Raw genomic sequence first — 55,770 nt, forward strand, 5'->3', positions numbered from 1 at the left:
GAGGGCTAAGAAATTGCTAAATTATGAGTTAGAAGACTTCTTAAATCACTTAGATCTCTTAGTTGTAACCTTTGGAAGTAAGGGAAGTAAGATATTCACAAAAAATGAGATAATTGAGATTCCAGTTATCAAGCCAAGGAAAGTTACTGATCCAACTGGAGCAGGAGATGCTTACAGGGCTGGATTTTTATCCTCTTACATTAAGGGCTATGACTTAAAAACCTGTGGCTTGGTTGGCTCAGCTGTTGCCTCATTTGTTGTTGAAGAAAAAGGGTGTCAGAGTAATTTGCCAAGCTGGGAAGAAGTTTTAGAGAGGCTAAGGTTAGAGGGTTTCAAGGTGGAACTATGAACATTGTAGAAAAGATAGACAAGCTTAAGGAAGAAAAAAATGCTATTATTTTAGCCCATAACTATCAGCCAAAGGAGATTTTAAAGATAGCTGACTTTGTTGGAGACTCTTTAGAGCTATGTATTAAGGCAAGTGAAACCAACTCTGACATTATAGTCTTTGCTGGAGTTGACTTTATGGCTGAATCAGCCAAGATATTGAATCCTGAGAAAAAGGTTTTACTTCCAGAGATTGAAGGAACTAAGTGTCCTATGGCTCATCAGCTTAATAGAGAGATAATTTTAAAATATAAAGAGAAGTATAAGGCTCCTCTTGTTGTCTATGTAAATACTACTGCTGAAACTAAGGCTTTAGCAGATATAACTTGCACATCAGCAAATGCTGATAAGATAGTCTCTTCCTTGGAAGAAGATTTAATTCTCTTTGGTCCTGATAAAAACTTAGCATACTATATAAAAAAGAGAACTGGGAAAGAAATTATAAACATTCCAGAGGATGGAGGATGCTATGTCCATCAAAAGTTTAGCTTAGAAGATGTCTATAGGGTTAGAAAGCTATATCCTAAGGCTACTCTCTTAGTACATCCTGAATGTAACCCAGAGGTTCAGGAAGAGGCTGATGTAATAGCAAGTACAAGTGGAATGGTTAGATATGTTTTAAACTCTGATGAGGAAGAATTCATTATAGGAACTGAGAGAGACTTAATAGGAAGAATTGAGTTAGAACTTGAAAAATTAGGGTTAAAAAAGAAATTGATTCCACTAAGAGATGATGCCATCTGTAAGGAGATGAAGAGGATAACCTTGGAGAAGATATTAAAGAGCTTAGAAGAGGAGAGATATGAGATAAAGTTAGATGAGGATACTATTAAGAAAGCTAAGAAAGCTATTGAGAGAATGATTGAGTTGTCTAAGTAAGACTATTTTTTAGATTTTTTAGATATTTAGATTTTTCAGTTTCTATTTTAGCAAACAATTAAATTTTTAGGGATTAAGATGATAGAGAAGCTCTTAAAAATTGGTGAAAAGGAAGGTTTTGATGTGGAGATCTTCATTGAGGAAGGAGTTAGCTTAGATGTGGAACTTGATGGGAAAAGCTTAGATAGCTTTGAACACCATGAAGGCTTTGGTATAGGGGTTAGGGTAAAGAAAAATAATAAGGTTGGCTTCTCTTACTCAAAGGAGTTGAGTGAAAAAGTAGTTTATGATGCTATGAAAAACTTGGTTAATGACAAAATAGACTTTGCCTACCCATCAAAATATAAAAATCCAAAAGTATTTTCTAAGAAGGTTTTGGAGTTAGAGGATAAGGAGCTTGCTGATCTATTGATATACTTAAGAGATAACATTATTGGCACTCCTCTCTCTGGAGGTGTTGGGAAGGGTGTAGGGAAGGTTAGAATTGTTAATTCCTATGGGTTAGATGTTGAGGAAACATACACTCTATTCTCAGCTGGCATCTCAACCATCTATAAAGATGAAACAGCCTATGAGGGGAAGACAAGGGTAGATATCTTCAACTTAGATGAGATTGTTGAGAAGGTTAATGAGCTTGCTAAGAGGGGAGTTAATGGAAAGAAGTTAAGATACAAGGGAAATATTATTTTATCTCCAAGGGCATTAAGCTCTCTCCTAACTCCTTTAAAATTAGCTATAAATGCTGAAAATGTTCAAAGAGGAAGGAGTGTATTAAAAGATAAGATAGGAGAGCAAGTTTTTAGTGAGCACTTAACAATTATAGATAATGGAGTTATTGACTATGGGCTTGGCTCTTCTAAGTTTGATGGGGAAGGGATAGCTAAGGGTGAAACCACCATTGTAGAGGATGGGGTTTTAAAGAACTATATCTATGACATAAAGAGAGCTTTAAAAGAAGGGAGGGGAAGTACTGGAAATGCTTCAAGGAGCTATTCCTCTCTTCCCTACATCTCAACAAATAATTTAATAATAAGAGAAACCAATAATAAAATAGAGAGCTTTGATAACTATGTTTATATAGAGTGTGTTATTGGCTCTCATACTGCAAATATGATAACTGGAGACTTCTCTGTTGAAATTCAAAACTCCTATTTATATAAAGATGGAGAGATAATTCCAATAAAGAAAGGTTTATTTAGTGGGAATATCTTTAACTTGCTAAAAGAGGCTCTTCCTTTAAAAGGAAGTGAGCAGAGAGGGAAGTTAATAAGTCCTCCTATCTTAGTTGAAGGGGAGATAATTAATTAATTTTGGTGAGATAATGAAGGCTAAGGTTTTGATAAATGGCTATGGCTCTATTGGGAAGAGGGTAGCTGATGCAGTCTCAGCTCAGAAGGATATGGAGGTTATTGGAGTTACAAAGACAAAGCCAGACTTTGATGCTAAGTTAGCCACTGAGTTAGGCTATAAGTTATATTGTGCCATCCCAGATAAAGAGAGAGTAAAAGCCTTTGAAGAAGCTGGAATTCCTATAGAAGGAACTATCTTAGATGTGATTGAAGAGGCTGACATTGTTGTAGATGGGGCTCCAAAGAAGGTAGGGAAGGAAAACTTAGAGAAGATATATAAGCCAAATAAGGTTAAGGCTATTTTGCAAGGTGGTGAGAAGGCTAAGGATGTTGAAGATAACTTTAATGCCCTCTGGAGCTATGAAAGATGCTATGGTAAGAGCTATGTTAGAGTTGTTTCCTGTAACACAACTGGTTTATGTAGAATCTTATATGCTCTAAAAGACTTTGGGATAAAAAAGGCAAGAGTTGTTTTAGTTAGGAGAGGAGCAGATCCAAATGATGATAAAACTGGACCAATAAATGCTATTAAGCCAAATCCTGTAACTGTTCCTTCTCACCATGGTCCAGATGTAGTTTCAGTAGTTCCAGAGCTTAAAGATAAGATAATAACTTCAGCTGTAATAGTTCCAACCACCTTAATGCATCAACACACCCTAATGGTTGAGGTTGAGAGTGAAGTTAAAAGAGAAGACATTTTAGAGAAAATTAATGAAACTCCAAGGATAATATTGGTTAGAGAAAAAGAAGGATTTAGCTCAACAGCCAAAATTATAGAGTTTGCAAGAGACTTAGGTAGGAAAAGATATGATCTTCCAGAGTTATGTGTCTGGGAAGAGAGTGTTAATACCTTAGGAAATGAAATATTCTTAATGCAAGCTGTCCATCAAGAGAGTATAGTGGTCCCTGAAAATATAGATTGTATAAGAGCTATGTTAGAGATGGAAGATGATAAGTTTAAATCTATAGAGAAGACAAATAAAGCTCTAAACTTAATAAAATAAAAAATTTGTTTAAGCAAACTCTTCTTCTGGGTAAGCTGGCATCTTATGCTCAGCTAAGTCTAATCCTTTTCTCTCTTCTTCTTCTGAAACTCTTAATCCTATTGTTAAGTCTATTATCTTAGCTAATACATAACCTAAGACAGTACCATAAACTATACAGAAGATGGAGCCTATAACTTGCTCAACTATACTAACTCCTCCAGCTCCTCCTAAGGCTTTCATTCCAAAGATTCCTGCTAAGATGGCCCCTACAACTCCAGCAGTTCCATGGACTGGAACAACTCCACAAACATCATCTAATCCAGCTTTTTCAATTAACTTATAAACTATTGGAACCTGTAATCCAGCAATTAACCCTATAATTAAACCTCCTATTGGACTAACTATATCAGTTCCAGAACAGATAGCTACTAAGCCAGCAACTATTCCGTTGGCTGTGAAGAGAACATCCTTCTTAGAAGCTATTAAAGCTCCTAAACCTCCCCCAGCCATGGCTAAGGTTGTGGTCGCACAAACCAATCCACTGATGTCACTTAAAGCTAAGGAACTTCCTACGTTAAATCCATACCAACCTATAGCCAACATAAAGGCTCCAAAGACAGCCATAGGAATGTTATGCCCTAAAATTGGGACTGGAACTCCGTCTTTAAATCTACCAATTCTTGGACCTAAAGCAGCTATAGCTCCTAAGGCTAAGAAGCCACCTAAGCCATGAACCACTAAACTACCAGCATAGTCGTGCCATGGAACAATTGAAGCTCCCCATGGGCCAAGATAGACGAAGAGAGGATAGAGCAAGCCGGTAATAATTATTGAAATAATGACATAAGCGCTAAACTTAATTCTCTCAGCAACCCCTCCTGAGACTATTGTAGCAGCTGTTGCACAGAAGACAAGGCCGAAGAACCAGCTTGCTAAGTCTAAACCATTGTTTGGCCAGTTAGCGCTAAATATCTTGCTCCACCAATCAATAAAATCAGCTGGATTTATTGAAGTACTTAAAACACCTCCAATAAATAACCATAGAACACAACCAACAAGCCAATCAACCATGTTTTTCATCATAACATTATTAACATTCTTCTTTCTAACTTGTCCTCCTTCTAACATTGCAAATCCTAACTGCATCATAAAAACAAGGACACCCATAACAACAAGGAAATAAACATCTGAAGCGTTAGCTAATGTTGTTAAAGCTTGAACTATTGAATTTATATCACTAACATTTTGAAACAAATCAGCAGTCGCCATCTTTTCTCACCTCAAAATCTTTTTTAAATCGCTTCCCTTCCTTCCTCTTTTGTTCTAACTCTAACGACTTTCTCAACAGGTAAAACGAATATCTTGCCATCTCCAGGTTTTCCTGTTTTAGCGTTCTCGCAAATTATGTCAATAACTTTATCAACATCCTCTTCTTTAACAACCATCTCTATCTTTATCTTTGGCAGAAGATCAACAACGAACTCTCTTCCTCTATACCTCTCTACAATTCCCCCCTGAACGCCTCTACCTTTAACCTCACTAACAGTCATCCCCAAATAGCCAGCATCAGCGAGAGCCTCTTTAACAACATCTAACCTTTCTGGTCTTATAATGGCTTCAATTTTTTTCACACTGAACCACCTTCTCTTTTCCTACGAATTAGGAAAGTTATTTCCTATTTAATAAAAGAAGTTATATAAATACTTTTCTTGAATTTATAAATTTAAAATAATAAATTTAAAATTAAATAAAAAATAAAAAAGGGTTATTCAACCTTTAAACCTTTTCTCTCTCTAATTTGTCTAATTAATTGATCTTGCATTTCTTTTGGCACTTTCTCATAGCCAGCAAACTCAATACTCCATAAACATCTTCCCTGTGTAGCTCCTCTGATGGCTCCAGCAAATCCAAACATCTCAGCAACTGGACACTTAGCTTTAATGATTGTCATATCCCCTTCCTGTTCCATATCTAATATTTGTCCTCTTCTATTACTAATCTCTCTCATTGCAGCTCCCATATAGTCCTGAGGAGTGCTTATATAGACATATTGCATAGGCTCTAAGAGAACAGGCTTAGCTTGCATCATAGCATCTCTAATTCCAAACCTTGCACATGGAATCATTTGAGCTGGCCCTCTGTGGATAGCATCCTCGTGTAAGACAGCATCTATTAGCTTAACCTTAACTCCCTGACACTTCTCAGCTGCTAATGGACCATTTCTCATAGCCTCTTTAAACCCTTGGATGATAAGCTCTCTAACCTCATCTAAGTGGACGATCCCTCTTGTCATGTTTATAAGGACATTTCCTTCATAGATACACATAACCCTCTTAGCCTCTTCAGGATCCATTCCAGCTTTTATTAACTCTTGGACTAAGTTCTCATCTGGCTTTTTCTTGACATCAACATCCTTTATTTTCCCTTCCTTATAAGCTTGTAAAACTCCTTCTTCTAAAGGCTCAACAACAAAGTATAACTTGTTGTGCTTGTTTGGAGATTTACTCTCAACTATTGGAGACTTGTCAGTGACAGTTTCCCTATAAACAACTATTGGCTGACCCACTTCAACAGGAATTCCAGCATCTCTCTCTATCTTTAACTTTGTTATAATCTCTATGTGAAGCTCTCCCATCCCACTGAGCAAATGCTCTCCAGTCTCTTCATTAATCTCTACTTTAACAGTTGGATCCTCTCTTGCAATCTGTCTTAGGACTTCAATTAACTTTGGTAAATCTTTAGTATTTTTAGCCTCTATAGCCACTGTAATAACTGGCTCACTGATGTGAGTTATAGCTTCAAATGGCTCTATTATCTTGTTTGGAGAACAGATGGTTTCCCCAGCTGAAGCCTCTTTTAAACCAACTAATGCACAGATGTTTCCAGCTGAGATACTATCTACTGGAATTCTCTCAGGTCCCATGAAGACAGAGACTTGCTGAATCTTAGCCTTCTGCTGGCTATTTACCATATAAACTTCGTCTCCCTGGTGGATTCTACCACTGAATAATCTACAAACTGAAACAGCTCCAGCATGCTTGTCCATAACTATCTTTGTTATAACTCCAGCCAATGGCCCATTAGGGTCACAGTTTAACATTGCCTTACCAACATCTGAGTTAATGTCTCCCTTCCATATATGTGGAATTCTATACTTCTGAGCCTCTGGTGGGCTTGGGAGATGCTTAATAACCATATCTAAGACAACTTCATGTAATGGAGCCTTTTCAGCTAACTCCTCTTGTTTATCATTTTGACAGTACTCAATAATATCTTTAAATGTTATTCCTGTCTTCTTCATGAAAGGAACAGAGATGGCCCAATTGTTGTAAGCTGATCCAAAGGCAACACTACCATCTTCAACCTTAACCAACCACTTATCTTTAAATTCCTCAGGAGCCATCTTTTTAATTAGATTGTTTATATCTGTAATGATTTTTATGAATCTATTCATCATCTCCTCTTGAGAGAGCTTAAGCTCATTGATTAGCCTATCTACCTTATTTATAAAGAGAACTGGCTTAACTCTCTCTCTTAAAGCCTGTCTTAAAACTGTTTCTGTCTGAGGCATAACTCCCTCTACAGCACAGACAACAACTATAGCTCCATCAATAGCTCTCATAGCTCTTGTAACGTCTCCTCCAAAGTCAACGTGTCCAGGAGTGTCAATTAAGTTAATTAGATATTCTTTTCCTTCAAACTCATGAACCATAGAGACGTTAGCAGCGAAAATAGTAATTCCTCTCTGAGCCTCTTCCTCATCAAAGTCTAAAGCTAACTGTTCTCCAGCCAACTCCTTAGAGATCATTCCAGCTCCAGCTAAGAGGTTGTCAGATAAAGTAGTTTTCCCATGGTCAATGTGAGCACAGATCCCTATATTTCTTATTCTGTCATACTTCTCCATCAACTCCTTAATCTTAGCTATCATCTTTGCTCTTTTTCCCATAATTTTCACCTTTATTCATATTTTATGATAATTTAGCATATCCCTGGGAATATAAAAATTTTATGAAAAAGAGATAAAAATTTTATCTTGCAGATTCTGCAACTCTCTCAATCTCTTCCTTCTTCTTAACAGCATAGCTCTTCTGAATATCTCCCCTTGCTGCAGCTATTAACTCTTCAGCTAAAGCCTCTTCAATTGGCTTCTTACTCTTATGTGCAGCATTGTATGCTCCAATAGCAATGTTTCTTAAAGCTACATCAATTCTTCTTAGAGAGGAACAGTCAACAGATTGTAAATAGACAATTCCCCCATACTGTATTCTTGTTGTATCCTCCCTTGGTCCAGCATTTTCAATGGCATCAACTAAAACCTGTATAGGATTTTGCTTAGTTCTTTGCTCAATAATTTCAAAGGCTCTCTCAACTATTTTTAAGGCTTTTAATTTCTTTCCAGTGTTTTCCTCTCTTCTCATAACCTTATTAACTAACCTCTCAACTATGTTCATCTTAGCCTTCTCAAACTGTCTCTTTGTAAACCTTCCAGCTGTATGAGGGACATAAATAGGAGTTAAATTTATGTAATTCCTTAAACCTGGATCTCTGACAACAACATCCTTAGTACTCCACTTCCCAAATATCTTAACCTCATCCAACTCCATGTTTCCACCAATTTATCTTTTAATTTTCTCCTGTCTTCCTCTAACTAATTCTTTCAAGGAGTTTCTACCAACCATTACAACCTTATACTTAACCCCTGGAATGTCCCCTTTTGCTCTTGGTCCCTTTGGCCCACCAATCCCTTCTATAATAACTTCATCATGCTCATCTATGAAGCTTATAGCCCTATTTCCAGGACAGAAGGCTGTAACCACTCTACCATTTTTAATTAGCTGGACTCTTACACACTTCCTAATCCCAGAGTTTGGCTGCTTAGCCTCTAAACCAACCTTCTCTATAACTATTCCCCTTGCCATTGGAGCCCCTTCTAATGGGTCATATTTCTCCTTTAACTTTAAAACTCTTCTAACATAGTTGTAGTCATGCCACCTGCACCACTTTCTCTTTAACCTTAATTTTCTCCCAGCAAATTCTCCTCTTGGTGACTTACTTCCACTCATACTTATCCCTCTTTGATACTTTTGAGCTATATAAAATAGTTGAATTCTATATAAAATATTTACTCCTGAGTATTTTCAACATTTTTCTTCTCTTTTCTCCTATTATCCCCAATAATTACCTTTATCTTGGTTATTTTTGTATGTCTCTTCAATATGTTTAAGGCTCTTTCTAAATTTTTGCCCTTTTCCCCATAAATAGCTCTTCTAATTTTTGGATTTATTCTTATATAGGCAATAACATCCTTTCCAGCTCTTTTAATCCAGACATCTTCAAGTTGTAGAGGGGCAAAGATATTTCTTATAAATTTTCTCCAATCATCTGAGTATTCAATAATATCTACTTTTTTACCAAACTTTTCCTCAGCTGTTTTTACATGTTCCCCTCCTTTCCCAATTGCTGCTCCTGCATCTCCTTCTTTGACTATAAAGGCTAATCTATCTTCAGTGGCTACACAGTCAAGAACAGGGACATTAGAAATTTTTTCAAATAGTCCAATTTTCATAATTTCATCTGTTGTTAGCCTTAACTTTCCCATTATTTATCACCTTTAACTATCTCCATGATGTTTGATAATCCCTCATCCAAGATGACAAGAGCAGCAACTGGGAAAGGTTTTCCACAGATTGCCCCTAACTCTAAGGATGTTACATTATGCTGATAGATAGGAATGTTTGAGAGCTTTGCATAGTATTTAACATCCTCTTCTATCTCCTTTGGTATTTTACTGGCTAATATAACTAATTTCCCTTCACCGTGTTTAATGAATTTTATAGTTCTTTTTGAACCTAAGATAACTTTTCCAGTATCAACAGCTGTTCTTATTGCCTTGTTTATATCCATCTCTTTCCCTCCTTCTCATTTTTTACTCCGGAGGATCATCCGGAAAAAAGAGTTTATGGTAGATATACTATTTACATTTATATAATTTATGGTTTTAATTGATTAGTATATTCAAGTAGTTGTAGATAATATATTAGGAAATTATAAAGCTTTTATTATGGTATAAATATTATTTAAGAATCTTTTAAATGTGGTGATATAAATGAGAATAAAATTAGTGACATTATTATTGTCTCTATTGTTATCTCTTACAATTCTGGCAGGATGTACAAATGTGGAGTATAAAGAGGTTAATGAAAATGCTGAAAAAGTTTATAAATTCGTAGACTTAGCAAATAGAACCGTTATTTTAAAACATTATCCTCCTGAAAGGATTATTGTTTTAGATAGTTATTGGGCTGAAGTTTTACATATTTTAGGATTAGACGATAAAATAGTAGGAATAGGAAAATATGTAAGATATGACAAGTTTTTACCAGAAAGTGTTAAGAATAAAACAGTTATTGGAAGCATGTTTAAAGGGGTAAATTGGGAATCTGTTATTACCTTAAATCCAGATTTGTTTATTATGGATTGGTATGGAGGAAAGTACGGAGATAAAAAAATATTGGAAAAAGCTGAGAGTTTAGACATCCCTGTAGCTTGTATGTATATTAAAAATATTGATGACAATATAAAGGCTGTAGAATTCTTAGGAGATATTACTGGAGAAAAAGAGAAGGCTAATGAATTAGTAAATTGGATGGAGAGTAAATTAGAAAAGATAAAGGAAACCGCCAAAGCTATACCAAAAGACAAAAGAAAGAATGTTTTAATGATAACCTATCGTAAAGGTGAAGTACGTGTATATGCAAACAGCCCATATGGGCAAATTATTGAGTATGTTGGAGCCCATAACTTAGCTTTAGATAAAAACTTTTCTTCTCCATGGGTTAAGCTAAACTTAGAGCAGATTATAGACTATTGGGGAAATAAAACAGACATTATTTTAGTTGTTGGATATAATAAGAAATCTCTAAATGAATCTATAAATGAAATATTAAGTTCAAAAGAATGGAAAGCTATTAAGGCAGTTAGAGAAGGACACGTTTATGGAATTCTTTCTGGAACTAATGGTTACTTAAGTTGGGGTCCAAGAATTGTTACAGGAGTGTATCAAATTGCTAATTATATATATCCTGAATTTTATCCAGATTGGAGAACAGTTAGAGATGAACTATTAAAAAAATTTTATAAAATAAATATTACAGAATAAGGGAACCTTATGAATGTTAAAAAATTTTTATATTTTTTATTAATGACCTCTCCCATTTATGTTGGATTTTTATGCTTATGTATTGGCTCAGCCCACATTCCTCCATTAGAGATTATCAAAATTCTGTTTGGTGTAACATATAATAAAGCTTATAATATAATTATCTGGGATATTAGATTACCAAGGATACTATTAAATATTTTAGTTGGATCTTCCCTATCAGTATCTGGAGCTATCCTTCAATCAAAATTTAAGAATCCTTTAGTTGATAGCTATATCTTAGGAATATCCTCAGGGGCTGCATTTGGGGCAAGTTTAGCCATTCTTTTATCTTTATCTTTACCATTTTTTTATATGTCAACTTTTACCTTTGGAATCCTTGCAGTTTTCTTTACCCTGCTCTTAGCTGGCAGAAATGCAACTCCCATCTCTCTTGTACTTTCTGGAGTTATAATTAGTGCTCTTTTTTCATCACTATCATCTTTATTAATGTTTTTTATGAATCCTGAAGACTTAGCATCTATTGTTTATTGGATTATGGGATCTTTTAGTAATACAAGCTGGCAAGATGTTTATATTTCAGCTCCAGTAATTATTTTTGGTTTAATATTGGTTTATCTAATGAGATGGTTTTTAAATGTTTTATCCCTTGGAGAAGAAGCTGAAATTTTGGGAGTAGATACAAAGAAGATAGGGCTTATTTTCATCCTATTGGCAACTTTGATAACTTCAGTTTCAGTTTCAGTCTGTGGAATTATTGGATGGGTTGGGCTTATAGTCCCTCATATTGTTAGGATGGCATTTGGTCCTGACCATAAAACATTAATTCCTCTAACCATTACCTTAGGAGCCAGCTTTATGATCTTGGCTGACACATTGGCAAGAAGTTTAACATCTTTTGAAATCCCTATTGGGATATTAACAACAATAATAGGAGCTCCTCTTTTTGCCTACCTTCTTAAGAAAACTGGTGGTGTTTGGAAGTGATTGAAATAAAGAATTTATCATATAAATATAAAGATTTTGAAGTTAAAAATATCTCTTTTAACTTAAATTATGGAGAAACTCTAACTCTTTTAGGACCAAATGGAGCAGGAAAAAGTACTATATTAAAAGTTATTTATGGATTATTAAAGCCTAATTATGCATGTGTCTTTATTGATGGAATGGATTTTCATAAACTGCCAGTTAAAGAAAGAGCTAAGATCATGTCATTAGTTCCTCAATCCCATAGTCCAGTGTTTCCATATAAGGTTATTGACTTTGTTGTTATGGGAGTTTCTTCACAACTTTCTCTATTTGAGTCTCCAAAAAAAGAACACTATAAGAAAGCTCTAAATGTTTTAAAGATGCTTGGAATTGAACATTTAAAGGATAAGACATATACTGAACTCAGTGGTGGTCAGCTACAGTTGGTTTTAATTGCAAGAGCCTTAGTTCAAGAGCCAAAGGTTTTACTATTGGATGAGCCAATCTCTCACTTGGATTTTAAAAATCAAGTGCTAATTTTAGATATACTACAAGAATTAGCTAAAAATAAGAAGTTAGCTATTATTATGACTCTCCATGACCCAAATTTTGCAGCTTTATACTCTGATAAAATAGCATTTGTAAAAGATGGCTCTTTGTTGGATTTTGGAGAAGTGTCTGAAGTGTTTAAAGATGAAGTGTTAGAGAAAGTGTATGATCTTCCTATTAGTTTAATTAATATTAGAGACCTAAAAATTGTATTACCCAAAAAATTTATAATGAAAAATCATGATAAATTTAATCTGTGAGAGCATGAATTATAAGGAGTATTTGGAGAAGCTGAAAAAAAAGGATGGGATAAATTTAGGAGCATACACCACTGGAGACTTCACCCTCTACTTATTTTTAATTTTTGGAGCTATGGCTATAGGAAGAATCTATGGGAAAATTTTATTAGCTCTCTTCACCTTATCATCTTTAGCCTTAGCCCTTCTTTTTATCCCAGTTATTTTTAGGTTTAAGAAGGAAAATTCTAATAGTATAAGTTATCAACTCTTCTGGCTCTCAGTGTTCTTAGGAACAATTGCCTTTTTGATGATGATCTCATCCTAAAGGGGTGTAAAGAATGAAGAGAGACTTAGTAGCTGGGACTTCATTTTTTATTTTTGGAGCCTCTTTGCTCTATATTTTATCTAAGGTTTCTGTGAATCCAGGAGTTAATTTAGTTTATCTTAAAAATTATATTGTCCCCAACTATGTTACAGCTGTAGTTTTTGATTGGAGAGCCTATGACACCCTTGGAGAGTGCTTAGTATTAGTTACAGCTGTCATGATCTCATGGGTTATCTTTGGGAAATCCTTGTATGATAACACCTACTTAAAAGAAATCTTTTACTCTAAATATACTGATGACTACATAACCTTACAGAGATGGGGAGAATATACAGAGATGGTTAAGCCTTTAGCTCTTCCTCTCTCTATATTTATGCTTGGTCTTGGAATCTTAACCATACTTGGGGGCCATATAACTCCAGGAGGTGGCTTTCAAGGAGGGGCATTGATAGCAGCAGCCTTTATTTTATCAGTTATTGCCTTTGGTTCCAACTCTCCTTTATGGTTTGACCACCACTACTTAGAGAAGTTAGAGGCTTTTGGAGCCCTGGGCTATTTACTGGCTGGACTATTTGGAATTTTGGTTAGTGGTTACTACCTATTTAACTTCTCCCACATCTTTGGGATCCCAATCTTTCCATCCCCAACAGTAAATCCTGGAATTATTCCATATTTGAATATATTAGTTGGGCTTAAAGTCTTAGCTGGTTTATCCACAGCCTCTTTTCTCCTATCCTGTGAAAAGGTTATCATTGAAAGATTGGAGAGGGAGTAAAGATGATTATCTACTTATATCCTTCAATATTGGCTTTCCTTTTAGGCATATTGATTGGATCAAAGTTTAGATATAAGATTCCTAATATACTTGGCTTTTTAGTTCTCTCTTTAATCATAGCATATTTCTTAAAGCCCCTTCCTTACTATGAGCCTTTAAAAATTTCTCTAACATTCTTTTCAGCAATTTTAGGGATCTTTGTTGGTAATAGAGTTTTAGGTGGAAAAGGATGATTATAACTCTCTTAGATAAGTGTAGATCCTTAGAAAAGTGTGAAAATTGCCCTTTGTTGGGAAAAACTTCTAAGTGTAAAGAGGTTTGCCCAACTGAAGCTATCTTTTACATAAACAATAAAAGCTTTACTTGTCTAACCTGTGGAATCTGTGCCAAGGTTTGCCCAAACAAGGCTATAAAGAAAAATAAATTTGGAGGCTACTATGTAGATAGGAAAAGGTGTAATGGCTGTGGAATCTGTGCTGAAAATTGCCCAATAAAGATTATAAGGATAGTGGAAAGAGATGGAAAAAAGTTCCCTATAGGTATTTGTTGTATGTGTGGCCTCTGTATAGAGGCTTGTCCTTTCAATGCAAGAGTTAGTTCCTATGAGCTAATGTTTAAAAAGAAAGAGGGGTTAGTTGAAAGATACTTAAAGGTTTTGGAGAGCTTAACAAAAAATAAGATCTTCAAAATTAGAGAGATAAAGCTCTCTGAGAGAAAGAGAAAGTCTATAAAAATTGACCTTGACAAGTGTATTGGCTGTCTAAAATGCTCTTATCTATGCCCAAGATACACAATTATGCCAAGGAATGTTAATTACTGTACTTATTGTAACCTCTGTAAAGAGGTTTGTCCAAAGGATTGTATAGAGAATGGAGAGGTTAATGAAGAGAAGTGTGTTCTCTGCTTAAGATGTGTTAGAGTTTGCCCAACCAATGCCTTGAAGGTTGAAAACTTTAAGATAAAGAAGGTTAAGGAGAGTAAGAAGATTAAGCCAGTTAGATACTGTATAAATTGCTCCCTCTGTGCTGAAGTTTGTAAGAGTGGAGCCTTAAAGTTGGAAGATCTTTTACTCTACTCCCCAGACCTCTGCTGGAAATGTGGAGCCTGTATAGAGATTTGTCCAAATGAAGTTAGATTTATAGAGAATGATAGGGTTGATGGAGCCTGCTCTCTCTGTGAGGTTTGTATAAATAATTGTCCAGTAGGAGCTATAAAAATTGAAGAAATTAGCTTTAAGAAAATAAAGGATGAAAATTGTATCCTATGTGGAACCTGCTTTAATGTTTGTCCTAAGGAAGCTATTATAATTGATAGGAGTAATAGAGAAATAATATTTACTGACAACTGTATCTTATGTGAAAATTGCTCTATTCATTGTCCAAGAGACATTATTCCAAATACAACAGGATACAAAAAAGTTGTTGATAGAGAGAATTCATTTATAAGGGTGGATATGGATGTCTGTATAAAGTGTGGCCTTTGTAATAAAGTGTGTCCTAATGAGTGTATAGACTATGGAGTTATTGACATAAAAAAATGTGAGTTTTGTGGAGCCTGCTATAATATATGCCCAACAAAAGCCATTTACCTATATAGAAAGTGGAAAGCTCTTTAATCTTTCTTCTCCTTCTCCATCTTTTCAGCTTCTTTCTGGAGTTCTTCTTTAAGCTCAGCTATAACCTTAGAAAGCTCATTTAACCTCTTTAAGCCTTCCTTCTCAACATTGTCAAGCTCTTCATAAGACTTCTTTAAATCTTCAATACTCTCACTTAAAGACTTTTCAATGTAGATATCTGACTTAACTCCCAATAAAGCTTTGTCATCAATAACCTTAGCCTTTAAATAAACTCCTGGCCCTACTGGAATAAGGGTTTCTTCATCAACCTTCACATTACTTAAGGTTTCAATAGCTTTATTTATTTCATTCTTCAATACTCTTACTGATGCTATCTCCTTCTGTATAGCTTCAATCTGCTTAGAGTACATCTCTAAAGCTAAAATTTTCTCATTCATTTATCATCCCCTCTGTTTAGGTGGTGACTAATGAGATTATTAAGTACTTTAGGCTATTTAATAGTTTTTATAAAAGCCATATCAGAATCTTGGATTGATGTTGTTAGAAGAAGTATAACTGGAGAGATTGATCCTAAGGTTGTTGAGATAGAGTCTAAAATAAATAACCCTAATGGCTTAGTGCTCTTAGCCTGGTCTATTACAGCAACCCCTGGAACCTTAGTTATAGACTTAAATACTAAAGAGAGAAAGCTTAAAGTTGCTGTCATCTCTCCAAGGGAAAGGGATGATATAGTTCCCTTTGAGCCTTATATAAAAAAGATGTTTGACTGATGGTTATGGAAGCTTTAAAGATAGCTTTAGAAGTTGTGAATGAAGTGCATAAAAAGATAAAGCCCTTAATAGGCTGGGAAAAGGCTGGAGAAACTGTTAAAATAGGGGCTGATGGCACTCCAACTAAGAGAATAGATGTTGTAGCTGAAGAAACAGCTATAGAGGTTTTAGAGAAATATGGAGGAATATTAGTTAGTGAAGAAGTTGGAACTCTAAATTTAGGGGAAGGGGAATATATTTATGTCTTGGATCCAATTGATGGAACCTACAATGCTATAAAGGATATTCCCTTCTATGCCTCTTCAATAGCTATAGGTTATAGAGACGCTAAAACCATAGATGATCTCTTCTTAGGAGTTGTAAAAAATTTAGTTACTGGAGACATTTACTATGGAATTAAGGGAGAGGGAAGTTACTTAGTAAAAGAAAATGGAAGGAAAAAGAAGTTAGAGGTTAATAAAAAAAGTGAGCTGAGGGAGATATCAATCTCTGCCTATGGGTTGAGTAGGGAGAGCTTAGAGCTATTGAAAAATATAAGGGTTAGATTATTTGGAGCTACAGCTTTGGAGATGTGTTTTACTGTCAGTGGAGCCTTAGATGCCTATATAAATTTAAATAAAAATGCAAGGCTTGTTGATATAGCTGGAGCTTATGTAATCTGTAAAGAGGGAAATGCTGTAATAACTGATGTTAATGGAAAGCCTTTAAACATGAAGATGGATGTTAGGGAGAAGAGTACTATAGTCTTAGCCAACCCTATCCTACATAGAAAGTTTGTTTCCATCTTAGGGAATAAGTGGATCTTAAAGCCTATAGCCTTTGGAGTTGTGGTTAAGGATAATAAAGAGGCTATAGAGTTGGCTAAGAAAGCTATTAACTATCTAAAGTCTAAAAATATTCCAGTCTATTGTGATAAATTTTTGAAGAGTATAGTTAATGAGAAGGAAATTGACAAAAAAAAGATTTCTCATGTTATAGCCATTGGAGGAGATGGGACAATATTAAAAGCTGCAAGGATTGTTAATAATGAACCTATCCCTATCTTAGCTATAAACTTAGGAAGGGTTGGGTTCTTAGCAGATTTTAGTAAAGAAGAGCTATTTAAAGCTATAGACTTGGTTATAAGTGGTAACTATGATGTGATAAAGAGAGAAAAGATTTCTTGCAAGGTTAAAAGAAGGAGATATAATGCCTTAAATGAAGTAGTTATCATAACTAAAAATCCTGCTAAGATCTTAGAGTTCTCCCTTTATATTAACAATAAGAAGGTTGAAGAGATTAGGGCTGATGGGTTAATTATCTCAACTCCAACAGGTTCAACAGCCTATTCCCTAAGTGCTGGAGGGCCTATAGTTGATAACTCAGTTAGCTGCTTTATCATAACTCCTATTTGTCCATTTAAATTATCTTCAAGGCCTTTAGTTGTAGGTAGCCAGAATAAGGTTGAGATTGAGTTAAATAGTGACAAGAGGGCTTTAGTGGTTATTGATGGAAGTGTTGAGGAAGAAATTAAAAAAGGAGAGAGAGTAGAGATAGAGAAAGATGGTTATAGTTACTTTGTTAAAGGTAAGGACTTCTATGAGAAGTTAAAAGAATTTACCAAGATGGTGTAAATTTATGGATATTGAAGAGTTTGTAAGGAAAAAATTAAGGGAAAATGTCCCTGAGGAAAAGATAATTGAAGAAGGATTCAAGAGAGTTTTAGAATTTAAAGAGAATGAAGAGTTTTCACTAAAGTTTATTAAGGCTGTCTTAGAAGAGGTTAAGGCATCAGAAAAAATACTAAAGATTAAAGATGAAACTTTAAAGAACCTTCTTCTCTACCCAAGAGCTGGGGTGAAGATGGGAGAGGCTGGAGTTGGAAGTAGAGGAGAAGGAGACTTCTTTGTCCATAGAGAGATAGCAAGGATTATAAAGAGTTGTAAGTCAAGAGCTATCATAGACAGTGAAGACCAAGATGATGCTGGAGTTGTTAAGGCTAAGGGAAAATATATAGTTGCTGCTGTTGATGGGACACATTCAAGGTTAAGTGAATTCCCCTTCATAGCTGGCTTTCATGTGGCAAGAGCAGCTTTAAGAGATATATATGTGATGGGAGCTGAGGGCTTAGCTCTGTTAAGTGATATACATTTAGCTGATGATGGAGATGTTGGAAAGATCTTTGACTTCACAGCTGGGATAGCTACAGTTTCAGAGGCTACTGAAGTTCCTTTAATAGGAGGGAGTACCCTAAGAGTTGGAGGGGACATGGTTTTAGGAGAGAGGTTGGTTAGTTCAGTAACAGCTATAGGCTCTGGAGACCATATAACAGCAAGGAGACATGCTAAGGAAGGAGATCTTATATTAATGACTGTTGGCTCTGGTGGAGGAACCATATGTGCAACAGCTATTTATCATGGCTACTTTGATGTGGTTTATGAAACCCTAAATGTTAATTTCATTTTAGACTGTCAAAAGTTAATAAGAAACTCTTTAATAAATAAGGTTCATGCTATGACAGATGTCACAAATGGAGGAATAAGAGGAGATGCCTTTGAGATCTCTAAGACTGCTAAGGTTTCTTTAGTTTTTGACTATGAAACTTTAGTTAAGACAGTGAATAAAAAAGTTTTAAAGATGTTGGAAGAGCTAAATATAGATTTCTTAGGGGTTTCAACTGGTTCTTTATTAATTATATGTCCTGAAGACACTGCAAGGGAGATAAAGAGGTTGATAGATGTTATTGAAGTTGGCTATGTTGAGAGAGGGAATAAAAGTTATTTATTAAAAGATGGGAGAAGGGAAGAGTTAAAGCCAAAGTTTAGAGAGGCTCCTTACACACCAGTTAAGAAGGTTGTTGATAGAGAGCCTGAGAACTTTGAGGAGATGAAGGAGAAGATAAGGAAGGCTTGTGATGAAGCCATAAAAAAGAAAGAGTTTGTCTTAAATAACCTTCTTAAGAAGAGAAACTAAGTTAATAACATCTAAACCCTGCTCTTTTAAGTGAAGCTCACAGAATGGGCATATAGTAATAACTTTATCAACATCTCTAAATTGCTTAGCTCTTCTCTTTCCTAACAGTTTAGCAAGTTCCTTAACTCCACTTCTAACTCCTCCCCCAGCTCCACAGCATTGGGGCTTAGAGTCTAAAAACTCTATTCCAGGAATTCTTTTTATAAGCTCTCTTGGCTCTTTATAGACATTTTGCCCTCTTCTCAAATGACAAGGATCATGGTAAGAAACCCTTAGCTTTAGCTTTTTATATTCTCTCTCAAACTCTATTAAAAGCTCTGAGATGTCTTTAACATTCTTTAACTTGTAGTCATTCTTTAATGTGCTTCCACAGCCAGCACAGACTGTAACTATATAATCAATATCTAAACTTTCAAGGGTTTCTAAGTTTTTTTCCATTAAGTCCTCAGCTACATCTCTCTGTCCAGTTCTAAGCATAGGTGAGCCACAGCAAACTTGAGCCTTTGGAAGATAAACAGAGATGTTATGAGCTAAGAGAACCTCTATAGTGTCAAAGCCAACAGCTATATTTCTATAGTCTATCAAACAGCCAGTGAAGAAAGCTACCCTCAACTTTTCATTTTCAGCCTTATAAAACTCTTTAGCTTTCTCTAAAAAGCTTTCTTTTATTTTTGGAATACTTCTATTACTCTTTAAAATATTTTCTCTAACCTTTCTATGCTCTTCCAAGAAATAGCCTTTTTTAAATGCCAACTCTCTAAGCTTTTCAATAGCTCTCTCTAATTTAATATTCATTGGACAAACTTCAACACAGGAAGAGCAAGTTGTACAAAAATAGAGATTCTCAAAGAAAGCTATTCTTTCTCTATCTTCCTCATCTCTCTTATCTAAGGAAAATCTCAATAGTTGTCTCATCACTGTAGCCCCTGGGAAGTTGGAAGAGCTTCTTGCTGGACATGTGGATAAGCAAGATAGACAGTCTATACAAGCCCTCAACTCCTTAGTTTTTTCTACTTCACTCTCCTCTATCTCCTCTAAGCCATTAGGAAGTTTCTTTCTAACTATGTAGTTTCTTATACTCTTAAGCTTCTGATAGTAGGGCTCTCTATCTACAATCAAGTCCTTTACAACTCTAAATCCTCTTAGTGGCTCTATTAGCATGTTATCTTTAACAAGGGTTTCACATGCCAATCTTGGAGAGCCATTTATGGTTAAAGCACAGCTTCCACACTGTGAATTTCTACAGGAAGCTCTAAACTTTATGTTTGCTCCATATTCTCTATTTATGTACTCAAGAGCCTCCAAAACTGTAAGATTCTCTGGGACTTTATATTTTTCAATTTTCCCTTCTCTATTGATCTTGATGGTTATCATAGTCATCATTTAAATAAGATTTTTGTTTTAAATAGAAAATTCCCCAAATCAAAAATAGCAATATTTATATTATATTATTATGAATATTTCTGATTGTATCTTCTCCTTCTTAAAGCCTAATAGGGTGATATAATAACTTATTTTAAAGTTGAAATTCACAAAAGTGCCAAAAAATCATTAAAAGATCTCCCAAAATCAATAAAAACAAAAATTATTGAATTTTTAATTCAACTAAAGTCTAATCCTTTTCCTACATCAGATATTAGAAAGTTACGTAATCTTAATAATACTTTTAGAGCGAAATTTGGTGATTATAGGGTTGTTTATTCTATAGACTTTGATAAACGCTTAATACGTGTCATTAAAATTGAGCATAGAAAGAAGGTATATAAGAGACTATAAATTAGTTAGTCAAATAAATCATCTAAAATTTCATCTAAATCTTCCCACTCCTCTCCTTCTAAGATTTTAAGATACTCTTTAACTTCTTCTTCATTAGCCTCTTCTTCAGGTAAAAGCTCAGCCTTTAATTTAAATAAATTTATAACTGTGTCATCAATTAATTCAACTTCATCTTTTTTTAATTTTATATCTACTGATTTGCGGGATATAATAATTACCACCTAATTCAGTAACATAATTCAATAAACCTGCCTAAAAAATAAGTTTTAACGACTCCTAATAGTCCTTAGTTATCTTTTAGTGTAATACTAACCAAATATAAAAACTTTTTTATTATTTACACATTTAAATTCATAGCTATTACTGAAATCCTTTAAATATCTTAACATTAAATTTATTTAGAAAAACTCTTCAGAGGGATGAGAATAAATGATGAAAAGAACACACTACTCTTCAGAAATAACTCCCCAGATGGATGGTGAGGAAGTAATAGTAGCTGGATGGGTACACTCTATAAGAGCCTTAGGAAAAATTATTTTTGTTATTTTAAGGGATAGGGAAGGGACAGTTCAAATAACTGCTCCTAAGCAAAAAGTGGAAGAAGGGGTTTTCAAAACCATAAAGAGCTTGGGAGTTGAAGATGTTATAGCTGTTAAGGGAAAAGTTGTAGCCAATGAAAAAGCTCCTAATGGCTTTGAGATAATTCCTATAGAGGTTGAAGTATTAAATAGAGCTGAGAGGCCTCTTCCATTAGATCCTGCTGAAAAGGTTCCTGCTGAGCTTGACACAAGGTTAGAAAACAGATTCTTAGACTTAAGAAAGCCAAGGGTTCAAGCCATATTTAAGATAAGGCATGAAATGCTAAAGAGTGTAAGGGAAACCTTTTATAGTGAGGGGTTTATTGAGGTTAACACCCCTAAGTTGGTGGCAAGTGCCACAGAGGGAGGAACTGAGCTATTTCCAATTTCTTACTTTGAAAAGGAAGCATTCTTAGGACAGAGCCCTCAGCTTTATAAACAGATGTTAATGGCTTCTGGCTTAGATAGGGTTTTTGAAATAGCTCCTATCTTTAGAGCTGAGGAGCACAATACAAGGAGACACTTGAATGAAGCTACCTCTATTGACATAGAGATGGCATTTGCTGATGATAAAGATGCTATAAAGATGTTGGAGAAGGTTGTTTATAATGCCTGTGTAAGTGTCTATGAGAATAGAGAGAAAGAGCTTAATCTACTAAATCATAAGTTAGAGGTTCCTCCAAAGAGCTTTGATAAAATTACTTATGATGAAGCCATAGAGATAGCTAAAAGAAGAGGAGTAGAGATAGAGTGGGGGGAGGATTTAAGTAGAGAGGCTGAAAAAGCTATAGGGGAAGAGATGGGAGGCTTTTACTTCATAGTTGATTGGCCTACTGAGATAAGGCCATTTTACACCATGCCTAAGGATGATAAGTATTGTAAGGCATTTGATTTAATGTATAAAGATTTAGAGATATCTTCAGGTGCTCAAAGGATTCATATCTATGACATGTTGGTAGAGAGTATAAAAAATAAAGGTTTAAATCCTGATGCCTTCACTTATTACTTAGAAGCTTTTAAATATGGGATGCCTCCACATGCTGGTTGGGGTTTAGGAGCTGATAGATTTACAATGGTTTTAACTGGGCAAGAGAATATAAGAGAGTGTGTCCTCTTCCCAAGAGATAGGCACAGATTGACACCATGAAGTGGGAAATAACATTTGAGGGAATAACTTATAAGTGTAAGTTTTGTACTTACTGTTGCTCTTGTAAAGGCTGGAGAATCTACTTAAATTATTTTGACTATCTAAGGCTAAAGGATTATAAAGAGTTTATTGAGCCAAGTGATGGAGAGTTTAAGTATAAGTTGAAGGTTAATAATAAAGGCTGCTTGCTCTTAAAAAATAATCTTTGTAGGATTCACTTAGAAAAGGGTTATATTTACAAGCCTCTCATGTGTAGAATTTTCCCTTTTAGCATGATGGTTAAGTGGGATGGCACACCTCTTTTAATTATTAAACATTATTGTAGTGGAATAATTAAAGGAGAAGTTGAGAAGAATTTGATAAAAGAAGCTATAAGTAATATTAAAGAGCTTTATTTTGACATTTTTGAAGATCTGATTTATAGAGGGATGGAGCACTCTTCTACAACCTACTTAAAAGAGAATGAGAAAATTACATGGGAAGAGAGGGAAGAGCTTGGAAGATATATTTTAAAATCTAACTCTTTTCTTGAGCTTAAGGAGAGATATAAAGAAATTTTTAGAGAAGATATTAAGATAGAAGTTAAGGAGGATGAAGAGATTTTAAGATATCTTAGAGAACTTCACTACAGAGAACATTTTAGAAAGCTAACCTTAATGGATGAGATTAAAAAACTCTTGGAGATAGGGAAATATTTATCAAAATTTAAGAATGTGTTTGAGGGAGAGAAAAGAGTAGATGAGTGGCTATTTTTAAATAAAAATCTTAATTAGGTTTTTATCATGATTTTAGGCATTCATGATGGGCATAACTCAAGCTCTTCCTTAATTAGTAGAGAGAGAATTTTATGGGCAATGAGTGAGGAGAGATTTGTTAGGAAGAAGAACTATAGAGGTTTCCCAAAAAACTCTTTGAGTTATATTTTAAGTAAGGAAAGAGATTTTGAATATATAACTGTTGGAAGTGTCTTCAGAAGGGGAAAGAGGTTAAGAGATATTAAAGAGTTTCAAAGTAAGGTGATGAAAAAATTACTCTATATTTATCATCATCTTTCACACTCCTATCTTTATAAGCTCTCCAACTTTAAAGAATGCTTAGTCATTTCAATAGATGGAGCTGGAGATGGGTTATCTTTTTTAGCCTCTATTGGAAGTAAGGATCTTGAGATCATAGCTGAGAGTGATGTTATAGACTCTGTTGGAGACTTTTATGCTTCTATAACTGAACTCTTGGGATTTAAGGCTATGAAGGATGAGGGTAAGGTGATGTCCCTCTCTTCATTCCCCTGTAGTGAAAGGATAGAGCTTAAGGTTTTGGACTATATTGAAGAATTAAAGAGTTTTAAAAACTTACTTGGAGTTGTTGGAAGAGAGGGGACAGAAAAATTAAGAGAACTTTTAAATTATAAAGGAGAGAGCTTTAATGAGAAGGTTAAGATTTCAAGATTTGCTCAGGAAACCTTAGAGAGAGCTGTTTTAAAGGCTGTTGATAATTTAAGTAAGGAATATGGGATAGAGAATATAGTTTTTACTGGAGGAGTGGCTCAAAATGTTAAGTTAAATACTAAGATAGCTGAGAATTATAACTTATTTGTCCCTCCATTCATGGGAGATGAAGGCTTAAGCTTAGGCTCCTCTCTCTCAGATAGAAAAATAGGAAGAATAGAGATAAAAAATACTTACTTTGGCTATGAAATAGAGAATGAAAAGGTTGAAGAGATAATAGAAGAGAAAAAATTAAGTTACAAATACTTAGAAGACTCTGAGATTCCTGAAGTTGTTGGAGAGCTAATTTTAAAAAATAATATTATCTGTGTTGCAAGGGGAAAAATGGAGTTTGGTCCAAGGGCTTTAGGGAATAGAAGTATCTTAGCTCTACCAACAAGAGAAAATAGAGAGAGGGTAAACAAAATCTTAGGGAGAGATTGGTTTATGCCCTTTGCTCCAACTATTCTATATGAGCATATTGATGAATATTTAAAAGAGCCAAAATATTCTCCTTTCATGACCCTTCTTTTTAAGGTTAAAGAGGAAAAAATTAAGGAGATTGAAGGAGTTGTTCATGTTGATAAGACAACAAGGGCACAGACATTAAAGAGGGAGAGTAATCCAATATACTATGACACTATAAAATATATTTATGACTCTATCAACTTACCAGTTCTTTTGAACACATCCTTTAACCTACATGGAGAGCCAATAGTTTGCACTGAAAGGGATGCAATAAATAGTTTTTTAAGGACAAAGTTTAATTATCTTCTCTTAGCCAATTACTTAATCAAGAGGGAAAACTTATGATAGTTGGCTGTTTTGGACAGATAGAGAACTTAAGAGAGTTGGGAAAGAAAGGAACAAGTTCAGATATTACACTTTACAACTACAAGCAGGGAGATAAAATAGTTAGTTATGTTGAGCCAACAAGATATCCTGATAAGATAGCTCCTTTGATATATACTATAAATATGATGGACTATGCCTTAGTCTTTATAAAAGAACTGACTGGAGAGTTGGGAGAGACACTATTAGCTTTAGACATGGCTAAGGTTAAGCATGGCTCATTTGTCTTAGGGGATTATGTTGATGAAGATCTCTTCAATCAAGTGATAAAAGGAACATCAATGAAAAACTTTGATATCCTGCCTTGGAACTTCATAGAGATTAGAGAGAAGATTATTAACTTAGATATAGAAAGAGACTTTAGCTATACAAAGATTCCTATTGATCACCACTTTAAGGTTAAAAGTGTTGGTACTGTTGTCTTAGGAAAGGTTGAGAAGGGAATAGTGAAGGTTCATGACACTCTAAAAATTTATCCTATAGATAAGGAGGTTCTTATTAAAAGTATTCAAATCCATGATAATAATGTTAATGAAGCCAAGGCTGGAGATAGGGTTGGCTTAGCATTAAAAGGGGTTGATAGTGAGGAAATAGGTAGAGGCTATATACTAACAAATAAAGATATAGAGGTTTATGATGAAATTAAGCTAAATGTGGAGTGGAACCCCTTTAAGGAGAGAGATATTAATGTTGGAGAAACCTACCAAATAATTTGTAATCTTCAATATGTCTCCTGTACAGTTGAAGATAAAGATGAAGTTAAATTAAAGTTAAATAAGCCAATAGCTTATGATAATGAACTTATTTGGCTACTTGATGGTAGTGCAAAGATAAGGATCCTTGGAGTAGGAAAAATTAAAAAAGGTTGAAAGACATGGAAGGAAGACATGTAATCTCTGCTCTTGTCTTAAATAAACCTGGAGTGCTACAAAGAATTTCAGGGTTATTCACAAGAAGAGGATTTAATATTCATAGTATAACTGTTGGAGAAACAGAGAATCCAAATATATCAAGAATGACTATTGTGGTTAATGGAGATGATAAAATTTTAGAGCAAGTTGTCAAGCAATTAAATAAGTTAATTGATGTAATAAAGGTTAGTGAGCTTAAAGAGAAAAGAGCTGTTGAGAGAGAACTCTGTTTAATAAAAGTTTATGCCCCAACAGAAACAGCAAAGTCTCAAGTTATTCAGTATGCAAATATCTTTAGGGGAAGAATAGTTGATCTAAGTCCAGAATCATTAATAGTTGAAATTACAGGAAGTGAAGATAAAATAGATGCCTTTATAGAGCTTGTTAAACCACTTGGCATTAAAGAGATGGCAAGAACTGGAGTTACAGCTTTAGCAAGGGGTCCTAAAGTTTTAAAGTCTAAATAAAAAATTATGAATTTAAATTAACCAATCTACTCTAATAAAAAAATAAAAATTAGTTAGAGGAGCTTAGAACTCCTCATCTTCTCCTCCCATTCCTCCGCCTTTCTCTTCTCCTTTGGATTTCTCTGCAGCTATGACATCATCAATTCTTAAGAGCATAACTGACGCTTCAGTAGCTGAGTCTATAGCTTGAGTCTTAACCTTTAATGGCTCAACAACTCCTTTTTCTAACATGTTAACGACTTCTCCTTCAAAGACATCTAATCCGTAAACTTCTCCTCCTTCTTTCTCGTGTGCAGCTCTTAACTTGACTAACATGTCAATTGGATCTAATCCAGAGTTCTCGGCTAAGGTTCTTGGAATTACCTCTAATGCATCTGCGAAAGCTCTAACAGCGAGTTGCTCTCTTCCTTCTATACTTTCAGAGTATTTTCTTAATCTCTTAGCTAACTCTATCTCAGCAGCTCCTCCACCGGCTACAATTCTTCCATCCTCTAAGGCGCACTTAACAACGCCTATAGCATCTTCTAAAGCTCTTGCAACCTCTTCAACAACGTGCTCGGTTGAACCTCTTGCTAATATTGTAACTGCCTTTGGATGCTTGCAGTTTTCAACGAAGATCATTGCGTCTCCAGCAACCTTTCTCTCTTCAACTAATCCAGCCTCTCCAAGGTCTTCTGGGGTTAAGTCATCTATCTTAGTAACGATTCTTGCTCCAGTAGCCTTAGCTAATTTCTCCATATCTGACTTCTTAACTCTTCTAACTGCTAAGATTCCCTTCTTAGCTAAGTAGTGCTGAGCTAAGTCGTCAATTCCCTTCTGACAGAACACTACGTTAGCTCCAGTAGCAGCTATCTTATCAACCATATCCTTAATCATTTTCTCTTCTTGCTCGATGAACTCAATTAACTTACTTGGGTCAGTTATTCTTATCTCAGCGTCAGTTTCAGTTTCTTTAACTTCAATTGGGCAGTTTAATAATGCTATCTTAGCGTTTTCTACTTTCTTTGGCATTTGTGGGTTAACTCTCTCCTTGTCAATAACAACTCCTTTTATTAAGGTTGTTTCTTCTATTGGAGCTCCTTCCTTCTTCTCAACTTTTATTAAATCTTTATCAACTTTTCCAGTCTCTTCATCAACGACAGATCTAACAGCTTCAACGACTATTTCAGCTAACTTCTCTCTTGCCTTCTCAGCTCCTTTTCCAGTTATTGAAGTCATTGCGATTTTCTTTAACATTTCAGTGTCTTCTGGCTTAACTTCCTTAGCTATGTTCTTTAACTCCTCTATAGCCTTATTTCTTGCTAACTCATAACCGTTTATTATAACACTTGGGTGTATATTCTGATCTAACAACTCTTCAGCCTTTCTTAATAACTCTCCAGCGATAACAACAGCTGTTGTAGTTCCATCTCCAACCTCTTTCTCTTGAGTCTTAGCGACTTCAATTAACATCTTAGCAGCTGGATGTTCAACACTCATCTCTTTTAATATGGTAACTCCGTCGTTAGTAACTATTATATCTCCTAACTCGTCAACTAACATCTTGTCCATTCCCTTTGGTCCTAAGGTAGTTCTTACAGTCTCAGCTATTATTCTCCCTGCCAAGATGTTCATTCTTTGAGCATCTCTTCCAACGTATCTCTTAACATTCTCTGGTAAAACTACTATTGGAGCGTTCATTGCCATCCCTATCACCTTTCACTTGGTTCTTGCTTCGGTATGTATATGTTGTTGTAGTAGTATATAAAGGTTTTGGTTTTGTTGTTTTAATTATTCAGTTATAACAATAACTTTATCTTCAGTTATGTAAATAGTATGCTCAGCCTGAGAAACCATTCCTCCCTCTTTTTCTTTTAAAATAGGATAGCCATAGATAGCATTAGCTTTTAAAAGAGAGTTTAGAATAAATCTATCTTTTTTATCTTTAATTACCCATCTTTCAGCAAAGGGGAGATAAGGATATTTTTTAGAGATCTCATCTAACAATTTTTTAGCTTTTAAAAGTCTTATAGGCCTTTTAGCTAAGAACTTATATATATTTCCAAGCTCCCCATCCTTAACCATTCCAAAGCCATCAGTGGCAAAGGGCTCTATAGCTACTAAGTCACCAACTCCTATAGTTTTATTTGTTTTCTCATAGACATTTGGAATACTTATCCCAGTGTGTAACTCATATCTATACATCACATGCCCAGAGAGGTTAGCAATTGGCTTAAAGCCATAGCTTTCAATAGTTTCCTGAATAATTTTTCCCATCTCTCCAATATTCATAGGAATCTCTATTCTATTGATAACTTCTTTTAGAGCATCTTCTGAAGCTCTCACTAACTCTTTATACTTTCCTGAGAGATCTATGGTTACAGCTGTATCTGCTATGTAGCCATCAACATGAACTCCTAAGTCAAGCTTAACCAAGTCTATGTCATTGAAAGTTAGAGGGTCATTAAAACTTGGAGTGTAGTGAGCAGCAATATCATTTATAGAGAGGTTACAGGGAAAAGCTGGCTCTCCTCCAAGCTCTTTAATTCTATTCTCAACAAATTCAGCCACATCAATTAACTTAACTCCTGGCTTTATCATCTTTTTAGCTTCCTCTCTAACTTTCTTAGCTATCTCTCCAGCTTTTAGTATCTTATCTATCATTTTCCCTTACCTTTAGATATAGATCTATAGTAGAGAGAAGTCCAAGGAGTAAAGAAGGAGTTAAAGCTTCTCTTGGATCATATCCACAGATAATTCCTATTGAGTAAGTTAGTAAGGTTAGGAAAGAGACTATAAAGATTCCTGTCCCTATAATTGAAGCCACTAACCTAAAGCCCTCATGGTTCTTTAAGTATAATATTCCTACAATAAATAAAGATATCTTCCCTAAAATTTCTGGCTCAAAGATTGATAAAAATATATAAAGTAAAGCTAAAATTACTCTCAATTTCTCACCCTAATATTAGTGAAGCAATGGCATAAATCAATGAGGAGAGGATGTAAGCTATTAATAAACTTGAAATCATTGAAAATAAAGCCCATTTCCAGCCAACCTCTGATTTTAGAGTGGCTAAGGTTGCTATGCATGGGAAGTATAAGAGGGAAAATACAAGATATGAGAGAGCTGAAGGTAGGGTGAATGATAAATTCCCTTTATATAAGATCTCTAAGCTACTGACAACAAGCTCTTTAGCAATAACTCCATAAATTAGAGAAACTACAGCCCTCCAATCCCAATTTTGTATAAAGATGTGGGAAAGAGTTTCTCCAACATAATATGATAGAGAGTTCTCTGGAGTTGGATAAGTTAATAAATATATTAAGATGGATCCAAGTAAGATAATGGTTGAAGCTTTGTATAAGAAAGCTTTAACTCTAAACCAAGTATTCCTAAATATTGATGAAAATGTTGGAACATTATAGTGAGGAAGCTCAATAATCAACTCCATTGGAGGGGTTTTAAAAACAACTCTTCTTAATATAAGGGTTAAAAAGATAGCTACAAATAGACCTAAGAAATAGTAAAAGACTAAGAGAATTCCTTGATAGCTCTTAAAGAACATTGCTATGAAGAAAGCAAAGATTGGTAAACGAGCAGTACATGGGATAAATGGAGAAATAATAGCTGTTATTATTCTGTCTGCCCTATCCCTAATAACTCTTGTAGCTATAACCCCAGGAACATTACAACCATAGGAGATAATTAAAGGAATTGAAGCCTCTCCAGGTAGCCCAAGCTTTTTTAAAATAGAGTCTAATAAATAAGGAACTCTTGAAAGGTAGCCACTCTCCTCCAAGATAGCTAAGAAGATAAACATAAATGCTAAAATTGGGATAAAGGAGAGAACTGTTCCAACCCCTTCAATAACTCCATCAGCTAACAAATTTATAAAAAAGTTATTTCCTAAAGATTTTATATAGCTGGCTAAGGTGTTAAAGAAGAGTGAGATGAGGTCAACAAGTGGAGCACTTGTTTTAAATGTGAAATTAAAAAGAAGCCAAAATATTGGGATCATTACTAAGTAGCCATACTTAGATAGTATAACTTCATCTAAGAGGTTAGTAATATCTTCTTTCTTTTCTACTTTGACACACTCTTTTATAATCTCTTCAATAACTCTATATCTCTCTTTGACAATTTCATCTCCTAACTCTTTAGTAGCTAAGAATCTACTAATTTTCTTGTCTTTAAATTTCTCTTCTAACTTTTTTATTTTCTCTTCAATCTCCTTTGAATACAGGGTTATTTTTTTATCTCCTTGTTTTTTTGAGAGCTCATAAATTTTCTCTATAAGTTTGTCTATGTTTATATCTTTAATTACTGATATGGGGATAACTTCTAAATTAAGTTTCTCTTTTAACTTCTCAACATCTATCTTTATCCCAAGCTCTTCAGCCTTATCTATCTTATTTAAAACCAATAGTGGCTTAATTCCCAAGTCAAGGAGTTCTAAGGTTAAATATAAGTTCTTCTCAAGGGCAGTACTATCCAAAATATTTATAACCAAGTCTGGCTTATTATTAATTAGGTAGTCTATAGCTATCTTCTGATCAATTCCTTCTGATGATAAAGTATAGAGTCCAGGCAGATCTATAACTTTAAACTTTTCATCCTTATATTTGAAAAGTCCTTCCTTTTTCTCCACTGTAACCCCTGGCCAATTTCCAATATAAACATTTTCCTTAGTTAGCTTATGAAATAGTGAAGACTTCCCAACATTTGGATTTCCAATTAAGGCTATTTCCTTCATTCTAAAACCTCTCCAAATATTTTTTTAGCCTGCCCCCTTCCAATAGCTACTTTCCCCCCTCTAACTTCTAAGACAACTGGGCCAAAATCATTTTTTAAGATTTTTACTACACTTCCCTCTACAATCCCTAACTCTTTTAATCTTTCTTTAATTCCAAATCCTCCCCCTATATTCAAAATTTTAAATTTTCCTTTTTTGACATCACTTAAACTTATCATTTTCTCACAATCAAATTTTCGGCTAACCGAAAATTTTTATGTAAGTAGTATATAAAGCTTTCTCCTAAAACCTTTAGAAGAAACTTTTAGAAAAAGTTTCATCAAAAAATTTAGAAAGTTTGATGATTTTTATATAATGTCTTATTTTTTATTTTTGTTTGGGTTGTATCACGTTTAAAATTCTTATTTTTAGGTTTTTGTTGTTTTCGTGTGAGTTTTTTGATTTTTATTTGGTTTTTAGTTGGCTTCGGAGGGTAGCTTAATGTTATTAATTTGAATATTCGGTTTTTATGAATTATTGAGATTTTTTAGTTTTTTAGGTTATTTATTTTTAGAATTTTATTTTCCCTTTGGAAATTTTGTTTTTGGTTTAAAGGTTTAATTTTATTTTAGTATTAAGGAAAGTAAGTATTTTTATCAAACTTCGGATCTTTTTAAATAAATAGGAAAACCTAACCTTCATCCAGTTGATTAGGGATAAAGCTTATATACTATAAGAGCGAATGTTATAAACAAGCAAAATTTTGCTTTGTAAAATAACGCTCCTTAGGGGATGGAAATTTAAGCTCGAGATGCAAATCATAATCACAACCAGTTTCCGTAAAATAACGCCCCTAAGGGGATGGAAACGAAAGTATAAGGAATTGAATGATGAAGATAGAAAAAAGATTTGTAAAATAACGCCCCTAAGGGGATGGAAACGTATCTATCTCAATCTCATCCTCATCTAAAAGTAAAATAACGCCCCTAAGGGGATGGAAACCTTTTGTGAATTTTGAATAATCGTTTAAAATGCTCTCTATAAGTAAAATAACGCCCCTAAGGGGATGGAAACTATAACCAATCCAAAATAGCACTATTGATAATAGTATAGTAAAATAACGCCCCTAAGGGGATGGAAACGGATATGAGCGTTTCTCCTCTTGGTAATTGCATCAAGTCCGAGTAAAATAACGCCCCTAAGGGGATGGAAACTCAATATCAATTTTCTTATGAATTATTACATTCGGGTAAAATAACACCCCTAAGGGGATGGAAACTTTATATACGTATTTTTTTCTTAATAAATTTATCCAGTAAAAGTAAAATAACGCCCCTAAGGGGATGGAAACGTGATTCTGATGATCTTTCCACCAAGTTTTACATCTAGGTAAAATAACGCCCCTAAGGGGATGGAAACGCTCTCTACATAATGGACAAGATTGCATTCACAAGAGCAAGGTAAAATAACGCCCCTAAGGGGATGGAAACAGGGCAGCCCCAGGCTGCCCCTCATGGGAGAGCCTCCTCCGTAAAATAACGCCCCTAAGGGGATGGAAACAAAGATAAGAGGGAGGAACTCAAGCCCTCCCCCTTGTAAAATAACGCCCCTAAGGGGATGGAAACATAAATGGCGCTAATATTGATGTTGCAATTGTTTTTTTAGTAAAATAACGCCCCTAAGGGGATGGAAACTATCTAATGACTAACGCGGATAATCCTCCCAACACTAGTAAAATAACGCCCCTAAGGGGATGGAAACTATCTAATGACTAACGCGGATAATCCTCCCAACACTAGTAAAATAACGCCCCTAAGGGGATGGAAACTATTATCTATTTTATACTTGCTAATCTTAATATACCTTGTAAAATAACGCCCCTAAGGGGATGGAAACTATTATCTATTTTATACTTGCTAATCTTAATATACCTTGTAAAATAACGCCCCTAAGGGGATGGAAACCAAATATCGTTTTTTTTTACTTCAACTTTTGTTATAAGCAAAATAACACCATTAAGGAGACTAAAATAGCTCTTCTAAACACTTCAAAATTCTCTTATATTGTTCATCCAAGTATAAAAATTTATCAACATCTTCTTTATCAGCTTTTTTAAGAAACTCCTCTTTCTCTTTACATCCCCATTTTTCAAATAACTTTTTTATATCAGCTTCAATATTTTTTAACTCTTCAGTAAGGACTTTTTTCATAGACATATAAATTAGCTTATCCAAACCTATCACCTCATTTTTGGTGAAAAGGGATGAATGTCTTTGCCTATGGAGAGCTTATGAAAGACAAAGTTTTAAAAACTTTAATTGGTAAAGTTCCTAAAAAGATTAAGGGAAGGGTCTATAACTACAAAAAATTTTTTGATAACTCTATTGGTTACTATGGAGCTAAGAGAGAAGAAGGAAGTTATATAGATGGAGTTATCTTAATAGATATAACTCCTAAAGAGTTGGAAATCTTTGATGACTTTGAGGATCTCAATATTTACTACATAAGGGAGAAAACCAAAGCTATAGGAGAGGATGGAAAGGAGTATGAAGTCTATATATACTTGAGAAAGGTGGAATGATGGAAAAGGCTAAGGTTCTCTTGGAAGCTCTTCCATATATTCAGAAGTTCCATGATAAGATTTTTGTTATTAAATATGGTGGCCATGCAATGATAGATAAGAATATAAAGAATTGGACAGCTCAGGATATTGTTTTATTAAAATATGTTGGGATTAAGCCAGTTATAGTCCATGGTGGGGGGCCAGAGATAAATAAGGCCATGGAGAAGATGGGAAAGAAGCCAGAGTTTGTTCATGGGCTAAGAGTAACAGATGATGAAACCTTAGACATTGTTGAGATGGTCCTAACTGGAAAGATAAATGGAGAAATAGTTTCAAAGATAACTAAATATGGAGGTAAAGCTGTTGGCTTGTCTGGGAAATCTGGAAGGATTATAGTGGCTAAGAAGAAGATAAAGAAGATAAAGACAGATAAGGGAGAGATTGAAATAGACTTAGGAAAGGTTGGGGAAACAGTTGAAGTTAATACTGAACTCTTAGAAATTTTGATAAACAATAACTATATTCCAGTTATCTCACCAATAGGTTTAGATGTGAATGGAGAAGCTTACAATATGAATGCTGACACTGTTGCAGGAGATATAGCAAGTGCCTTAAAGGCTGAGAAGTTGATAATGATAACTGATGTAGATGGAATTATGGAGGATGTAAATAGGCCAGAAACACTTTATAAAAAATTAACTGTAGATGAGCTTAAGGAACTTTTAGATAAGGGAAAGATAAAGGGGGGAATGATCCCAAAGGCTGAGAGTGCTATCTATGCTATAGAGAGTGGAGTTAAGAGTGTTCATATCATCAATGGGAAAATTCCTCATGCCCTTCTCTTGGAGATATTTACAGAGGAAGGGATAGGGACAATGATAACCAAGTGAAACCATGATAGACAAGATTGTAAAAGAGATAGAGAAGTATGATGCAAGCTATATAGATGTTAGATATGTAATAAGAGGGAAGAGCTCATCTATTGTATTGAAAGATGGAAAATTAGAGGAGATAAGTTCAGGCTATTCCAAAGGGATAGCTGTTAGAGTTCTATATAAAAATGGCTGGGGCTTTGCTAAGTCATACAATTTAGAGAGTTATAAGGAATTGATAGAGAAGGCTTATAGAATAGCTAAGATAAGTAATGAATACTCAACAAAGGAGGTTAGGTTAAAAGAGTATAAAGCTGTTAAAGATAGCTATAAAGTTGTTGGGAAAGTTGATCCTAACTCCATAGACATTAGTGAGAAAATTGAGATAGTTAAGGATTGCTATGAAACCTTGCTAAATGAGAAAATTAAGAGTGCTTCAGTAAGCTACACAGATGGCTTTAGTAAAGGAGTTTTTATAAACTCTGAAGGCTCTGTTATAGAATCAGAAAAGTCTTTATTTATCTTAACTATGAACTGTGTAGGAAGGGAAAATGGAAATTTACAATACTCTGGAGAGAGAATAGGAGGCTTTAACTTTGAGAAAATATATGACTACAAAAAGAAAGCTACTGAGTGTAAGGAGAGAGTTTTAAGATTGTTGAAAGCTAAGCCCTGCCCAAAGGGAGAGTTTTTAGTTGTCTTAGACCCAGAGCTTGCTGGAGTTTTCATACATGAAGCTGTTGGCCATGCCTCTGAGGCTGACTTGGTTTTACAAAATGACAGTGTCTTTAAAGATAAGTTAGGGGAAGAGGTTGGAAGTGACTATGTCACAATTATAGATAACCCCAACATAGAGGAGAGCTTTGGCTTTTATAAGTATGATAGTGAAGGTGTTAAGGGAGAGGAAACAGTTATTATAGAGAAAGGAGTTTTAAAGAGCTATTTACATAGTAGGGAAACAGCTGGAAGGATGGATATGGAATTAACTGGGAATGGTAGAAGTGAAGGGCTTAACAAACCATTGGTTAGGATGAGCAACACTTACATAAAGCCAGGAGATTGGACATTTGAAGAGCTTATAGAGGATACTAAGAATGGCATATATATGGTTGGCTCAAGAGGAGGGCAAGTAGATACGGGAAAAGGAGTTTTCCAATTCAGTGCTGTTGAAGCCTTCAAAATAGAGAATGGGGAGATAACAGAGAACTATAGAGATGCTGGGATCAGTGGAGAAATTTTAAGTATTCTGAAAAAAATAGATGCTGTTACTAAGGACTTTAAGTTAAGTGTTGGCTACTGTGGAAAGAATGGGCAAAGTGTTCCTGTTGGAGATGGAGGAGGTTATGTTAGAACAAGGATAACAATTTCTTAACCTTCTCCTCCAAGATTTCTTTATTTTTCAAGCCTTTCAAATATCTCTTAGGAACTCTTTTATAGTAACTTCCTGCCAATGCTCCATAAATAGATGCTAATGTATCTGTATCTCCTCCAGCATTTACACACTTCAATAACCCTTCTTCAAAGTCCTCTTCTAAAATAAAGGTTGCTATGGCTGAGGGAACTACTTCATAGGCTAAAACACCAGTACCAAATAGTTGATAAGCTTCTTCAACAGCTTTTAAACTTTTTATTCTCTCCAATAGCTTAGAAAACTTGTAATTGAAGTTCTCTAAGAATTTTATACATCCATCTAAATCTTTCTCTTCTTTAAAAACTAAGTAGGCAATAGCCAAAGCTCCAGCAATGGCATCTTTATTATTGTGGGTTATCTTTGAGTATAAAATAACCTTTCTCTTCAATCCATCTAAGTCCTTACAAACTAAGCCTATAGGGTAGATTCTCATAGCTGCTCCTGAGCTTGGGCTATCAACTCCTGAAAGATCTCCTCTCTCAAGCTTCTCTATAGCCTTCAGTGAGGTTAAGCCAATATCTGGAGGGTTTCTATTTTTCCACTCAATCAACTTCCTAATAAATATATTTATATCTTCTATCCCATCTATCAAGGCAAGAGCTTGGTCAGTGTCATCTGTCCATTCTCCTCTCTCCTTCTTTCCCTTTAAATAGTTCTTTGGCTCTTCATAATCCTCTATAAATCCATAGAGCTTTTTAATTTCCTCTCTTTTTAAGCCCTCAGCTGGCATTCCTAAGGCATCACCAATAGCTGCAGAGAAGACAACAGATTTCATATTAGTCACACATTTACATATTTGGATATAAAAAACAAAAAAATAGATAGTATGATATACAAGAAACTCTAATAAAATAATAATTGTCTAAAAATCAAAAAAGTTGAAAATTTACTTTTTCAAAGCTAACTTGACATCTTCAACCTTAACTGTCTTCCTCTTAGCATGCTTAGCCAATTCTACAGCTTCCTTAGCTATATCTAATGCTATTTCTTCAATAGCCTCAGCCAAGTACTCAGCTGCAGCTCTACTTACTCTCTCAGCTCCAGCCTTCTTTAATATTCTTTCAAATGGTGCAACTGGTAATTCACCCATTCATATCACCCTTTTAAAGCTTTTACATTTAATTTTTGTTTTAAAAAGGGGTATTTAAAGTTTTCGGTAAATTGTGCTTTTCTCCTTGAGATTGGTAATATAATTATCTCATTGTGGGAGATAATGGCTAACTATATCATGGTTGTGGGAACATCATCAAATAGTGGGAAAACTACTTTAGTAACTGGCTTATGTAGACTGTTGGCAAATCAAGGTTATGAAGTAGCTCCATTCAAATCACAGAATATGAGCTTAAATTCAAGGGTGGCTAAAGAAGATGGAGAGATTGCTGTAGCTCAATATACTCAAAGTTTAGCTGCTAAACAAGAGCCTTCTATTCATTTTAACCCTATTTTACTAAAACCAAAAGGAAATTTTATTTCTCAGGTTATAGTCCATGGAAAGCCATTTAGGAATATGAACTATAATGAGTATAGAGAGAACAAGAATTTCTTTTTAAAGAAGATTAAAGAAAGCTTAGAGAAGCTTAAAGATTATGACTATGTCATAATGGAAGGAGCTGGAAGCTGTTGTGAGCTTAATTTATTAGAGGATGATATAGCAAACTTAAGAATTGCTGAGATTGTTAAGGCTAAAGCTATCTTGGTGGCTGACATAGATAGGGGTGGAGTCTTTGCCTCTATCTATGGAACTTTAAAGTTACTTCCTGAGAGATGGAGAAAGCTGATTAAGGGAATTGTGATAAATAAATTTAGGGGAAACTTAGAAGTGCTAAAGGATGGGATTGAGAAGATAGAGGAATTAACAGGGGTTGAGGTTTTAGGAGTTTTACCATATGATGAACATCTAACCCTTCCAGAAGAAGATAGTCAAAGCCTATCTCAAATAAAGTATTTAGGGGATAAGAGAAGTAAGATAACTGTTGATGTGGTTAGATTTAAAAAGATAGCCAACTTTTCAGACATTGATCCCTTAAGATTTGAAAGCTTTATAAGGTTTATAGATTTTGATGAAGACATTGGAGGAGATATTCTAATTCTCCCAGGAAGTAGAAGCTCTACAACTGAAGCTCATTACTTAAATAAAAATAACTTCTCAGAGAAGGTTAGAGAGTTTTTAAAGGAAGGAGGAATTTTAATAGGAATCTGTGGAGGCTATCAAACCTTGGGAGAGAAGTTATTAGACCCTAACAATAGAGAGAACTTCTTAGAAGAGGTTGAGGGCTTAAAAATATTGGAAGCTAAAACTACATTTGAAGGAGAGAAGGTTATAAAAAATTCAATTGGGGTTTTTAAAAATTATGAATTTCTTGGATATGAGATTCATGAGGGAAGAACTTACACAAAAGAGAGAAGATTTTTAAAAATTAAGAGGGGCTTTGGAGACTGTGGAGATGGATATGATGGCTCTATAAAAAAGGTTGGAGAGGGTTTAGTTATTGGAACATACTTCCATGGAATCCTTGAGAATACAAAATTTAGGGAATATATATTAAATAAGGTCTGTGAGAGGAAGGGCTTAGATAAGATAGAGGTAAAAGATAGATATAGGGAGATGTTGGAAAAGAGCTTTAATCACTTTGCAAAAGTTGTAAAAGAAAATTTAAACTTGGAAATATTATTTTCCTAATAGCATAGCCATAATAAACCTTGATTCAGCCTTATCAAGTTCTTCTAATGAATTTCCTTCAATAATAAACCTATTTCCTCTTTTTATTATCTTAGCTTTTCCATCTCCTTTAATAATGCTTACAACCATTGTTTTATTTGAGTTTATTATTTTTGTCATATTTTCAATAGGCACATAAGTCTTTATCCTCTCTCCATCCTTGGTTAGGGAATCAACATAAATATAACTTCCATTTCTCTCAAGCTCAACCACAATATTGTGAGGATAGTAATGGTTTAGCCACTTCACCTTACTAATGAAGTCTATTATTGTAACTCCTCCTTCTTCAGGGGTTATATTTAAAGTCCCATTGATATAAATATTAGGCTTGGTTAAATAATATTTATGGATCTCTTCAGGAGTTGTATTTATAAGCTCTGTCTTCTTAGCCAAGTAAATATTTGTCCTTAGCTCAACATTTATAGAGGTTCCATTAATATTTACTGTAAAGCTCTTCTTCATCTCTCCAACATTTAGGCACATGGAGAGAGAAACAAAGAGTAAGACAATAAAGGCTATTAAAACTCTTTTAGTCATTTTCTCCCTCTAAGGTAGTTATACAAGTAATAGAGAGCTATTCCCAACACTATTAAATACCAATACTCCTTAGCATAGATTGATAAATAACCTACATAGGGAATAACTAAAGGATAGCCATTAATTGTAACAACTCTCTGCCTTATCTGGGAAAGGGAAACTAATTCAGGATCATAGATAGGGTTATTATCTCCTTTTATTATTAAATAGTCCTTCCCTAAGAATTGAACTTTATCTCTAACCCTATGAATCACTGGCTTCTCATAGAGTTGAGGGACAGATAAATTAAAAACCTTAAAGATTCCTAATTTACTATTAAGATTTCCCAAATATTTAGCCTCTAAATTGCCCTCACTAAAGATATATAGGATATTTCTCTCCCCTAACCTCTCATCAATTTTGAAAATAATATCTTCATAGGCTGGCCAATGAGCATTATAGATAACAATGTCACCAACCTTTACATCCTTAGGGTTAAATTCAAGTCCCGCATTTTCCACAATAACCAAGTCTCCTCTCTTTAAAACTGGATACATGCTATTAGAAACAACAACATTTACATGGCTCCAAATTAGGAATAGGATAACTAAAAAAATGATCCACTCAGTAAGTTCTTTCTTATCCATAGTATAACCTCTCATTGATAATAGGAATTAAAGACATAAGAACACTCTCCTCACAGAGCTTTTCCCTAACTATTTTATTTTTTGTTAGATAGCCAATAAATCCTACTCCTCTACCAATATCCTTTATTCCACTGATCTCCTCAGCTATCTCCTTTCCTTCTCTCCCTTTAAATATTTCTTCAATAGCAAATTTAGGATATTCAAAGGCTGAGGATAGGCCTACACTCTCTCTTTCTCCATCATAGATAACAGAGACATGAACATCTAAATAATGGTTATTTAACTTCAAAATTCCAGCTTCAATACCAACAGAGTAGTCAAAGTTTCCAAGTTTATAACTCTCCTTAGCCCTATTTAAAGCTCCTCTATAGGTTTCCTCTAAACTCTTAGGATGGGGAGAAACCCCTGAGCTAACATTTAATGGAACAACTTCAACCTCTTGGAAAAAGGTTAAGAAAGCTTTCTCCACAGCTCTAACCTTAACTGGATTTGTTGAGCCAACAGCTACTTTCAAGCTCTCACCAAAGTGGTTGTTATGAAATATTATGACAAGTTGGCTAAATACTATGACAAGCTCTATAAAGAGAAGTATATGAGAGAGGTAGAGAAAAAGGTTATCATGAAAGAGGTTGAGGGCTTAACTTTGGATATAGGTTGTGGCACAGGAGAACAACTAAAGCTTTTAAATGAGGGGATTGGTTTAGACATCTCTTTAGAGATGGCTAAGATAGCTAAGGAGAAGTGTAAAAAGTTTGTTGTTGTTGCTAACTCTGAACATCTTCCCTTTAAAGATGAGAGCTTTGACACAGTCATCTCTTTCTTTGGAGCTCTAAATCACTGTAACATAGATAAAGCTTTTAAAGAAGTTTATAGGGTTTTGAAGCCTGAGGGAAAGTTTATTTTTACAGTTGCCAATGCCTATGACATAAAGTGGATAGTTAAAAATTTAAGAAGAAAGGGACTTAAAAAGACATTAAAGGCTGTAAAAGAGAGAAGGGGAAGGTTGGTTAAGTATATAGATGGAGAGAGGATAAGAGTTAAGATTAGATTTTACTCAATGAATGAAATAAAGGAAAAGCTACTAAAGAATAATTTTAAAATAGAGTATTCCTTTGGAGCTAACATAACTAATAGCTTCATTGACAAGTTCATTTATAAAAGCTTTTTAAAATATTTTGGCTCCTATATTGGGGTTGTTGCAAGGAAGTGTTAATTTCCTTTTTAATAACTCCCCAAGTTAAACATAAATCTGCTCCAAAATATTTATGAATTAAAACTCTCTCCAGCAAATTCTTCCCTTTGAATTTTTCTCTAAACTCCATGGGTAAGTTTTTAATTGCCTCCCCTATAATTTCTAATCTTCTAATGACTGCATCTTGTAAAATTTTGGATGTAAAGAATTCATCCTTAGTTTTATCCTTAATAAAAATCACCAAGATAAAATAAAATTATAACTTCTCTTATTTTTGTTGATTATTTTGATTTAGTATAGTTTTTATGAAAACTAAAATATAATAGCTTAACTATTAAATTAACCTAAAAACCTAATAAAGCTGATTACCATGGATGCCATAATCTTAGCTGCTGGGAAGGGAGAGAGGTTAAGGCCTTTAACTGAGAATAGGCCAAAGCCATTAATTCCAATTGCTGGGAAGCCTATCTTAGACCACATCTTAGAGAGGGTTGAGAGCTTAGTAGATAACATTTACATTATTGTCAAGTATAAGAAAGAGAAAATCATTGAAAGATACAAAGATAGGGAAAAAATAGAATTTTTAGAGCAAGGAGAGATAGATGGGACTGGAGAAGCTTTATTAACAGCTAAAGACTATGTTGATAAAGAATTTTTAGTTATCAATGGAGATATTATTTTTGAAGATAACTTAGAAGAGTTTTTAAAGTTTAAGTATGCTATAGGGGTTAAAGAGGTTGAGGATCCTAAAAACTATGGGGTTTTAGTTGTAAAAAATGATAAAATTATAGATCTGGAGGAAAAGCCAGAAAATCCAAGGTCAAATTTAATAAATGCTGGAATCTACAAGCTTGATAGTAAAATTTTTGACATATTAGAGAATATAGGGTTATCTGAGAGAGGGGAGAAGGAGATTACTGATGCCCTAAAAATTTTAATTAAAGAGAAAGATGTTAAAGCTGTAAAGCTAAAAGGCTTTTGGAGTGACATAGGCTTACCTTGGCATGTCTTAGAGGCTAATAAGTACTTCTTAGATAAGATTAAAAGAGATATTAGAGGGGAGATTGAGGAGAATGTTGTTATTAAGGGGGATGTAATTATTGAAGAAGGAGCTAAAGTGAGGGCTAACTCTGTCATTGAAGGCCCAGCCATTATAAAGTCTGGCAGTGTTGTTGGGCCTTTAGCTTATATTAGGCCTTATACTGTTTTAATGGAAAACACTTTTGTAGGAAATTCCTCTGAGGTTAAGGGAAGTATTATTATGAAAAATACTAAGATCCCTCACTTATCCTATGTTGGAGACAGCATTATAGGGGAAAACTGTAACTTTGGATGTAACACAATAACAGCTAACTTAAGGTTTGATGATAGACCAGTTAAAGTTAATATTAAGGGGAAGAGGGTTGAGAGTGTTAGGAAGTTAGGGGTTATTATGGGAGATAATGTTAAGACAGGAATACAAGTATCTTTTATGCCAGGGGTTAAGGTTGGAAGCAATTCTTGGATAGGGGCAAGTTGTTTAATAGATAAAGATATAGAGAGAGATACATTTGTTTATAAGAGAGACTCTTTAATTTTTAAGAAGAGAGTGGGAGAATGAAAGAGGCCATGTTTTATAAAAGGTTGAATGGAAAGGTTCAGTGCTTACTCTGTCCAAGACGCTGTATTATTCCAGAGGGTAAGAGAGGGTTTTGTTGGAATAGAGTAAATATTAATGGAAAGCTCTATGCTATAGGCTATGGAAAGGTTTGCTCTTTAGCCATTGACCCAATTGAAAAAAAGCCCTTATATCACTTCTACCCAGGAAGTAAGTGTTTATCCTTAGCCATAGCTGGCTGTAACTTTAGATGCTTACACTGTCAGAATTGGGAAGTCTCTCAGAGAGCTCCTGATGAAGTGGTTTATAGAGAGATGGAACCAGGGGAAGTTATAGAGCTTGCTCTCTCCTATGAAGTTCAGGGGTTATCTTACACTTACACAGAGCCAACAGTTTATTATGAATTTATGTATGATTGCTCAGTCTTGGCTAAAGAGAGAGGTTTATACAATACAATGGTAACCAATGGCTACATAGAGAAAGAGCCTTTAAAGGCTTTAACAATGGATGCTATGAACATTGATATTAAGGGAAATGAAAGATTTTATAGAGAGGTTTGTAAGGCTGAGCTTGATCCTGTCTTAGAAACCTGTAAGTTGGCTAAGAAGTTAGGGATATGGGTTGAGATAACCAACTTAATCATCCCAGGATATAATGACAATGTAGATGACATTCTCTTTATAGTGGAGTTTGTTAAATCTCTTGGTAGAGAAGTGCCTTTACACTTTACAAGGTTTCATCCAGACTATAAGCTTTTGAATGTTCCACCCACTCCTGTAGAAATCCTAGAGAGAGCAAGAGAGCTTGCCTTAGAAGAGGGCTTAAAGTATGTATATATTGGAAATGTTCCAGGACATGAGGGAGAAAATACTTATTGCCCAAGATGTGGAGCTCTTTTAATTGAAAGAGACATCTTTGGAATAAAAATAGTAGATTTAGACTTAGAGAGTAAGAAGTGTTTAGTTTGTGGAGAGAAAATAGATATTATTTGTTAAGAGAAGAGACAATATCTTTCTCTGTAATAATTCCAACTAATTTTTCTCCATCAACAACTGGAATAGCTCCAATGTTCTCTTTTATCATAATTTCAGCTATCTTCTTTAAATTGTCATCCTCTCTTGCTGTAATCACATCCCTTCTCATAATCTCTTCCATTCTGACATTTGTAATTTCCCTAACATTTCCAGTTTTCATATGGTTAAATGCCCAATCACTACCAAGTAGCTTTATAAAGTCTGTAGCTGTAATCATTCCTACTAATCTTCCTTTACTAACAACTGGCAACCTTCTAAATTTATTTCTTAACATGGTTCTGGCAACATCCTTTAACCTCTCTCCAGGAGTGGCATAGATAACATTCTTCTCCATGTAATCTTTAACAACCCCATCTATGTCATCTAAGAAGTATTTTATAACATCTCTCTCACTTATTAGAGAGATAACTTTATCTTCTTTATCAACTATTGGCACTCCACCAACCCCTCTATTTAAAAAGAGATCTATGGCTTCATCAACATCAGCATTTTCATTAAGGGTAATAACTTCCTTGGTCATTATTTCTTTTATAGGCTCATTAATAGCAGAGTAAAAGTTTCTGTTGTGCTTCTCTCTTATTAAATTATATTTGTCTCCTCCACCAATAAAATCAACTATATCCATTGCTGTAACAATCCCAACAAGCTTTTTATTCCCTGGGTTGGCTATTGGTAATCTTCTAAAGCCCTTCTCATTCATGGTTGTTAGAGTTTCCCTAATTGTCCAGGTTGGAGGAATAATTATAATTTCTTTAGATTCAACAATCTTTAAAACATTCATTTTCTCCCCATCTTAAAATTTTACAAAAAATAGTTATTGTTATTTTTGGTTAATATATTTTTTCACAATGTCAATAACTTCTTTAATATTTTTGATTTTATAATCAGCCACTTCTAAAGCCTTCTCTGAAGGATGTTTATTTTGTAAAGTAACTATAGCTAAGTCACTCTCTAACATAGCTGGGACATCATTAGCTCCATCTCCTACCATGATGGTAAAATAGCCTTCCTCTTTTAATCTTCTTATTAGCTCTTTCTTCTTCTCCTGATGAGCCTCTGGCACTATGTTGTCAACTCTTAACTTTTTTGCTAACTCTTCTAAGAAGCCTTTTCTATCTCCAGAGGCAATATAAATTTTAACTCCAAGCTCTTTTAACCTCTTAAAAGTCTCTTCAACCTCTGGAAAGAGACAGCCACTTGTTGCTACAGTATAGTCAACCTCCCCCTTTAAAGTATCTATAATGACAGCACTGCCAAAGAGGTTAGTTGAGCACTTACTTTTTAAAATATTTAGTGGCTCTTGCAACTCTCTAACCCTTGTCTTCTTATCCTCAAAGATGCCACTTAACTTTATAGGCTTATTACAGTAGGAGACTCCAATATTAACCTTCCTCAGAAAGTTTGATATTAAATTGTTAGGATTTTCTCTATCAACTGTTTTGAGAGGATCATCTTTTATGATAACTAAAGCTCTTCCCTTTTTCTCATCAACTAAGTCAACACTCTGCTTATTACAAATAAATTCTCCTTTCTTAACATCTTTTATAGCTCTGTGTATCTTTGTAATAGTGCCAGCATTGTCAAAAACTATAGCTATCATAAATAATTTAATAAATTATTTCAAATAGTTAAAATTTTCTCATAAATTGTTCTAAACCTAAAAACATTACAATTGTCTCCTCTCCCCTATAGGGTGCAAATGAAATGCGTTCCCGATCCGGGAGGGTCGGGACTGAGGCAAGCCCACGGCTGGGGGTAAAACCCCTTTGCAGTAGGAGGCGCAAGAAAGGTTTTATCCTTTCTTGCGACCGTACTCCATTTAATTCCGGTTGATCCTGCCGGAGGCCACTGCTATCGGGGTCCGACTAAGCCATGCGAGTCAAGGGGCTCCCCTTTTGGGGAGCACCGGCGAACGGCTCAGTAACACGTGGCTAACCTACCCTCGGGTGGGGGATAACCTCGGGAAACTGAGGCTAATCCCCCATAGGGGAGGAGGTCTGGAATGATCCCTCCCCGAAAGCCCGTAAGGGCGCCCGAGGATGGGGCTGCGGCGGATTAGGTAGTTGGTGGGGTAACGGCCCACCAAGCCTACGATCCGTACGGGCCCTGAGAGGGGGAGCCCGGAGATGGACACTGAGACACGGGTCCAGGCCCTACGGGGCGCAGCAGGCGCGAAACCTCCGCAATGCGCGAAAGCGCGACGGGGGGACCCCGAGTGCCCTCCCTCTGGGAGGGCTTTTCCGGAGTGTAAACAGCTCCGGGAATAAGGGCTGGGCAAGTCCGGTGCCAGCAGCCGCGGTAATACCGGCGGCCCAAGTGGTGGCCACTGTTATTGGGCCTAAAGCGTCCGTAGCCGGCCCGGTAAGTCCCTGCTTAAATCCCGCGGCTTAACCGCGGGGCTGGCAGGGATACTGCCGGGCTAGGGACCGGGAGAGGCCGGGGGTACCCCAGGGGTAGCGGTGAAATGCGTTGATCCCTGGGGGACCACCTGTGGCGAAGGCGCCCGGCTGGAACGGGTCCGACGGTGAGGGACGAAGGCCGGGGGAGCAAACCGGATTAGATACCCGGGTAGTCCCGGCTGTAAACTCTGCGGACTAGGTGTCGCGTGCCCTTCGGGGGCACGCGGTGCCGAAGGGAAGCCGTTAAGTCCGCCGCCTGGGGAGTACGGTCGCAAGACTGAAACTTAAAGGAATTGGCGGGGGAGCACTACAACGGGTGGAGCCTGCGGTTTAATTGGATTCAACGCCGGGAATCTCACCAGGGGCGACGGCAGGATGAAGGCCAGGTTGACGACCTTGCCAGACGCGCCGAGAGGTGGTGCATGGCCGTCGTCAGCTCGTACCGTGAGGCGTCCTGTTAAGTCAGGTAACGAGCGAGACCCGTGCCCCATGTTGCCATCCTCCCCTCCGGGGGAGGGGCACTCATGGGGGACCGCCTCCGCTAAGGAGGAGGAAGGTGCGGGCAACGACAGGTCCGCATGCCCCGAATCCCCTGGGCTACACGCGGGCTACAATGGCCGGGACAATGGGATGCGACCCCGAAAGGGGGAGCTAATCCCCTAAACCCGGTCGTAGTCCGGATCGAGGGCTGTAACTCGCCCTCGTGAAGCCGGAATCCGTAGTAATCGCGCCTCACCATGGCGCGGTGAATGCGTCCCTGCTCCTTGCACACACCGCCCGTCACGCCACCCGAGTCGAGCCCAGGTGAGGCCCCATCCGCAAGGGTGGGGTCGAACCTGGGTTCGGCGAGGGGGGCGAAGTCGTAACAAGGTAGCCGTAGGGGAACCTGCGGCTGGATCACCTCCCGAGAAAATAAACCTCCTACTGCAAAGGGGTACCCTAACCAGCCGTGGGCTTGCCTCATAAGCCAAGTGGGCCCGTAGCTCAGCTGGGAGAGCGCCGGCCTTGCAAGCCGGAGGCCGTGGGTTCAAATCCCACCGGGTCCACTTTTTATTTTTTAATAGATGAGGCCCACAATCTCTTAAAGGGGTTGTGGGCTGAGGCCCGATAAAAACATGAGGGCCGCGCATAGGCCCCAAGCCCTGGTGAAATCTGGACACCCTGCCGGGCACCAGCCCGCCTGGTGGATGGCTCGGCTCGGGCGCCGACGAAGGGCGTGGCAAGCTGCGATAAGCCCGGGGGAGGCGCAGGCAGCCTTCGATCCCGGGATTCCCGAATGGGACTTCCTGCCCTTCGGGGCGCTCCGTAAGGAGCGGGAACGCGGGGAAAAGAAACATCCGAGTACCCGCAGGAAAAGAAATCAACCGAGATGCCGGGAGTAGGGGCGACCGAAACCGGCACAGGGCAAACTGAATCCCTACCCGAAAGGGTAGGGAGATGTGGGGTTGCAGGATCTCCCATAAGCCCCTCGGCTGGGAAGCCGAAGTCCCCTGGAATGGGGCGCCATAGAGGGTGAAAGCCCCGTAGGCGTAACCAGCCAGGGGCTCGGGAGATTCCTGAGTACCGCGCGTTGGATATCGCGCGGGAAGCTGGGGGACATTAGGCCTCCAACCCTAAATACGTCCCGAGACCGATAGCGAACTAGTACCGTGAGGGAAAGCTGAAAAGCACCCCTGTCGGGGGGTGAAAAGAGCCTGAAACCAGGCGGGTACGGAATGGCACGGCCCTTAAGGTAACCCCTCCGAAGGAAACCTCCGCGAGGAGGGAGTACGAGGAGGGGCATGCCGGGGTCGTGCCGTCCGTTTCGAAAAACGGGCCGGGGAGTGTACGGGTGTGGCGAGCCTAAGGCCTTTAAGGCCGAAGGCGTAGGGAAACCGACAGGGCCGCAGCCCTCTGGGCGAGGGCCGGGGTCTGAAAGGGCCCGGAGTCACACCCGTACGACCCGAAACCGGGCGATCTAGGCCGGGGTAGGGTGAAGCCCCCCATCAGGGGGGTGGAGGCCCGCAGGGGTGTTCCCTTGCAAAGGGCTCCTCTGACCCCGGTCTAGGGGTGAAAAGCCAATCGAGCCCGGAGATAGCTGGTTCCCCCCGAAATGACCCGCAGGTCAGCCGGGGGTTAGGTAGATGGCGGGGTAGAGCCACCGATAGGGTGGTTAGGGGGCGAGAGCCCTCGCCACCCTGTCGAACTCCGAACCCGTCATCGCCGTAGCCCCCGAGTGAGGGCGTACGGGTAAGCCGTACGTCCGAGAGGGGAACAACCCGGACCCGGGTTAAGGCCCCTAAGTGCCGGCTAAGTGTAAATGAGAAGGGTGTCCCCGGCCTAAGACAGCGGGGAGGTAGGCTTAGAAGCAGCCATCCTTTAAAGAGTGCGTAACAGCTCACCCGCCGAGGTCGGGGGCCCCGAAGATAACGGGGGCTAAGCCGGCCGCCGAGACCCGGGGGCGCCGAAAGGCGATCCGGTAGGGGGGCGTCCCGCGGGGGTAGAAGCTCGGCCGTGAGGTCGAGTGGACCCCGTGGGAACGAGAATCCCGGCAGTAGTAACAGCAAAGTGGGGCGAGAATCCCCACCGCCGAAGGGGCAAGGTTTCCACAGCAATGGTCGTCAGCTGTGGGTTAGCCGGTCCTAACCCCCGGGGTAATTCCCTCAGGGGGGAAAGGGAAGCGGGTTAATATTCCCGCGCCACCGGGGTACGTGCGGCAACGCAAGGGCTGGCTTCCGACGCTTCGGGGTAGGCCGACCACCCCCGTCGGGGTGGCCAAGCGCATAAGCCCGGGGAGTGCCGTAATGGCGAGAACCGGGCAAAAGCGTGATGGGCCCTCCTTATGGAGGGTTCGGCTGAGCCCTGGAGCCCGTGAAAAGGGAGCCAGCAAGGATCCCCGGTGACCGTACCCAGAACCGACACAGGTGCCCCTAGGCGAGTATCCTAAGGCGTGTCGGGGTAATCCGGCCCAGGGAACTCGGCAAATTGGCCCCGTAACTTCGGGAGAAGGGGTGCCTGCGGTCCTCTCCTTAGTGAGGGGACCGCAGGTCGCAGTGGCCAGGGGGGTCCGACTGTTTAATAAAAACACAGGTCTTGGCTAGCCCGTAAGGGTGTGTACCAAGGCCGACGCCTGCCCAGTGCCGGTACGTGAAACCCGGGTACAACCGGGCGAAGCGCCGGTAAACGGCGGGGGTAACTATAACCCTCTTAAGGTAGCGAAATTCCTTGTCGGGTAAGTTCCGACCTGCATGAATGGCGTAACGAGACCCCCACTGTCCCGGGCCGGATCCCGGTGAACCTACCTTTCCGGTGCAAAGGCCGGAGACCCCCGGCGGGAAGCGAAGACCCCGTGGAGCTTTACTGCAGCCTGTCGTTGGGGCGTGGCCGTGGGTGCACAGCGTAGGTGGGAGCCGTCGAAGCCCTCCCTCCGGGGAGGGTGGAGGCGCCCATGGGACACCACCCACCCATGGCCACGTCCCTAACCCCCGAGAGGGGGGACACCGGCAGGTGGGCAGTTTGGCTGGGGCGGCACCCCCCTGAAAAGGCATCAGGGGGGCCCAAAGGTCGGCTCAGGCGGGTCAGAACTCCGCCGTTGAGTGCAAGGGCAAAAGCCGGCCTGACTTGGTCGGTAAAAGAGGCCGACCAAGAGGCGAAAGCCGGGCCTAGCGAACCCCTGTGCCTCACCGATGGGGGCCAGGGATAACAGAAAAGCTACCCCGGGGATAACAGAGTTGTCGCGGGCAAGAGCCCATATCGACCCCGCGGCTTGCTACATCGATGTCGGCTCTTCCCATCCTGGGCCTGCAGCAGGGCCCAAGGGTGGGGCTGTTCGCCCATTAAAGGGGATCGTGAGCTGGGTTTAGAACGTCGTGAGACAGTTCGGTTGCTATCTGCCGGGGGTGTTGGCCGCCTGAGGGGAAGGTGGCTCTAGTACGAGAGGAACGAGCCGCCGGCGCCTCTGGTCTACCGGTTGTCCGACAGGGCACTGCCGGGCAGCTACGCGCTAAGGGATAAGGGCTGAAGGCATCTAAGCCCGAAACCCTCCCCGAAAATAGGCGGCCATGGGGCTCCCCTAGAAGAGGGGGTTGATAGGCCCGGGGTGTAAGCGCCGAGCCGTTAAGGCGAGGCGTTCAGCCCGCGGGTACTAATCGCCCCAAGCCCGGCAGGGTGTCCAGACACTTAAAGGGCTTGGGGCCTATGCGCGGCCTTTTGGTTGGTTGCGAGTTTTCAGTTGGTTATATTGGTTATAGAGAGATAATATTTTATTATTATTTTTTATATTTATATATTTAAATATTTGGTGATAAAGTGCATATGTATGAGAAAGGAGTTAGAATGGTTGACATCTCAGAAAAGAAAGATGTTTATAGAGAGTGTATAGCTGAAGGTTACATAAAGTTAAAAAAAGAAACTATCAATATTATTAAAGAAGGAAAAGCTAAGAAAGGAGATGTGTTAAAGGTTGCTCAAGTTGCTGGAATTATGGCTGTGAAAAAAACCTTTGAGTTAATTCCAATGTGTCATCCTATTCCAATAACTGGAGTTAATGTAGAGTTTGAAATCTTTGAAGATAAGATAAAGGCTACATGTAAGGTTAAAACCACATACAAAACTGGAGTTGAGATGGAAGCTTTAACTGGGGTTTCAGTAGCTCTTCTAACCATCTGGGATATGGTTAAGAGTTATGAGAAGTTAGATAATTATAAAGAGACAAGGATTTATGATATAAAAGTTGTAGAGAAGATAAAAAAGGATTAACTATGGATGTTGAACTCTGGGTTAGGATTGTGAAGGAAGGGATTAGGAAAAAAAGACTGAATCCTTGGGATGTCAATATAGGAGAGGTTGCTGAATACTACATAAATAAGATTAAAGAGCTTAAGAAGTTTGATATTAGGTTAGGAGCTGATCTTGTTTTAGTTGGAGCTATCTTATTGAGAATGAAGTCAGAATCTCTTTATAACTCTTTTGAAGATAAGAAAGAAGAGAAGAAAAGGAAGAGAAGAAAAAAGATAAGTGAAGAGGAGTTAATTGAGAATGTTAAAAAGGAGTTAAAGAAGATAAAGAAAAATAATAAAAGAAAGAAGAAAAAGATGGAAGAGAAAAGTTATATTGTTGAAGAGTTAGTTAATGAGATGTTGGAAGAGGATGATGTAGATGAGCTTATAAACTTTCTCTTATCCCTCATTAAGAATGAGAAAATAATAATCTTCCAGGAGAAGTTTAAAAATAGGGATGAGAAAATTAAATACTTTCTCCCAGCTCTATGCTTAGCAAATGATAACCTTATTGAGATTCAACAGGAAGAGATGTTTAAAGAGCTTATCCTAAAGTTAAAGGAGGGGAAGGATGGACTATTTTGAGTTAGAGAAAAGGTTTCATGTTCAAGTTTATAAAAGGTTTCCTGTTATTTTTGTTAGAGGTAGAGGAACAAGGTTATGGGACATTAACAATAAAGAATATATAGACTTCTTAGCTGGGATAGGGGTAGTTAATGCTGGCCACTGTAATGAGAGGGTTGTTGAAGCTATAAAGAGACAGGCTGAAACCTTAATCCATGTGTCAAACCTCTTTTATAATGTCCCACAGATTGAGCTATCTAAAGTGTTGGTTGAGCTCTCTAACTTAGATAAAGTCTTCTTTTGCAATAGTGGAGCTGAGGCTAATGAAGGGGCTATAAAGTTTGTGAGAAAGTGGGCACATAAGGAGGGAAGAGAGGGTTATATTATAACCATGGAAAATGCCTTTCATGGGAGAACCCTTGGGGCTTTATCAGCTACACCAAAGCCAAAGTTTCAAGAGGGCTTTAAGCCATTAGTTGAAGGGTTCAAATATATTCCTTTTAATGACATTGAGGCTTTGAAGGAGAATATTAAAGGAGCCATAGCTGTAATGCTTGAGCCTATTCAAGGGGAAGGAGGAATACATGTAGCTGAAAAAGAGTATTTAAAGGCTGTTAGAGAGCTTTGTGATGACTACAATGTTAAGCTAATCTTTGATGAAGTTCAGTGTGGAATGGGAAGAGTTGGAGAGTTCTTTGCCTACCAACACTATAAGGTTGAGCCTGACATTGTCACCTTAGCCAAAGCCTTAGGGAATGGCTTACCTATAGGGGCTATAATAGTTAGAGAAGAAATAGCTAAAGCTTTAGACTATGGAGATCATGGCACAACCTTTGGAGGCAATCCACTGGCTTGCTCTGCTGGACTTGCAACAGTTGAAGAAATTAAAAATATTAAGGATGTTAAAGAGAAAGGAGAATACTTCATGAAACAACTAAGTAAGTTAGACTTTAACTTTATTAAAGAGGTTAGAGGCTTAGGTTTAATGATTGGGTTAGAACTAACTTTTAATGGCTCAGAAATTGTTAATGAGATGCTTAAGAGAGGGTTTATAATAAATTGTACATCAGATAAAGTTTTAAGGTTCTTGCCTCCATTAATAGTTAAGAAAGAGGAAATTGATGAAATGATTGAAAATTTAAAGAATGTGTTTGAGGAGATAGAATGAAGGTTAGTATAATAGGAGCCTCTGGTAAGGTTGGGAGTGCCATCTCTTTTTTACTTGCAAATGAGCCATATGTTAAGGAACTTGTCCTAATAAGTAGAGAGAAGTCAATTGATAAACTGAGAGGTTTGAGAGAAGATATCTATGATGCCTTAGCAGGAACTAAGAGAGACTGTGAGATAAATGTGAGTGATGACAAAACATTAAAATTCTTAGATGGCTCTGACTTAGTTATTATAACCAGTGGAGTGCCAAGAACTCCTGAGATGAGTAGGTTAGATTTGGCTAAGGTGAATGCTAAAATTATTGGAAACTATGCAAAGAAGATAGCTGAGATCTGTGAGACCAAGCTCTTTATAATAACTAACCCTGTTGATGTCATGACATACAAGGCTTATATAGACTCTAAATTTGAGAGAAATAAAGTTTTTGGCTTAGGGACACACTTAGATTCATTAAGATTTAAGGTTGAAATAGCTAAGTTCTTTGGAGTTCATATAGATGAGGTTAGGACAAGAATTATAGGAGAGCATGGAGACACAATGGTTCCACTGATAAGCTCAACCTCCATAGGGGGGATTCCAATAACAAGGTTCAAAAGCTTTAAAGATTTGCCTTTAAAGGACATTATTGAGAATGTTAAAAATAAGGGTAGTAAAATTATAGCCCTAAAAGGAGGCTCTGAGTTTGGGCCAGCTGCAGCAGTATTGAATGTTGTTAGATCCATAGCCAACAATGAAAATAGGTTATTAACCCTCTCAACATACTTAGATGGAGAATTTGGCTTCTCAGATGTCTGTGCAGGAGTTCCTGTTAAGGTTGGTAAAGATGGAGTTGAGATAGTAACAGATATAGTATTTAGTAAGGAAGAGTTTGAAGCCTTTAAATACTCAATAGAAACAATAAAAAGATACTGTGAAGAAATAAAGGAGTTGTGACTCTATATGTGGAAAAGTGAAGTTGGAAAGCTAATGATGAGATTAAAAGCCTTTAGAGGTTGTAGGCCACTCTTTGAATGTGATGATATGTTAATAGTTAAAGGGATTTGTAGAGACCAAGTTGACAATATAAAGAGCTACTTGGAAGAGAAGCTTAAAGAGGAAAACTTTGAGATTGTTGAAGATGAAGAAGAGATTAAGGAATTTGTTGAAAGTATTCATGAAAGGTTAAGAGGAGGAGAAGAATATTTAGATCCCTTTGGATTTGAGAAGATGAAGGAAGCTTTTAAAATTACTGGCTTTGAGTGTGACTACTGTATAGGAAAGAAAAAGAATTTAATGGTTGGGGTATCTATGTACTATGATAGGATAAGAAAGGAGCCAAAGTTTGTTGAAGTTGTAGCCATCTACAAAGAGCCCCGTTAGCTCAGCCTGGGAGAGCGGCTGATTCGTAATCAGCAGGTCGCGGGTTCAAATCCCGCACGGGGCTTTTATTCTCCAACTGTTTTTAAAATAGAACTAACCACCATCTCTCTAATATTGGGAATCTCTTTTTCAAGCTCTTCTAAGATTTCATGGCATCTTCTTCTTATACTATCTCCCTTATCCCTACTATATGGGCAGAACTCCTTATCTTTGTAATACTCTATTTTACACTCATCTAAGGCCTTAATTATTAGATCTTCTGTTATTGGGAGGAGAGGCCTTATTATTGTACATCTTTCTAACTTTAATGTTAAGTCTCCAAAGTAAAACTCTCTTTCACTAAACTTAGTTATTGGCCTCATAAATTTTATTTTCTCTCCTTTGAAGATGTTGGCTAAGATGGTATCAGAGTTATCATCTAAGTTATGCCCATAGGCTAACTTAACCTTATCCAAGCTTATCTTTTCCCTCTCAGCTATCTCCTTGGCTAATTTTCCTAAGATATATCTTTTAATAATTGAGCATGAAAAGCATGGGGAAAACTCCATTCCCTTAGAATTTTTTGTTAAAATCTCAGAGAGTTGGACAACATCTAAGTCATTACTTATTAAATAGTGAGGAATGTCAAGCATCTCACAGTGCTTCTTAATTAATTTAACCCCTTCACTATCCTCTTTCCAAGGCCTTACTCCTCCAATATTGACATCAATGGTTACAGCTATCAGCTTGATCCCATACTTTCTTCTATAGCACTCTAAGAGGTGTAGAAGAAGTAAGCTATCCTTCCCTCCACTAAGCCCAACTATAACATAGTCTCTTGGCTCAATAATTTTATATTTATTAATAAATCTCCCTACCTTTGTTGAAATAAATTCATAAGTTTTAGAATAAATCACTGGAATGTTAAGCTCTTCTTCTATCTTATTTATCTTCCATCTTGAAATCCTTGCCATTCTTTTGTTGTTTACTATGATTTTGTCTTTCCTTATAGTTAAGAAAAAGGGATTGACATATTTCTTTAACTCCTTCATCATGTTATCACCATAAGGTAAATTTGCTGAAGATTTTTTATTATAAGGTTAAAAGTTTTTAAGGAAAATGGAATATTTTATATAATTCCTCTTGCAATTCTCTTAATAAAAAATGGTGATTTAATGAAAGCATTTGAATTTATAAATGTCAAGTATGATAGAGGATTAACAGTTATCTTAGATAAGGGGTTGCCTTTAAGATACTTTGAAGACTATTTAAACCTTTGTGGAGACTATATAGACTATATAAAATTTGGCTGGGGAACTGTAGCCACTATTGATAGAGATATAATAAAAGAGAAGATAAGGCTTAGTAAAGAGTTTAATATAAAAGCTTATCCTGGTGGAACACTCTTTGAGTACTGCTACATAAATAATAAATTTGAAGACTATTTAAATGAGTGTAAAGATTTAGGCTTTGAAACCTTAGAAATATCTGATGGTTCAATAAACTTGAGTTTAGAGGAGAGAAAAGATATTATAGAAAAAGTGAGAGAAGAGTTTGAAGTGCTTACAGAGGTTGGAAAGAAGGATCCAAGTAAGGATAGAGTTTTAAGTGTTGATGAGAGAATAAGGATTATAAAAGAAGATTTAAATGCTGGAGCTAAGTATGTGATTATTGAAGGAAGGGAGAGTGGGAAAAATATAGGGCTATATGATAAAAATGGAAATGTTAAGGAGGATGAACTAAATTTAATAGTTAAGAATGTTGATATAAAAAATTTAATTTTTGAAGCTCCTCTGAAAAGTCAGCAAGTTAGCTTTATAAAAAAATTTGGTAGCTCTGTAAATTTAGGAAATATTCCCTATGAAGATGTCATTAGCTTAGAAACCTTAAGAAGAGGGTTAAGAGGGGATACTTTCAATATACTTAATCAAAATCAATAAATAAGTTAATTATTTTTCCTTACCAAAACCTTTTTATATTTAGTATATCAATTATTAAGCTCATAATTTATTCAAATCAAAAAGCTCCTATTTTTTAAACACTTAAAAGTCATTAGTGAGACTTTTACTAAACAATAAAAAAGAAAAGGATTGATAACTATGGACAGAGAAGCTATACTTCAAGCTGTGAAGGAGGCTCGCCAACTTGC

At 37.0% G+C, this 55,770-nt stretch carries 59 protein-coding genes, 2 tRNA genes, 2 rRNA genes and 1 CRISPR repeat array (2 of these 64 running past the window's edge); of the genes, 38 read left to right on the top strand and 25 right to left on the bottom strand.

All coding sequences use genetic code 11. The annotated features are described in order from the left end of the window. The 4 genes from METIN_RS04735 to METIN_RS04750 form a co-directional block, all read left to right on the top strand. A protein-coding gene (locus METIN_RS04735) for a carbohydrate kinase family protein (RefSeq protein ID WP_013100354.1) crosses the window boundary here: on the top strand, positions 1-349 show its 3' portion. It extends 551 nt beyond the left edge of the window; the window shows 349 of its 900 coding nt (coding positions 552-900); its start codon lies beyond the left edge, outside the window; the stop codon is at positions 347-349. Beyond that, entirely contained in the window at positions 346-1,266 is a 921-nt protein-coding gene (nadA, locus tag METIN_RS04740; protein WP_013100355.1) for a quinolinate synthase NadA, read from the top strand. The genes METIN_RS04735 and nadA overlap by 4 nt, the downstream gene beginning before the upstream one ends. Before the next feature lie 78 nt (positions 1,267-1,344). Then, positions 1,345-2,574, top strand: a complete 1,230-nt coding sequence (locus tag METIN_RS04745; RefSeq protein WP_013100356.1) for a TldD/PmbA family protein — start codon at positions 1,345-1,347, stop codon at positions 2,572-2,574. A 13-nt stretch (positions 2,575-2,587) separates the two neighbouring features. Further along, positions 2,588-3,619 (top strand): type II glyceraldehyde-3-phosphate dehydrogenase, encoded by a 1,032-nt coding sequence (locus tag METIN_RS04750; protein ID WP_013100357.1) that lies wholly within the window; start codon positions 2,588-2,590, stop codon positions 3,617-3,619. A 9-nt stretch (positions 3,620-3,628) separates the two neighbouring features. Here the strand turns inward: METIN_RS04750 and METIN_RS04755 are convergent, their stop codons facing one another. From METIN_RS04755 to METIN_RS04785, 7 genes are all read right to left on the bottom strand, one after another. Further along, positions 3,629-4,870, bottom strand: coding sequence for an ammonium transporter (locus tag METIN_RS04755; RefSeq protein WP_013100358.1), 1,242 nt, complete (start codon positions 4,868-4,870; stop codon positions 3,629-3,631). Between the two features lie 23 nt (positions 4,871-4,893). Then, positions 4,894-5,232, bottom strand: coding sequence for a P-II family nitrogen regulator (locus tag METIN_RS04760; RefSeq protein WP_013100359.1), 339 nt, complete (start codon positions 5,230-5,232; stop codon positions 4,894-4,896). A gap of 134 nt (positions 5,233-5,366) precedes the next feature. After that, positions 5,367-7,547 (bottom strand): elongation factor EF-2, encoded by a 2,181-nt coding sequence (locus METIN_RS04765; RefSeq protein WP_013100360.1) that lies wholly within the window; start codon positions 7,545-7,547, stop codon positions 5,367-5,369. Between the two features lie 82 nt (positions 7,548-7,629). Continuing rightward, the gene (gene rpsG, locus METIN_RS04770) at positions 7,630-8,205 is read right to left on the bottom strand and encodes a 30S ribosomal protein S7 (RefSeq protein WP_013100361.1); all 576 of its coding nucleotides are present in this window, start codon (positions 8,203-8,205) and stop codon (positions 7,630-7,632) included. Positions 8,206-8,217: 12 nt separating this feature from the next. Then, a complete protein-coding gene (locus METIN_RS04775) occupies positions 8,218-8,664 on the bottom strand; it encodes a 30S ribosomal protein S12 (RefSeq protein WP_013100362.1) in 447 nt (148 codons plus the stop codon). A gap of 59 nt (positions 8,665-8,723) precedes the next feature. Continuing rightward, positions 8,724-9,200 carry a NusA-like transcription termination signal-binding factor gene (locus tag METIN_RS04780; RefSeq protein WP_013100363.1) on the bottom strand — a complete coding sequence of 159 codons (477 nt, stop codon included), beginning with the start codon at positions 9,198-9,200 and terminating at the stop codon, positions 8,724-8,726. Then, entirely contained in the window at positions 9,200-9,505 is a 306-nt protein-coding gene (locus METIN_RS04785; RefSeq protein WP_013100364.1) for a 50S ribosomal protein L30e, read from the bottom strand. Before METIN_RS04785 ends, METIN_RS04780 begins: the two co-directional genes overlap by 1 nt. A gap of 202 nt (positions 9,506-9,707) precedes the next feature. Between METIN_RS04785 and METIN_RS04790 the strand changes: the two genes are divergently transcribed. From METIN_RS04790 to METIN_RS04820, 7 genes are read left to right on the top strand one after another with little or no spacing between them, the layout of a single operon-like run. Further along, positions 9,708-10,760, top strand: a complete 1,053-nt coding sequence (locus METIN_RS04790) for an ABC transporter substrate-binding protein (protein WP_013100365.1) — start codon at positions 9,708-9,710, stop codon at positions 10,758-10,760. Between the two features lie 9 nt (positions 10,761-10,769). Continuing rightward, positions 10,770-11,747: a FecCD family ABC transporter permease gene (locus tag METIN_RS04795; protein WP_013100366.1), complete on the top strand. Its 978-nt coding sequence runs from the start codon at positions 10,770-10,772 to the stop codon at positions 11,745-11,747. Beyond that, on the top strand, positions 11,744-12,538 hold the full coding sequence (locus METIN_RS04800; RefSeq protein WP_013100367.1) for an ABC transporter ATP-binding protein: 795 nt from the start codon (positions 11,744-11,746) through the stop codon (positions 12,536-12,538). The genes METIN_RS04795 and METIN_RS04800 overlap by 4 nt, the downstream gene beginning before the upstream one ends. 4 nt (positions 12,539-12,542) lie before the next feature. Further along, entirely contained in the window at positions 12,543-12,842 is a 300-nt protein-coding gene (locus METIN_RS04805) for a hypothetical protein (protein ID WP_048203392.1), read from the top strand. 13 nt (positions 12,843-12,855) lie between these two features. Then, positions 12,856-13,617 carry a Na(+)/H(+) antiporter subunit B gene (locus METIN_RS04810; RefSeq protein WP_013100369.1) on the top strand — a complete coding sequence of 254 codons (762 nt, stop codon included), beginning with the start codon at positions 12,856-12,858 and terminating at the stop codon, positions 13,615-13,617. A gap of 2 nt (positions 13,618-13,619) precedes the next feature. Then, positions 13,620-13,850, top strand: a complete 231-nt coding sequence (locus METIN_RS04815; RefSeq protein ID WP_013100370.1) for a hypothetical protein — start codon at positions 13,620-13,622, stop codon at positions 13,848-13,850. Further along, positions 13,847-15,232 (top strand): 4Fe-4S binding protein, encoded by a 1,386-nt coding sequence (locus METIN_RS04820; RefSeq protein WP_013100371.1) that lies wholly within the window; start codon positions 13,847-13,849, stop codon positions 15,230-15,232. Before METIN_RS04815 ends, METIN_RS04820 begins: the two co-directional genes overlap by 4 nt. Here METIN_RS04820 and pfdA read toward each other — a convergent pair. After that, positions 15,229-15,630 (bottom strand): prefoldin subunit alpha, encoded by a 402-nt coding sequence (gene pfdA / locus METIN_RS04825; RefSeq protein ID WP_013100372.1) that lies wholly within the window; start codon positions 15,628-15,630, stop codon positions 15,229-15,231. The two genes, METIN_RS04820 and pfdA, sit on opposite strands and share 4 nt — an antisense overlap. 30 nt (positions 15,631-15,660) lie before the next feature. Between pfdA and METIN_RS04830 the strand changes: the two genes are divergently transcribed. From METIN_RS04830 to METIN_RS04840, 3 genes are read left to right on the top strand one after another with little or no spacing between them, the layout of a single operon-like run. Continuing rightward, on the top strand, positions 15,661-15,963 hold the full coding sequence (locus METIN_RS04830) for a monovalent cation/H+ antiporter subunit E (RefSeq protein WP_013100373.1): 303 nt from the start codon (positions 15,661-15,663) through the stop codon (positions 15,961-15,963). Next, complete coding sequence (locus tag METIN_RS04835; protein ID WP_013100374.1) at positions 15,963-17,576, top strand: bifunctional NADP phosphatase/NAD kinase; 1,614 nt, start codon at positions 15,963-15,965, stop codon at positions 17,574-17,576. Before METIN_RS04830 ends, METIN_RS04835 begins: the two co-directional genes overlap by 1 nt. Before the next feature lie 4 nt (positions 17,577-17,580). Next, positions 17,581-18,915 carry an AIR synthase related protein gene (locus METIN_RS04840; RefSeq protein ID WP_013100375.1) on the top strand — a complete coding sequence of 445 codons (1,335 nt, stop codon included), beginning with the start codon at positions 17,581-17,583 and terminating at the stop codon, positions 18,913-18,915. On the opposite strand, the gene tfrB is transcribed toward METIN_RS04840, so the two are convergent. Continuing rightward, the gene (tfrB, locus tag METIN_RS04845; RefSeq protein WP_013100376.1) at positions 18,886-20,295 is read right to left on the bottom strand and encodes a fumarate reductase (CoM/CoB) subunit TfrB; all 1,410 of its coding nucleotides are present in this window, start codon (positions 20,293-20,295) and stop codon (positions 18,886-18,888) included. The two genes, METIN_RS04840 and tfrB, sit on opposite strands and share 30 nt — an antisense overlap. A gap of 147 nt (positions 20,296-20,442) precedes the next feature. Here tfrB and METIN_RS07805 point away from each other — a divergent pair, with 147 nt between their 5' ends. Beyond that, positions 20,443-20,691, top strand: coding sequence for a type II toxin-antitoxin system RelE family toxin (locus METIN_RS07805; protein WP_394295975.1), 249 nt, complete (start codon positions 20,443-20,445; stop codon positions 20,689-20,691). Between the two features lie 5 nt (positions 20,692-20,696). Here METIN_RS07805 and METIN_RS04850 read toward each other — a convergent pair whose 3' ends face one another. Continuing rightward, the gene (locus tag METIN_RS04850) at positions 20,697-20,912 is read right to left on the bottom strand and encodes a hypothetical protein (RefSeq protein ID WP_013100378.1); all 216 of its coding nucleotides are present in this window, start codon (positions 20,910-20,912) and stop codon (positions 20,697-20,699) included. Positions 20,913-21,120: 208 nt separating this feature from the next. On the opposite strand from METIN_RS04850, the gene aspS reads away from it, so the two are divergent. The 5 genes from aspS to ilvN are packed head-to-tail and all read left to right on the top strand — an operon-like array spanning position 21,121 to position 26,130. Continuing rightward, the gene (aspS, locus tag METIN_RS04855) at positions 21,121-22,416 is read left to right on the top strand and encodes an aspartate--tRNA(Asn) ligase (RefSeq protein WP_013100379.1); all 1,296 of its coding nucleotides are present in this window, start codon (positions 21,121-21,123) and stop codon (positions 22,414-22,416) included. Beyond that, the gene (locus METIN_RS04860) at positions 22,413-23,189 is read left to right on the top strand and encodes a YkgJ family cysteine cluster protein (protein ID WP_013100380.1); all 777 of its coding nucleotides are present in this window, start codon (positions 22,413-22,415) and stop codon (positions 23,187-23,189) included. Before aspS ends, METIN_RS04860 begins: the two co-directional genes overlap by 4 nt. A gap of 9 nt (positions 23,190-23,198) precedes the next feature. Continuing rightward, positions 23,199-24,713 carry a carbamoyltransferase C-terminal domain-containing protein gene (locus METIN_RS04865; RefSeq protein WP_013100381.1) on the top strand — a complete coding sequence of 505 codons (1,515 nt, stop codon included), beginning with the start codon at positions 23,199-23,201 and terminating at the stop codon, positions 24,711-24,713. Further along, positions 24,710-25,621: an EF-Tu/IF-2/RF-3 family GTPase gene (locus tag METIN_RS04870; RefSeq protein ID WP_013100382.1), complete on the top strand. Its 912-nt coding sequence runs from the start codon at positions 24,710-24,712 to the stop codon at positions 25,619-25,621. The genes METIN_RS04865 and METIN_RS04870 overlap by 4 nt, the downstream gene beginning before the upstream one ends. A 5-nt stretch (positions 25,622-25,626) precedes the next feature. Then, the gene (gene ilvN, locus METIN_RS04875; RefSeq protein ID WP_013100383.1) at positions 25,627-26,130 is read left to right on the top strand and encodes an acetolactate synthase small subunit; all 504 of its coding nucleotides are present in this window, start codon (positions 25,627-25,629) and stop codon (positions 26,128-26,130) included. Positions 26,131-26,193: 63 nt separating this feature from the next. Here the strand turns inward: ilvN and thsB are convergent, their stop codons facing one another. From thsB to METIN_RS07840, 6 genes are all read right to left on the bottom strand, one after another. Then, positions 26,194-27,816 (bottom strand): thermosome subunit beta, encoded by a 1,623-nt coding sequence (gene thsB, locus METIN_RS04880; protein ID WP_013100214.1) that lies wholly within the window; start codon positions 27,814-27,816, stop codon positions 26,194-26,196. 84 nt (positions 27,817-27,900) lie between these two features. Then, complete coding sequence (gene map / locus METIN_RS04885) at positions 27,901-28,773, bottom strand: type II methionyl aminopeptidase (RefSeq protein WP_013100384.1); 873 nt, start codon at positions 28,771-28,773, stop codon at positions 27,901-27,903. After that, on the bottom strand, positions 28,763-29,059 hold the full coding sequence (locus tag METIN_RS04890; protein ID WP_013100385.1) for a hypothetical protein: 297 nt from the start codon (positions 29,057-29,059) through the stop codon (positions 28,763-28,765). The genes map and METIN_RS04890 overlap by 11 nt, the downstream gene beginning before the upstream one ends. A gap of 4 nt (positions 29,060-29,063) precedes the next feature. Further along, positions 29,064-30,863 (bottom strand): ferrous iron transport protein B, encoded by a 1,800-nt coding sequence (gene feoB / locus METIN_RS04895; protein WP_013100386.1) that lies wholly within the window; start codon positions 30,861-30,863, stop codon positions 29,064-29,066. Beyond that, positions 30,860-31,081 (bottom strand): FeoA family protein, encoded by a 222-nt coding sequence (locus METIN_RS04900; protein WP_013100387.1) that lies wholly within the window; start codon positions 31,079-31,081, stop codon positions 30,860-30,862. The genes feoB and METIN_RS04900 overlap by 4 nt, the downstream gene beginning before the upstream one ends. 531 nt (positions 31,082-31,612) lie before the next feature. Next, positions 31,613-32,806: direct repeats of the CRISPR family, unit length 30 nt; unit sequence GTAAAATAACGCCCCTAAGGGGATGGAAAC. 60 nt (positions 32,807-32,866) lie between these two features. After that, positions 32,867-33,076 carry a hypothetical protein gene (locus METIN_RS07840; protein WP_013100388.1) on the bottom strand — a complete coding sequence of 70 codons (210 nt, stop codon included), beginning with the start codon at positions 33,074-33,076 and terminating at the stop codon, positions 32,867-32,869. Positions 33,077-33,105: 29 nt separating this feature from the next. Here METIN_RS07840 and METIN_RS04905 point away from each other — a divergent pair, with 29 nt between their 5' ends. The 3 genes from METIN_RS04905 to METIN_RS04915 are packed head-to-tail and all read left to right on the top strand — an operon-like array spanning position 33,106 to position 35,649. Next, positions 33,106-33,423 carry a gamma-glutamylcyclotransferase family protein gene (locus tag METIN_RS04905; protein WP_013100389.1) on the top strand — a complete coding sequence of 106 codons (318 nt, stop codon included), beginning with the start codon at positions 33,106-33,108 and terminating at the stop codon, positions 33,421-33,423. Further along, entirely contained in the window at positions 33,423-34,295 is an 873-nt protein-coding gene (gene argB, locus METIN_RS04910) for an acetylglutamate kinase (RefSeq protein ID WP_013100390.1), read from the top strand. Before METIN_RS04905 ends, argB begins: the two co-directional genes overlap by 1 nt. A 4-nt stretch (positions 34,296-34,299) precedes the next feature. Continuing rightward, positions 34,300-35,649, top strand: a complete 1,350-nt coding sequence (locus METIN_RS04915) for a TldD/PmbA family protein (protein ID WP_013100391.1) — start codon at positions 34,300-34,302, stop codon at positions 35,647-35,649. On the opposite strand, the gene METIN_RS04920 is transcribed toward METIN_RS04915, so the two are convergent. After that, complete coding sequence (locus METIN_RS04920) at positions 35,624-36,463, bottom strand: ADP-ribosylglycohydrolase family protein (protein ID WP_013100392.1); 840 nt, start codon at positions 36,461-36,463, stop codon at positions 35,624-35,626. The two genes, METIN_RS04915 and METIN_RS04920, sit on opposite strands and share 26 nt — an antisense overlap. Positions 36,464-36,574: 111 nt before the next feature. Further along, entirely contained in the window at positions 36,575-36,778 is a 204-nt protein-coding gene (locus METIN_RS04925) for a histone family protein (RefSeq protein ID WP_013100393.1), read from the bottom strand. Positions 36,779-36,901: 123 nt separating this feature from the next. On the opposite strand from METIN_RS04925, the gene cobQ reads away from it, so the two are divergent. Beyond that, positions 36,902-38,368 carry a cobyric acid synthase CobQ gene (gene cobQ / locus METIN_RS04930; RefSeq protein WP_013100394.1) on the top strand — a complete coding sequence of 489 codons (1,467 nt, stop codon included), beginning with the start codon at positions 36,902-36,904 and terminating at the stop codon, positions 38,366-38,368. Here the strand turns inward: cobQ and METIN_RS04935 are convergent. Genes METIN_RS04935 through yjjX form a run of 3 tightly spaced genes read right to left on the bottom strand, consistent with a single transcriptional unit; the run spans position 38,357 to position 40,084 of the window. Beyond that, positions 38,357-38,944: a hypothetical protein gene (locus METIN_RS04935; RefSeq protein ID WP_013100395.1), complete on the bottom strand. Its 588-nt coding sequence runs from the start codon at positions 38,942-38,944 to the stop codon at positions 38,357-38,359. The two genes, cobQ and METIN_RS04935, sit on opposite strands and share 12 nt — an antisense overlap. Next, positions 38,941-39,570 (bottom strand): S26 family signal peptidase, encoded by a 630-nt coding sequence (locus METIN_RS04940; protein ID WP_013100396.1) that lies wholly within the window; start codon positions 39,568-39,570, stop codon positions 38,941-38,943. The genes METIN_RS04935 and METIN_RS04940 overlap by 4 nt, the downstream gene beginning before the upstream one ends. Next, positions 39,563-40,084 carry an inosine/xanthosine triphosphatase gene (gene yjjX, locus METIN_RS04945; RefSeq protein WP_013100397.1) on the bottom strand — a complete coding sequence of 174 codons (522 nt, stop codon included), beginning with the start codon at positions 40,082-40,084 and terminating at the stop codon, positions 39,563-39,565. Before yjjX ends, METIN_RS04940 begins: the two co-directional genes overlap by 8 nt. A gap of 21 nt (positions 40,085-40,105) precedes the next feature. On the opposite strand from yjjX, the gene METIN_RS04950 reads away from it, so the two are divergent. After that, positions 40,106-40,783, top strand: coding sequence for a class I SAM-dependent methyltransferase (locus METIN_RS04950; RefSeq protein WP_013100398.1), 678 nt, complete (start codon positions 40,106-40,108; stop codon positions 40,781-40,783). On the opposite strand, the gene METIN_RS07810 is transcribed toward METIN_RS04950, so the two are convergent. Beyond that, positions 40,719-41,003 (bottom strand): HepT-like ribonuclease domain-containing protein, encoded by a 285-nt coding sequence (locus tag METIN_RS07810; RefSeq protein ID WP_198002836.1) that lies wholly within the window; start codon positions 41,001-41,003, stop codon positions 40,719-40,721. The genes METIN_RS04950 and METIN_RS07810 overlap by 65 nt on opposite strands. A gap of 129 nt (positions 41,004-41,132) precedes the next feature. Here METIN_RS07810 and glmU point away from each other — a divergent pair, with 129 nt between their 5' ends. Further along, complete coding sequence (gene glmU / locus METIN_RS04955; RefSeq protein ID WP_013100400.1) at positions 41,133-42,362, top strand: bifunctional UDP-N-acetylglucosamine diphosphorylase/glucosamine-1-phosphate N-acetyltransferase GlmU; 1,230 nt, start codon at positions 41,133-41,135, stop codon at positions 42,360-42,362. Continuing rightward, positions 42,359-43,354: an AmmeMemoRadiSam system radical SAM enzyme gene (amrS, locus tag METIN_RS04960; RefSeq protein ID WP_013100401.1), complete on the top strand. Its 996-nt coding sequence runs from the start codon at positions 42,359-42,361 to the stop codon at positions 43,352-43,354. The genes glmU and amrS overlap by 4 nt, the downstream gene beginning before the upstream one ends. Here amrS and METIN_RS04965 read toward each other — a convergent pair. Both METIN_RS04965 and METIN_RS04970 read right to left on the bottom strand, forming a co-directional pair. Continuing rightward, entirely contained in the window at positions 43,344-44,174 is an 831-nt protein-coding gene (locus METIN_RS04965; RefSeq protein ID WP_013100402.1) for a CBS domain-containing protein, read from the bottom strand. The genes amrS and METIN_RS04965 overlap by 11 nt on opposite strands. Before the next feature lie 39 nt (positions 44,175-44,213). Further along, the gene (locus METIN_RS04970; protein WP_013100403.1) at positions 44,214-44,993 is read right to left on the bottom strand and encodes an HAD family hydrolase; all 780 of its coding nucleotides are present in this window, start codon (positions 44,991-44,993) and stop codon (positions 44,214-44,216) included. 222 nt (positions 44,994-45,215) lie between these two features. On the opposite strand from METIN_RS04970, the gene METIN_RS04975 reads away from it, so the two are divergent. The 9 genes from METIN_RS04975 to METIN_RS05010 all read left to right on the top strand — a co-directional run bounded on the left by METIN_RS04975 (position 45,216) and on the right by METIN_RS05010 (position 53,706). Beyond that, positions 45,216-46,698 (top strand): 16S ribosomal RNA (locus tag METIN_RS04975). 67 nt (positions 46,699-46,765) lie between these two features. After that, positions 46,766-46,838 (top strand) — tRNA-Ala (locus METIN_RS04980). Between the two features lie 113 nt (positions 46,839-46,951). Next, positions 46,952-49,939, top strand: a 23S ribosomal RNA gene (locus METIN_RS04985). Together the 16S and 23S rRNA genes with 1 tRNA gene alongside form the textbook arrangement of a ribosomal RNA operon. 146 nt (positions 49,940-50,085) lie before the next feature. Beyond that, entirely contained in the window at positions 50,086-50,529 is a 444-nt protein-coding gene (moaC, locus tag METIN_RS04990; protein ID WP_013100404.1) for a cyclic pyranopterin monophosphate synthase MoaC, read from the top strand. A 2-nt stretch (positions 50,530-50,531) separates the two neighbouring features. Then, positions 50,532-51,134: a segregation/condensation protein A gene (locus tag METIN_RS04995; protein WP_013100405.1), complete on the top strand. Its 603-nt coding sequence runs from the start codon at positions 50,532-50,534 to the stop codon at positions 51,132-51,134. Continuing rightward, positions 51,121-52,281 carry an aspartate aminotransferase family protein gene (locus METIN_RS05000; RefSeq protein ID WP_013100406.1) on the top strand — a complete coding sequence of 387 codons (1,161 nt, stop codon included), beginning with the start codon at positions 51,121-51,123 and terminating at the stop codon, positions 52,279-52,281. Before METIN_RS04995 ends, METIN_RS05000 begins: the two co-directional genes overlap by 14 nt. Beyond that, positions 52,278-53,216 (top strand): malate dehydrogenase, encoded by a 939-nt coding sequence (locus tag METIN_RS05005; protein WP_013100407.1) that lies wholly within the window; start codon positions 52,278-52,280, stop codon positions 53,214-53,216. The genes METIN_RS05000 and METIN_RS05005 overlap by 4 nt, the downstream gene beginning before the upstream one ends. Before the next feature lie 6 nt (positions 53,217-53,222). Then, the gene (locus METIN_RS07580; RefSeq protein ID WP_013100408.1) at positions 53,223-53,642 is read left to right on the top strand and encodes a DUF2120 family protein; all 420 of its coding nucleotides are present in this window, start codon (positions 53,223-53,225) and stop codon (positions 53,640-53,642) included. Continuing rightward, a tRNA-Thr gene (locus tag METIN_RS05010) sits at positions 53,633-53,706 on the top strand. The genes METIN_RS07580 and METIN_RS05010 overlap by 10 nt, the downstream gene beginning before the upstream one ends. A 1-nt stretch (position 53,707) precedes the next feature. Here the strand turns inward: METIN_RS05010 and METIN_RS05015 are convergent. Beyond that, positions 53,708-54,673 (bottom strand): ATP-binding protein, encoded by a 966-nt coding sequence (locus METIN_RS05015; RefSeq protein WP_013100409.1) that lies wholly within the window; start codon positions 54,671-54,673, stop codon positions 53,708-53,710. Between the two features lie 123 nt (positions 54,674-54,796). Here METIN_RS05015 and comA point away from each other — a divergent pair, with 123 nt between their 5' ends. After that, positions 54,797-55,561, top strand: coding sequence for a phosphosulfolactate synthase (gene comA / locus METIN_RS05020; protein WP_013100410.1), 765 nt, complete (start codon positions 54,797-54,799; stop codon positions 55,559-55,561). Positions 55,562-55,720: 159 nt separating this feature from the next. Next, positions 55,721-55,770, top strand: the start of a protein-coding gene (locus tag METIN_RS05025) for a 50S ribosomal protein L1 (protein WP_013100411.1). It continues 610 nt past the right edge of the window; only the first 50 of its 660 coding nucleotides appear in the window; the start codon lies at positions 55,721-55,723; the stop codon falls past the right edge of the window.

It is taken from the genome of Methanocaldococcus infernus ME (assembly GCF_000092305.1).
Lineage (GTDB): Archaea > AGJL01 > Methanococci > Methanococcales > Methanocaldococcaceae > Methanocaldococcus > Methanocaldococcus infernus.

What these genes read in the sequence shown, in the direction of transcription:
- nadA (WP_013100355.1), top strand. Translation starts at nt 346, where the DNA reads ATGAACATTGTAGAAAAGATAGACAAGCTTAAGGAAGAAAAAAATGCT.
- METIN_RS04745 (WP_013100356.1), top strand. Translation starts at nt 1,345, where the DNA reads ATGATAGAGAAGCTCTTAAAAATTGGTGAAAAGGAAGGTTTTGATGTG.
- METIN_RS04750 (WP_013100357.1), top strand. Translation starts at nt 2,588, where the DNA reads ATGAAGGCTAAGGTTTTGATAAATGGCTATGGCTCTATTGGGAAGAGG.
- METIN_RS04755 (WP_013100358.1), bottom strand. Translation starts at nt 4,870, where the DNA reads ATGGCGACTGCTGATTTGTTTCAAAATGTTAGTGATATAAATTCAATA.
- METIN_RS04765 (WP_013100360.1), bottom strand. Translation starts at nt 7,547, where the DNA reads ATGGGAAAAAGAGCAAAGATGATAGCTAAGATTAAGGAGTTGATGGAG.
- rpsG (WP_013100361.1), bottom strand. Translation starts at nt 8,205, where the DNA reads ATGGAGTTGGATGAGGTTAAGATATTTGGGAAGTGGAGTACTAAGGAT.
- METIN_RS04775 (WP_013100362.1), bottom strand. Translation starts at nt 8,664, where the DNA reads ATGAGTGGAAGTAAGTCACCAAGAGGAGAATTTGCTGGGAGAAAATTA.
- METIN_RS04780 (WP_013100363.1), bottom strand. Translation starts at nt 9,200, where the DNA reads ATGGGAAAGTTAAGGCTAACAACAGATGAAATTATGAAAATTGGACTA.
- METIN_RS04785 (WP_013100364.1), bottom strand. Translation starts at nt 9,505, where the DNA reads ATGGATATAAACAAGGCAATAAGAACAGCTGTTGATACTGGAAAAGTT.
- METIN_RS04790 (WP_013100365.1), top strand. Translation starts at nt 9,708, where the DNA reads ATGAGAATAAAATTAGTGACATTATTATTGTCTCTATTGTTATCTCTT.
- METIN_RS04795 (WP_013100366.1), top strand. Translation starts at nt 10,770, where the DNA reads ATGAATGTTAAAAAATTTTTATATTTTTTATTAATGACCTCTCCCATT.
- METIN_RS04805 (WP_048203392.1), top strand. Translation starts at nt 12,543, where the DNA reads ATGAATTATAAGGAGTATTTGGAGAAGCTGAAAAAAAAGGATGGGATA.
- METIN_RS04810 (WP_013100369.1), top strand. Translation starts at nt 12,856, where the DNA reads ATGAAGAGAGACTTAGTAGCTGGGACTTCATTTTTTATTTTTGGAGCC.
- METIN_RS04815 (WP_013100370.1), top strand. Translation starts at nt 13,620, where the DNA reads ATGATTATCTACTTATATCCTTCAATATTGGCTTTCCTTTTAGGCATA.
- METIN_RS04820 (WP_013100371.1), top strand. Translation starts at nt 13,847, where the DNA reads ATGATTATAACTCTCTTAGATAAGTGTAGATCCTTAGAAAAGTGTGAA.
- pfdA (WP_013100372.1), bottom strand. Translation starts at nt 15,630, where the DNA reads ATGAATGAGAAAATTTTAGCTTTAGAGATGTACTCTAAGCAGATTGAA.
- METIN_RS04830 (WP_013100373.1), top strand. Translation starts at nt 15,661, where the DNA reads ATGAGATTATTAAGTACTTTAGGCTATTTAATAGTTTTTATAAAAGCC.
- METIN_RS04835 (WP_013100374.1), top strand. Translation starts at nt 15,963, where the DNA reads ATGGTTATGGAAGCTTTAAAGATAGCTTTAGAAGTTGTGAATGAAGTG.
- METIN_RS04840 (WP_013100375.1), top strand. Translation starts at nt 17,581, where the DNA reads ATGGATATTGAAGAGTTTGTAAGGAAAAAATTAAGGGAAAATGTCCCT.
- tfrB (WP_013100376.1), bottom strand. Translation starts at nt 20,295, where the DNA reads ATGACTATGATAACCATCAAGATCAATAGAGAAGGGAAAATTGAAAAA.
- aspS (WP_013100379.1), top strand. Translation starts at nt 21,121, where the DNA reads ATGATGAAAAGAACACACTACTCTTCAGAAATAACTCCCCAGATGGAT.
- METIN_RS04860 (WP_013100380.1), top strand. Translation starts at nt 22,413, where the DNA reads ATGAAGTGGGAAATAACATTTGAGGGAATAACTTATAAGTGTAAGTTT.
- METIN_RS04865 (WP_013100381.1), top strand. Translation starts at nt 23,199, where the DNA reads ATGATTTTAGGCATTCATGATGGGCATAACTCAAGCTCTTCCTTAATT.
- METIN_RS04870 (WP_013100382.1), top strand. Translation starts at nt 24,710, where the DNA reads ATGATAGTTGGCTGTTTTGGACAGATAGAGAACTTAAGAGAGTTGGGA.
- ilvN (WP_013100383.1), top strand. Translation starts at nt 25,627, where the DNA reads ATGGAAGGAAGACATGTAATCTCTGCTCTTGTCTTAAATAAACCTGGA.
- thsB (WP_013100214.1), bottom strand. Translation starts at nt 27,816, where the DNA reads ATGGCAATGAACGCTCCAATAGTAGTTTTACCAGAGAATGTTAAGAGA.
- map (WP_013100384.1), bottom strand. Translation starts at nt 28,773, where the DNA reads ATGATAGATAAGATACTAAAAGCTGGAGAGATAGCTAAGAAAGTTAGA.
- feoB (WP_013100386.1), bottom strand. Translation starts at nt 30,863, where the DNA reads ATGAAGGAAATAGCCTTAATTGGAAATCCAAATGTTGGGAAGTCTTCA.
- METIN_RS04900 (WP_013100387.1), bottom strand. Translation starts at nt 31,081, where the DNA reads ATGATAAGTTTAAGTGATGTCAAAAAAGGAAAATTTAAAATTTTGAAT.
- METIN_RS04905 (WP_013100389.1), top strand. Translation starts at nt 33,106, where the DNA reads ATGAATGTCTTTGCCTATGGAGAGCTTATGAAAGACAAAGTTTTAAAA.
- argB (WP_013100390.1), top strand. Translation starts at nt 33,423, where the DNA reads ATGGAAAAGGCTAAGGTTCTCTTGGAAGCTCTTCCATATATTCAGAAG.
- METIN_RS04915 (WP_013100391.1), top strand. Translation starts at nt 34,300, where the DNA reads ATGATAGACAAGATTGTAAAAGAGATAGAGAAGTATGATGCAAGCTAT.
- METIN_RS04920 (WP_013100392.1), bottom strand. Translation starts at nt 36,463, where the DNA reads ATGAAATCTGTTGTCTTCTCTGCAGCTATTGGTGATGCCTTAGGAATG.
- METIN_RS04925 (WP_013100393.1), bottom strand. Translation starts at nt 36,778, where the DNA reads ATGGGTGAATTACCAGTTGCACCATTTGAAAGAATATTAAAGAAGGCT.
- cobQ (WP_013100394.1), top strand. Translation starts at nt 36,902, where the DNA reads ATGGCTAACTATATCATGGTTGTGGGAACATCATCAAATAGTGGGAAA.
- METIN_RS04935 (WP_013100395.1), bottom strand. Translation starts at nt 38,944, where the DNA reads ATGACTAAAAGAGTTTTAATAGCCTTTATTGTCTTACTCTTTGTTTCT.
- METIN_RS04940 (WP_013100396.1), bottom strand. Translation starts at nt 39,570, where the DNA reads ATGGATAAGAAAGAACTTACTGAGTGGATCATTTTTTTAGTTATCCTA.
- METIN_RS04950 (WP_013100398.1), top strand. Translation starts at nt 40,106, where the DNA reads ATGAAATATTATGACAAGTTGGCTAAATACTATGACAAGCTCTATAAA.
- glmU (WP_013100400.1), top strand. Translation starts at nt 41,133, where the DNA reads ATGGATGCCATAATCTTAGCTGCTGGGAAGGGAGAGAGGTTAAGGCCT.
- amrS (WP_013100401.1), top strand. Translation starts at nt 42,359, where the DNA reads ATGAAAGAGGCCATGTTTTATAAAAGGTTGAATGGAAAGGTTCAGTGC.
- METIN_RS04965 (WP_013100402.1), bottom strand. Translation starts at nt 44,174, where the DNA reads ATGAATGTTTTAAAGATTGTTGAATCTAAAGAAATTATAATTATTCCT.
- METIN_RS04970 (WP_013100403.1), bottom strand. Translation starts at nt 44,993, where the DNA reads ATGATAGCTATAGTTTTTGACAATGCTGGCACTATTACAAAGATACAC.
- moaC (WP_013100404.1), top strand. Translation starts at nt 50,086, where the DNA reads ATGTATGAGAAAGGAGTTAGAATGGTTGACATCTCAGAAAAGAAAGAT.
- METIN_RS04995 (WP_013100405.1), top strand. Translation starts at nt 50,532, where the DNA reads ATGGATGTTGAACTCTGGGTTAGGATTGTGAAGGAAGGGATTAGGAAA.
- METIN_RS05000 (WP_013100406.1), top strand. Translation starts at nt 51,121, where the DNA reads ATGGACTATTTTGAGTTAGAGAAAAGGTTTCATGTTCAAGTTTATAAA.
- METIN_RS05005 (WP_013100407.1), top strand. Translation starts at nt 52,278, where the DNA reads ATGAAGGTTAGTATAATAGGAGCCTCTGGTAAGGTTGGGAGTGCCATC.
- METIN_RS07580 (WP_013100408.1), top strand. Translation starts at nt 53,223, where the DNA reads ATGTGGAAAAGTGAAGTTGGAAAGCTAATGATGAGATTAAAAGCCTTT.
- METIN_RS05015 (WP_013100409.1), bottom strand. Translation starts at nt 54,673, where the DNA reads ATGAAGGAGTTAAAGAAATATGTCAATCCCTTTTTCTTAACTATAAGG.
- comA (WP_013100410.1), top strand. Translation starts at nt 54,797, where the DNA reads ATGAAAGCATTTGAATTTATAAATGTCAAGTATGATAGAGGATTAACA.